General features: G+C 71.7%; 35 protein-coding genes and 2 pseudogenes (1 of these 37 running past the window's edge). 15 read left to right on the forward strand and 22 right to left on the reverse strand.

The genetic code is table 11. The annotated features are described in order from the left end of the window. Positions 1-59: 59 nt before the first annotated feature. The 5 genes and pseudogenes from ACFO0C_RS05830 to ACFO0C_RS05850 form a co-directional block, all read right to left on the reverse strand. Entirely contained in the window at positions 60-332 is a 273-nt protein-coding gene (locus tag ACFO0C_RS05830) for a hypothetical protein (RefSeq protein ID WP_378065464.1), read from the reverse strand. A 436-nt stretch (positions 333-768) separates the two neighbouring features. Further along, positions 769-1,590 (reverse strand): hypothetical protein, encoded by an 822-nt coding sequence (locus ACFO0C_RS05835; RefSeq protein ID WP_378065465.1) that lies wholly within the window; start codon positions 1,588-1,590, stop codon positions 769-771. A 1,506-nt stretch (positions 1,591-3,096) separates the two neighbouring features. Then, positions 3,097-3,705, reverse strand: a pseudogene (locus tag ACFO0C_RS05840) (glutamine amidotransferase-related protein); the annotation flags it as partial. A 311-nt stretch (positions 3,706-4,016) separates the two neighbouring features. Further along, positions 4,017-5,321 (reverse strand): annotated as a pseudogene (locus ACFO0C_RS05845) (chorismate-binding protein); the annotation flags it as partial. 235 nt (positions 5,322-5,556) lie between these two features. After that, entirely contained in the window at positions 5,557-5,790 is a 234-nt protein-coding gene (locus ACFO0C_RS05850; protein ID WP_378065466.1) for a hypothetical protein, read from the reverse strand. Positions 5,791-5,976: 186 nt separating this feature from the next. Between ACFO0C_RS05850 and ACFO0C_RS05855 the strand changes: the two genes are divergently transcribed. After that, positions 5,977-6,351: a response regulator gene (locus tag ACFO0C_RS05855; RefSeq protein ID WP_378065467.1), complete on the forward strand. Its 375-nt coding sequence runs from the start codon at positions 5,977-5,979 to the stop codon at positions 6,349-6,351. 6 nt (positions 6,352-6,357) lie between these two features. Here the strand turns inward: ACFO0C_RS05855 and ACFO0C_RS05860 are convergent, their stop codons facing one another. Continuing rightward, positions 6,358-8,550, reverse strand: a complete 2,193-nt coding sequence (locus ACFO0C_RS05860) for a glycoside hydrolase family 3 C-terminal domain-containing protein (RefSeq protein ID WP_378065468.1) — start codon at positions 8,548-8,550, stop codon at positions 6,358-6,360. A gap of 98 nt (positions 8,551-8,648) precedes the next feature. Between ACFO0C_RS05860 and ACFO0C_RS05865 the strand changes: the two genes are divergently transcribed. After that, positions 8,649-9,266, forward strand: a complete 618-nt coding sequence (locus ACFO0C_RS05865) for a TetR/AcrR family transcriptional regulator (RefSeq protein ID WP_378065469.1) — start codon at positions 8,649-8,651, stop codon at positions 9,264-9,266. Here ACFO0C_RS05865 and ACFO0C_RS05870 read toward each other — a convergent pair. After that, positions 9,263-10,504, reverse strand: a complete 1,242-nt coding sequence (locus ACFO0C_RS05870; RefSeq protein ID WP_378065470.1) for an NYN domain-containing protein — start codon at positions 10,502-10,504, stop codon at positions 9,263-9,265. The genes ACFO0C_RS05865 and ACFO0C_RS05870 overlap by 4 nt on opposite strands. Positions 10,505-10,599: 95 nt before the next feature. Between ACFO0C_RS05870 and ACFO0C_RS05875 the strand changes: the two genes are divergently transcribed. After that, a complete protein-coding gene (locus ACFO0C_RS05875) occupies positions 10,600-11,079 on the forward strand; it encodes a hypothetical protein (RefSeq protein ID WP_378065471.1) in 480 nt (159 codons plus the stop codon). On the opposite strand, the gene ACFO0C_RS05880 is transcribed toward ACFO0C_RS05875, so the two are convergent. From ACFO0C_RS05880 to ACFO0C_RS05890, 3 genes are read right to left on the reverse strand one after another with little or no spacing between them, the layout of a single operon-like run. Continuing rightward, positions 11,066-12,853, reverse strand: a complete 1,788-nt coding sequence (locus tag ACFO0C_RS05880) for a vWA domain-containing protein (protein ID WP_378065472.1) — start codon at positions 12,851-12,853, stop codon at positions 11,066-11,068. The two genes, ACFO0C_RS05875 and ACFO0C_RS05880, sit on opposite strands and share 14 nt — an antisense overlap. Before the next feature lies 1 nt (position 12,854). Next, positions 12,855-13,898 carry an ATP-binding protein gene (locus ACFO0C_RS05885; RefSeq protein ID WP_378065572.1) on the reverse strand — a complete coding sequence of 348 codons (1,044 nt, stop codon included), beginning with the start codon at positions 13,896-13,898 and terminating at the stop codon, positions 12,855-12,857. A 59-nt stretch (positions 13,899-13,957) separates the two neighbouring features. After that, positions 13,958-16,039, reverse strand: coding sequence for a sigma-70 family RNA polymerase sigma factor (locus tag ACFO0C_RS05890; RefSeq protein WP_378065473.1), 2,082 nt, complete (start codon positions 16,037-16,039; stop codon positions 13,958-13,960). 279 nt (positions 16,040-16,318) lie between these two features. On the opposite strand from ACFO0C_RS05890, the gene ACFO0C_RS05895 reads away from it, so the two are divergent. From ACFO0C_RS05895 to ACFO0C_RS05915, 5 genes are all read left to right on the forward strand, one after another. Continuing rightward, a complete protein-coding gene (locus ACFO0C_RS05895) occupies positions 16,319-20,467 on the forward strand; it encodes a hypothetical protein (RefSeq protein WP_378065474.1) in 4,149 nt (1,382 codons plus the stop codon). Positions 20,468-20,555: 88 nt separating this feature from the next. Beyond that, on the forward strand, positions 20,556-22,544 hold the full coding sequence (locus ACFO0C_RS05900) for a DNA polymerase IV (RefSeq protein WP_378065475.1): 1,989 nt from the start codon (positions 20,556-20,558) through the stop codon (positions 22,542-22,544). A 356-nt stretch (positions 22,545-22,900) separates the two neighbouring features. Further along, the gene (gene ctaD, locus ACFO0C_RS05905; protein WP_378065476.1) at positions 22,901-24,649 is read left to right on the forward strand and encodes an aa3-type cytochrome oxidase subunit I; all 1,749 of its coding nucleotides are present in this window, start codon (positions 22,901-22,903) and stop codon (positions 24,647-24,649) included. A 133-nt stretch (positions 24,650-24,782) separates the two neighbouring features. Further along, positions 24,783-26,204, forward strand: a complete 1,422-nt coding sequence (locus tag ACFO0C_RS05910; protein ID WP_378065477.1) for a hypothetical protein — start codon at positions 24,783-24,785, stop codon at positions 26,202-26,204. 72 nt (positions 26,205-26,276) lie between these two features. Then, the gene (locus tag ACFO0C_RS05915) at positions 26,277-27,437 is read left to right on the forward strand and encodes a M20 family metallopeptidase (RefSeq protein WP_378065478.1); all 1,161 of its coding nucleotides are present in this window, start codon (positions 26,277-26,279) and stop codon (positions 27,435-27,437) included. 2 nt (positions 27,438-27,439) lie between these two features. Here the strand turns inward: ACFO0C_RS05915 and ACFO0C_RS05920 are convergent, their stop codons facing one another. From ACFO0C_RS05920 to ACFO0C_RS05940, 5 genes are all read right to left on the reverse strand, one after another. Then, positions 27,440-28,516, reverse strand: coding sequence for a cytochrome P450 (locus ACFO0C_RS05920; protein ID WP_378065479.1), 1,077 nt, complete (start codon positions 28,514-28,516; stop codon positions 27,440-27,442). 100 nt (positions 28,517-28,616) lie between these two features. Continuing rightward, positions 28,617-29,378, reverse strand: coding sequence for a glycosyltransferase family 2 protein (locus ACFO0C_RS05925; RefSeq protein WP_378065480.1), 762 nt, complete (start codon positions 29,376-29,378; stop codon positions 28,617-28,619). Further along, positions 29,375-30,826, reverse strand: a complete 1,452-nt coding sequence (locus ACFO0C_RS05930; RefSeq protein WP_378065481.1) for a class I adenylate-forming enzyme family protein — start codon at positions 30,824-30,826, stop codon at positions 29,375-29,377. The genes ACFO0C_RS05925 and ACFO0C_RS05930 overlap by 4 nt, the downstream gene beginning before the upstream one ends. A gap of 10 nt (positions 30,827-30,836) precedes the next feature. Then, positions 30,837-31,574 (reverse strand): glycosyltransferase family 2 protein, encoded by a 738-nt coding sequence (locus ACFO0C_RS05935; RefSeq protein ID WP_378065482.1) that lies wholly within the window; start codon positions 31,572-31,574, stop codon positions 30,837-30,839. After that, positions 31,571-32,551 (reverse strand): 3-oxoacyl-ACP synthase III family protein, encoded by a 981-nt coding sequence (locus tag ACFO0C_RS05940; RefSeq protein ID WP_378065483.1) that lies wholly within the window; start codon positions 32,549-32,551, stop codon positions 31,571-31,573. Before ACFO0C_RS05940 ends, ACFO0C_RS05935 begins: the two co-directional genes overlap by 4 nt. 51 nt (positions 32,552-32,602) lie before the next feature. On the opposite strand from ACFO0C_RS05940, the gene ACFO0C_RS05945 reads away from it, so the two are divergent. Further along, positions 32,603-34,528 carry a PAS domain-containing sensor histidine kinase gene (locus ACFO0C_RS05945; protein WP_378065484.1) on the forward strand — a complete coding sequence of 642 codons (1,926 nt, stop codon included), beginning with the start codon at positions 32,603-32,605 and terminating at the stop codon, positions 34,526-34,528. Between the two features lie 1,507 nt (positions 34,529-36,035). On the opposite strand, the gene ACFO0C_RS05950 is transcribed toward ACFO0C_RS05945, so the two are convergent. The 6 genes from ACFO0C_RS05950 to ACFO0C_RS05975 all read right to left on the reverse strand — a co-directional run bounded on the left by ACFO0C_RS05950 (position 36,036) and on the right by ACFO0C_RS05975 (position 47,901). Then, positions 36,036-37,463, reverse strand: coding sequence for a serine/threonine-protein kinase (locus tag ACFO0C_RS05950; protein ID WP_378065485.1), 1,428 nt, complete (start codon positions 37,461-37,463; stop codon positions 36,036-36,038). A gap of 273 nt (positions 37,464-37,736) precedes the next feature. Next, on the reverse strand, positions 37,737-39,287 hold the full coding sequence (locus tag ACFO0C_RS05955; protein WP_378065486.1) for a hypothetical protein: 1,551 nt from the start codon (positions 39,285-39,287) through the stop codon (positions 37,737-37,739). After that, positions 39,277-40,671 carry a glycosyltransferase gene (locus ACFO0C_RS05960; protein WP_378065487.1) on the reverse strand — a complete coding sequence of 465 codons (1,395 nt, stop codon included), beginning with the start codon at positions 40,669-40,671 and terminating at the stop codon, positions 39,277-39,279. Before ACFO0C_RS05960 ends, ACFO0C_RS05955 begins: the two co-directional genes overlap by 11 nt. Next, on the reverse strand, positions 40,668-42,731 hold the full coding sequence (locus tag ACFO0C_RS05965) for a glycosyltransferase family 2 protein (protein WP_378065488.1): 2,064 nt from the start codon (positions 42,729-42,731) through the stop codon (positions 40,668-40,670). Before ACFO0C_RS05965 ends, ACFO0C_RS05960 begins: the two co-directional genes overlap by 4 nt. Further along, positions 42,731-46,189: a PA14 domain-containing protein gene (locus ACFO0C_RS05970; RefSeq protein ID WP_378065489.1), complete on the reverse strand. Its 3,459-nt coding sequence runs from the start codon at positions 46,187-46,189 to the stop codon at positions 42,731-42,733. The genes ACFO0C_RS05965 and ACFO0C_RS05970 overlap by 1 nt, the downstream gene beginning before the upstream one ends. 152 nt (positions 46,190-46,341) lie before the next feature. Further along, the gene (locus ACFO0C_RS05975) at positions 46,342-47,901 is read right to left on the reverse strand and encodes a CocE/NonD family hydrolase (protein WP_378065490.1); all 1,560 of its coding nucleotides are present in this window, start codon (positions 47,899-47,901) and stop codon (positions 46,342-46,344) included. Between the two features lie 125 nt (positions 47,902-48,026). Here ACFO0C_RS05975 and ACFO0C_RS05980 point away from each other — a divergent pair, with 125 nt between their 5' ends. Then, complete coding sequence (locus tag ACFO0C_RS05980) at positions 48,027-48,593, forward strand: TetR/AcrR family transcriptional regulator (RefSeq protein WP_378065491.1); 567 nt, start codon at positions 48,027-48,029, stop codon at positions 48,591-48,593. A 136-nt stretch (positions 48,594-48,729) separates the two neighbouring features. Next, positions 48,730-51,534: a PAS domain S-box protein gene (locus ACFO0C_RS05985; RefSeq protein ID WP_378065492.1), complete on the forward strand. Its 2,805-nt coding sequence runs from the start codon at positions 48,730-48,732 to the stop codon at positions 51,532-51,534. Between the two features lie 6 nt (positions 51,535-51,540). Here ACFO0C_RS05985 and ACFO0C_RS05990 read toward each other — a convergent pair whose 3' ends face one another. Continuing rightward, positions 51,541-52,557, reverse strand: a complete 1,017-nt coding sequence (locus ACFO0C_RS05990; RefSeq protein ID WP_378065493.1) for a DUF2278 family protein — start codon at positions 52,555-52,557, stop codon at positions 51,541-51,543. 189 nt (positions 52,558-52,746) lie between these two features. Here ACFO0C_RS05990 and ACFO0C_RS05995 point away from each other — a divergent pair, with 189 nt between their 5' ends. The 4 genes from ACFO0C_RS05995 to ACFO0C_RS06010 all read left to right on the forward strand — a co-directional run. Beyond that, entirely contained in the window at positions 52,747-54,048 is a 1,302-nt protein-coding gene (locus ACFO0C_RS05995) for a hemolysin family protein (RefSeq protein ID WP_378065573.1), read from the forward strand. Between the two features lie 78 nt (positions 54,049-54,126). Then, a complete protein-coding gene (locus ACFO0C_RS06000) occupies positions 54,127-55,365 on the forward strand; it encodes an SLC13 family permease (RefSeq protein ID WP_378065494.1) in 1,239 nt (412 codons plus the stop codon). A 69-nt stretch (positions 55,366-55,434) separates the two neighbouring features. Next, a complete protein-coding gene (locus ACFO0C_RS06005; RefSeq protein WP_378065495.1) occupies positions 55,435-57,489 on the forward strand; it encodes a hypothetical protein in 2,055 nt (684 codons plus the stop codon). Continuing rightward, a protein-coding gene (locus tag ACFO0C_RS06010) for a response regulator (protein ID WP_378065496.1) crosses the window boundary here: on the forward strand, positions 57,486-57,671 show its 5' portion. 483 nt of this gene lie beyond the right edge of the window; only the first 186 of its 669 coding nucleotides appear in the window; it begins with the start codon at positions 57,486-57,488; its stop codon lies beyond the right edge, outside the window. Before ACFO0C_RS06005 ends, ACFO0C_RS06010 begins: the two co-directional genes overlap by 4 nt.

Genomic DNA, 57,671 nt, shown 5'->3' on the forward strand with positions numbered 1-57,671 from the left:
GCAGCTGCCGACCCGGCGCGGCAGCAGCCGGTCCGTGCCGCAGCCGCTGGCGGATGCGGTCAGTGGGCGCGGGTCACGATCACCTCGGCCACGTGGCGCAACTGCTCGTGGTCGGGGTGGAAACCGGCGGCGATGTCCGGGTGCAGACCGGCTTTCGCCTGTTCCAGCAGCATCGAAGTGACCTGCTCGACACTCTCCCCGGCGTAGTGCTGCTCGACCTTGGCGGTCGCGGCCTGCAACGCGGAACTGAGCTGGTCCTCCAACGGGCCGCGCAGCTTCTGCTCCACCGGTGTGAGCGTTCGAGGGTCGAGTGTGATGTGTGGCTCGCTCAAGATGTCCTCCGGAGGTCAGCGACGCCAGCCCGATACCCCTACTCCCGGCGACGATAAACCCACCGCCACCACCTCCGCTGCCGTTTCACCCCGAAGCGGTAACGATCATCGGCGAGTTTCCGGCAGGCCGAAATGGAGGGCGGCGCTGGATCGACCCGGCCTCGGACAGGGTCACGCCGAGTGCAGGCCCATTGCCCGTCGCCGCGCTGTGACGTGTGCAGTGCCAGGATCGCGTCCACCGCCGAGGTCCGCCGCCCGCAGTGGCCCGAATTCCGGTTGTCGTCGGCGTCGCGTCGGCCGCACGCGAACAGCTCGGCGGCTCGGGTGTCCGGTTGTCGTCGGCGTCGTGTCGGCCGCACGCGAACAGCTCGGCGGCTCGGGCGTCCGGTAGAGCGGAGTAAGCACAGCGCGGCGGCAACCCTGTCGAAGGCGGCGATCAAGCGGCCCGGGGTGGGCGTATCCGAGAGCGCTCGCCACGCCAGCCGGCAGCGCGCAGGGCAGCACGGACGTCCGCGATCACCTCCTCGGGCCGGTGCCGGACCATCCACCCGGGAAAGCGGAGCAGGCGCACTCCGCTGATCGCAGCCTCGTTGCCGGCTCGGATGTCCGAATGCCAGCCGCGTACCTCCATGTGTTGTGCGCCGTCGATCTCGACCTGCACTCGCCAACGGTCGAAGTAGAAGTCGCGGTATCGCGTGCGGCCGGACCGGTCGGTGCGGGCCGACTGCCGGGAGGACTCCGGCAACCCGGCCCGGCGGCACAGGCGTAGGAACTCCACCTCGTACACCGACTCCGAACCGCCGCTCGCATCGCGGACCGCCGCCTCGATCACCGATCGTCGCACCAGCCTGCGAGGGACCTCGAGCAGCGGGACGACCTGGTCGGCGGTGACGAGCCGCTGCTGGAACGAGGCAGCGATGACCGTGATGGCGGCGGTGTCGGTCAGCGCCCACTGCGCGGCGTCGATCATGGCGCGTGCCGGGGTGGTGCTCGGTGGTGAGGTCGAACGCAGCACATCGGACACAGCCAGATGCCGCGTGCGATGGACGATGACGTCAGGCGGGGGATCACGGTCGGAGAGCCGATGCGGGACCAGGACGTGGACCGGCCCGGGATCGCCGCCCGCGGGACGCGATGACCGGAGCCCGTGCAGGCGCAGAGCGGTGACGCCGGCCAGCAGCGCCGCGCGGCCGTTGCCGGCGCCGAGGCTGGCGATCCACCAGCGCTGGCGTTCGGTGATCGGCCCGGTGTGTGCCACGTAGATCCCATGATGCACACGTCGCCATCGACCCGATCTCACCCGGTGCCGCACCGCCTTTTCCGACAGGTGCCGACGAGCCTGCTGCCAGGCGATCACTCCTTCCTGGCGCAGGAGCAGACCTCGGAGGGCATCGGGATGAACGGCGGAACCGAAGGGAGACATCGCTCCAGCATCGCGGAAGCGGAGCGCTGCTGGGCGACCCTGTGGACAACCTCTGAGCTGCTGCTGCGGGTGATGCGCGGATCTCGTTACCGGGTGCTCGTAGCGCCCCTCCCAGGGCGGTCGGGAAGCCCGGATGCGCCCCAGCGCCACACCAGGAAATGTGGAAAACGGCTGCGGTGGACGAGTCCGTCCCCGTCCTGGAGAGGACGTGGCCCCCTGGAGTGGACGGCGTCGCCTGGAGTGGGCGGCGTCGCCTGGAGTGGGCGGCGTGGCCTGGAGTGGGCGGCGTCGCCTGGAGTTGGCGGCGTGGCCTGGAGTGGGCGGCGTCGACATGGCGACCCAGGCGCGGGCCTGGTTCGAAGACCGCCCCACTGGGGACGGCGAGAGCACCCGCACACGCGACCGCGTGCTGTCGTCGCCGTTGTCGGGCGACGGGAGCACCCGCTGTCCCCGTGGGTGACGCGCTCGACGGCGGTGGTCGGTGGCAGCCGCCGATGCGAGTTCGGGTGCGCTCACCGCCCACGGCGGGGCGCTGCGGTCCGCCGACGGATCTCCGGGTGCGCGAAGCGCCGTATCGATACCGCTGAGGGGCGACCGTTCGTCCCGGTGTCCGGCTGGGTGTGGCGGTGGCTTGTTGCGGGCGACATTGGCACCCGGTAGGCGGTGTGGGGGCGACTACCGCCTCGGTGGGGGCGGCGGCGGGACCCTGTGGCGTTGCGGGCGGATCGCGTGACCCCGCCGGTTCGAAGAATCGGAGGGCGAAGCGCCGTATCGATACCGCTGAGGGGCGACCGTTCGTCCCGGTGTCCGGCTGGGTGTGGCGGTGGCTTGTTGCGGGCGACATTGGCACCCGGTAGGCGGTGTGGGGACGACTACCGCCTCGGTGGGGGCGGCGGCGGGACCCTGCGACGTTGCGGGCGGATCGCGTGACCCCGCCGGTTCGAAGAATCGGACGGGTTGCGCGCGAAGAGCAGATGAAGGCGTGGCCCGGCGGTTCGCCTCGTGCCGGAGGGGGCCTCGGGCCGGCCTGGATGATTTGCGCCAGGCTGGGTGGTTTGGTAACCGGCTGGGCGAGTTGGACCTGGGTGGATTGGCTTGGCCGGGCGCGGGTTGGCTCTGCCGGGAGAGTCGGGCCTGGCCGGGCGGGCCTGGCCGGGCGGGTCGGGCCTGGCCGGGCGGGTCGAGCCTGGCTCGGGGTGGGCTGGGCCGGGCGGGGTCAGCTCGGGCCGGGTGGGTCGGCGCGCCGCGGGGCCGGGTGTGTCGGTTGGGGCGGGTCGGTTGGGGTGGGTCGGTGGTCCAAGGTGAGGCTCTCGATCACCTTGGACCACCGACACTGTTTCGCTACCCCGGAATTGCGGGGCTAATCACGTCGGAGAGAAGTGGTGGGAGGAGTTCGCGGAGGATGTCGACGCCGTCGCGGCTCAGGACCGACTCGGGGTGGAACTGGACTCCTGCGAAACCGGTGCCCCTGAGGGCGTGGACCGTGTCGTCGGAAGGATCCACGGCCAGGGTGACCGGGCCGTGGGGCGTGGGTTCGACTGTCTGGGCTGCCGGGCCGTGGGGCGTGGGTTCGACTGTCTGGGCTGCCGGGCCGTGGGGCGTGGGTTCGACTGTCTGGGCTGCCGGGTGGTGGGGGGTGGGTTTCACCGCCTGGGCGGGCGGCTCGGGCTGGCGGGTCACCGCGGAGAAGCTGGAGTAGAAACCGACTCGCCTCGGGGTGCCGAAGAGGTCGATGTCTCGGGCCAGGCCCTGATACGGGGAGTCTCGGCGGCGCAGTGGGAGGCCCAGCTGGGAGGCGAGGATCTGATGGCCCAGGCAGACCGCGAAGAGGGGCCGGCCCGCCGCGAGCACCGATGTCATCAACTGGTGCAGCGCTGCCATCTTCGGGTCGCCGAGATCCGACGGATCGCCGGGTCCCGGCCCGAACACCACCAGGTCCGCGGAGGACAGAAAATCCGAAATGGGCGACATGTTCGTGGACGGCAACGAGGCGGGGGCGAGAAGAGCGGCGGGGGCGACGAGGACGGCGGGAGTGGGGAGGGCCGCGGGGAAGGTGGTGGCGGGTGTGGGGCCGTGTGGGGTGGGGGAGGTGGTGGCGGGTGTGGACCGGGGTGGGGTGGTAGCCGCGGGGGAAGTGGTGGCAGATGTGGGGCCGTGTGAGGTGGTGGCCGCGGGGGCGGTGGTGGCGGGGGCGTGGCCGCCGCGGCGGCGATGGCGGGTGTGGTGGCGGTGGGTGGGGTGGTGGTCGCGGGGGTGGGTAGGGAGGTCCAGGGGTGGACGGTCACTGTCAGGCCCAGGGCTTTCAGCTGGTGGGCCAGCATGGCGGTGAAGGTGTCCTCGGCGTCGATGATCGCCGCGTGGCGGCCGGCCAGTGATGGGACCGTCAGTGCGCCCGGGGCCCGGGAGTCCAGCCAGAAGCGGGCCAGGTCGTCGTTTCGGGCGGCCAGGAGGGACTGGACTTCGGGTGAGGACGCGGTCGCCCGTACCGCTGCGGGTGGGGGAGTGACCGCGCCCAGCGCGGACAGCAGGCCGGACGCCTTCGTGTGGGTCTCGGCCACCTCGCCCGCCGGGGTCGAATGGCGGACCAGTGTGGCGCCGACCGGTACCCGCAGCACGCCGTCGGGGGTGATCTCGGCGGTGCGGATCAGGATCGGCGCGTCCAGGGTCTGGCGGCCGGACTCGTCGTGGTCGAGGAGGGCGAGGACGCCCGCATAGTAGCGGCGGCCGCGACGTTCGTGGCGGGCGATGACGCGGCAGGCGTTCTCGATGGGGCTGCCGGTGACGGTGGGGGCGAACATCGTCTCGCGGAGGACGGCGCGGACGTCGAGGGAGCCACGGCCGGCGAGGAGGTATTCGGTGTGGGTGAGGCGGGCCATCTCCTTGAGGTACGGGCCGGCGACCTGACCGCCGTGTTCGGCGACGGTGGCCATCATCTTGAGTTCCTCGTCGAGGACCATGTAGAGCTCCTCGATCTCCTTCGGGTCACGCAGGAAGTCGAGGATGTCGCCGGATCCGTGCCGGAACGTGCCGCTGATCGGGTTCATCATGACGATGCCGTCGAGGACGCTGACGTGCCGTTCGGGGGTGGCGCCGATCAGGATCCGGTTGCCGGTGTCGACCAGGAACGTCCAGTAGGTTCCCTGTTCACCGGCGAGGAGGCGGCCGAACGCGGCGCGCGGGTCGCCCTCGAAGTGAGCCTGATAGGTGCGGTGGATGACGAAGTTGGCGCCTTCGCCGTGCCCGATCTCGTCGCGGAGCACCTCCTCGACGATCCGGCCGTACTCGTCGTCGGACAGGTCGAAACCGCCGTCACGAAGGGTGATCTCGCCGGGCGGGAAGTTCGACAGCGGCTCGGTGTGACGTGATCTGACCAGGAGACATTCGAGCGGGGCGCCGTCGTCGACGCATGCGAAACCACGTTCGGTGATCTGCCGGTAGGGGACGACGGCGAGCACCGGTGTGCCCGGCGCCATCGGGATGTCGTCGAGTGTGCCGACGGTGACGACGTCGCCGGTGAGGACGTCGACGTGGTCGGCGCCGTCACGGTGCAGCAGGGCGAATGGCATGGTCCCTCGTTTCGGTCGAACGGAGGGCCGCCGGGCCGAGATCCGGCCACGAAAAAGGCCGCCTCAGCGAGGCGGCCGCGGGATGCGCGGAAGATGGCCGCCGGTCAGGCGGGCCACCACATGGTCAACTGTGCGCGCATGCCGGCAAGCTTACGGTCGGCCGAACGGCCGCGCCAGACCCCTTCCGAGGTACGGGCTACGCGTACCCCGTACACGGAAGAGGCCCGGCGGGCCGTCACGCCGCGAATGCCAGACGGACCGCGTCGCGGGCCCATAGCATTCGCAGGATCGCGCAGTCGGGGTGCTCCCCGAATTCCTGGGCGACCAGTTCTGCGCAACCGTCCTCGCCGATCCTGTGCACGACGTCCGTGACCGCGGCCCTGATCAGCTCCGCCGTCGGCGCCCAGGAGCGCTGCAGGTCGGAGGCGAAGAGGGCTTCGGAGCGGACGTCGTCGATCGTCGCGTTCATCGGTTCCTCCCAGCCGTGGTGGTGCGCGGTGATGGTCTGGACATCAGCACACCGCCCGTCGGCTGCAAGCCGGGCGCACGCCGGTTGCGGCCTGGTTGCGAACCAGATTTACGAAGATCACCCATCATGACAGTGTTTATCGGTATATGGTCCGAACACACATCGCAACGGATCGGGGGAAGCCGCGTGACGACCGTCCTGGTGGCTGACGACGACGCCGACATCCGTGACCTGGTCGCCTTCAAGCTGGAGCAGGCCGGGCTGGAGGTTCTCGCGGTCGGTGACGGTCAGGCCGCGGTCGACACGGCCCGTGCCCGGCTGCCGACGCTGGCCGTGCTGGACGTGTCGATGCCGGGGCTCTCGGGAATCGATGTCTGCCGGATGCTGCGGTCCGACCCGTCGACCGCCGGCATGCTGATCATCATGCTCACCGCCCGGGTGCAGGAGCAGGACGTCGAGGGCGGTTTCAGTGCCGGAGCCGACGACTACGTCACCAAGCCGTTCAGCCCGCGCGAGCTGGTGTCCCGGATCCAGGCACTGCTCACGCGGGCTCGGGCGTAACCGGCCTCAATTCGCGGCTTCGACCAGCTTCTCCAGGTCACCGGCGTTGAGCGGGCTGCCCGGGAAGGCGGCCATCCGGCTCAGGGGCAGGCTGCCCAGCATCATCAGCATCTCCGGGTTGGCGGTCATCGACGCCATCAGCCCCTCGGACTCGCCCGCGGCCGCCGCGAAAGCCGCTCCCAGCACCTCGGCGCCGCGCGGGTCGGCCATCCACTCGCCGACGCTGGACTCGCTGGTCAGCGGCACCCGGGCCGGGTCGCCGGCCACGTGCACGGTGACCGAGGCACGCATGTCCCGCGACGACGAGCCGACCTCGATCAGGTACTCGCCGCCCTCGACGATCCACCGGCCCAGCCGGGTGTCCCAGTAGGCGAGGTCCTCCCGCTCGACGGTCAGCCGCACCTCGGTGGTGTCGCCCGCGCCGATCTCGACACTGGCGAACGCCTTCAGCTCACGCGGGGCACGCCGCACCGATGAGCCGGGCAGGCTCACGTAGACCTGCACCACCTCGCGGCCGTCCCGCCCGCCGGTGTTCGTCACGGGGACGCGCACCTCGACGCCCTCGGTGGTCGCCGCCGCGTGGGCCGCGCCGTAGCCGAACGTCGTGTACGACAGGCCGAAGCCGAACGGGTACGCCACCTCCTGGCCGCGGGCGTCGAAGCCCCGGTAGCCGACGTGCAGGCCCTCGCCGTACCGCACGTGGCCGTGCTCGCCGGGGAAGTCGAGGTAGGAGGGGTGGTCGGCGAGCTTCACCGGGATGGTCTCGGCGAGCCGCCCGGACGGGTTGACCCGGCCGAACAGCACGTCGGCGATGGCGCTGCCGCCGGCCTGCCCGAGCAGCCAGCCCTCGACCAGGGCGGGCACCCGCTCGTCCCACGGCCGGGTGGCGAGGACCGCGCCGTTGGAGAGCACCACCACCGTGTCCGGGTTGACGGCGGCGACCCGCTCGATCAGCGCGAGGTGCGCGGCGGGCAGATCGATCGAGTCCCGGTCGGCACCCTCGGTCTCGTGCACGCTGCCGACGAAGACGATCGCCACGTCCGCTTCCCGCGCGACCGCCACCGCCTCGGTCAGCAGCGCCTCGTCGGCCTCGCCCTCGACGGTGTAGCCGGGGGCGAAGGTGACCGACGACGCCGAGGCGGTGATCTCGGTGAGCGCGTCGTCGAGCTTCGTCGGGGTGATCTGTGAGGAGCCGCCGCCCTGGTAACGCGGGGTCCGGGCGAACTCACCGAGCACCGCGATCCGCTGGGTGCCGGTCAGGGGCAGCAGGTCGCCGTCGTTCTTCAGCAGGACGATCGCCCGTCCGGCGATCTCCCGGGCGAGCGCGTGGTGGGCGTCGGCGTCATAGGTCCCGGCCGGCCGGTCCCCGGCCTTCTCCACCATCCTGCGTACGAGCTCCGCGCTCCGCTCCAGCAGGGCCGGGTCGAGCCGTCCCGCCGCGACGGCGTCCACCAGCGCCTGGTCGCCCGAGGCGTCCGGCCCCGGCATGGTCAGGTCGAGCCCGGCCGCGATCGCCGCCACCCGGTCGACGACGGCGCCCCAGTCGGAGACGACCAGGCCCTCGAAGCCCCACTCGCCGCGCAGGATCTCGGTGAGCAGCCAGTGGTGCTCGCTGGCGTAGATCCCGTTGACCCGGTTGTAGGCGCACATCACGGTCCACGGCTGGGCCCGGGTGACGACGCGGTGGAAGGCCCGCAGATACATCTCCCGGAGCGTGCGCTCGTCGAGGTCGGCGCTGATCCGCATCCGGTCGGTCTCCTGGCTGTTGACCGCGAAGTGCTTGAGTGACGCGCCGACCCCCTTGCTCTGCAGGCCGAGCACCCACTGGGTGGCCAGGACCCCGGTGAGGATCGGGTCCTCGGAGAAGTACTCGAAGTTGCGGCCGCCGAGCGGGCTGCGCTTGAGGTTGACGCCCGGCCCGAGCAGCACCGCCACGTCCTGGGCCCGGCACTCGTCGCCGAGGGCCTCACCCATCCGCCGCAGCAGGTCGGTGTCCCACGTGGAGGCGCTGGCCACGGCCGGTGGGAAGCAGGTCGCGGGCACGCCGGCCAGCATGTCCTCGCCGGAGGCCTGCATGCGCACCCCGTGCGGCCCGTCGGTCACGGTGATCGAGGGGACACCCGCGGACTCGACGCCCTCGGTGTGCCAGAAGTCGCTGCCGCTGGTGATGGCTGCCTGTTCCGAGGTGTTGAGTCCCATCGTTCCCGCCCTTACTGAGTACCTACTAGGTATTAACTACCCTGAAACATAGCCAGGTCAGAAGTGGTGTGGCAAGGGGCTGCTGGTAGGAAAGAGCTGTGCAGACCACCCCTGGAATCCGCCGCGACCGTGCTCGCCTACCCGCTGCCGAGCGCCGCCGGCAGATCCTCGAGATGACCACGAAACTGATCGCCGAGCGCGGCTTCTGGGGCCTGTCGATGCAGGACGTCGCTGACGGCTGCGGTCTGACCGTGCCCGGCATGCTGCACCACGTCGGCTCCAAGGACAGCCTGCTCGTGGCCGTCCTGGAGTACCGCGACGAACAGGACTCCCGCTCGCTCGCCGAGAAACTGGGCCGCCCCGCGCACCAGCTCTGGACCGACGGCCGCCGGATCAGCCTGGCCGAGGTGTGCGCGGCCGTCGTCGCGCGCAACGCCGAGCAGCCGGAGATCGTCCGGCTCTTCGCCGTCCTGGAGGCCGAGTCGCTCGCGCCTGGCCACCCGGCGCACACCTACTTCAAGGCACGGCAGCGGCGCACCCTGGAGGAGTTCGCCGCGCTGGCCGAGGGCGTCGTCGACGACCCGCAGGCGCTCGCCGCCCAGGTCGTCGCCATGATGGACGGCCTGCAGATCCAGTGGCTGCGCGAGCCGCAGACCGTCGACCTGGTCAGCGCCTGGGATGCGGCGGCCCGGCGGTTGTTCACCCAGGCCGCCTAGGCCTTCGGGTCGGGGGCGCCCAGCCACGAGCGCACCTCGGCGCACTCCTCGTCGGTGAGGGCGATCGCGGCCGCGTCCGCCCTGTTCAGCACGTTGTCGGCGAACGCCGTGGCGATCTCCTCGGCGTCCGGCGCCGGCTGCCGGTAGAGCGGCGCCCCACCGAACGCGGTGCCCCGGGTGACGAACGCGATCGCCGACCGGCTCACGTCCACCCCCTGCTCGGCCAGCAGGTCCCGGGCCCAGCGGGTGGCCTCGGTCAGGTTGAAATGGTGCGTCGACGCGTAGTCGGCGAGCGCCCGGTAGACCGGCGGCCACATCTCCCGCGGCAGCCGCGGCAGGCCGAGCGGAGCGCTGAGCCGCACGATCGAGTCCGGTGCCGGGCCGGCGGTCCCGGTCGTCTCGGGCGGGCCGTGCCGGCTGTCGTCCCAGACGAAGTGGTTGGAGAACTTCGCGTACGGCAGCCGCAGGCTCTCCAGCGCCCGGACGAACCCGCCGAACCCGAACCAGTTCGACGAGTCCACCCCGTTGCCCAGCTGCCGGCGCAGGTCGTGGGCGAGCGAAGCCAGGTTGAGCGGGCCGGGCGCCGCCGCGAACCGCCACGTCACCAGGTCGCGGAACTGCTCGTAGGACGCCTCGGACACCGGCTCGCCGGACGGCGCCACCACGACCGGCTCCTCGCTGTCCACCGGCTCGCCCTGCACCAGCTCGAGCAGCTCCTGGCTGGTGATCAGCCGGTCGGCGATCGACGTGAACGCCAGCGCCGCGTCGGCCGGCGACACGATCGTGGTCCGCCGGTCCGAGCGCCGCAGCCGCACCAGCAGCGGCGTCATGTCGGAGTCGCCGGACGCGATCACGAACTCGTCGTAGGTCACCTGGTCGGCCAGCGCGTCCACCGCGTCGACCACCATCCGGATGTCCGCGGCGTTCTTCGTGTGCGTCAGTCGCGGGCAGTCGATCACCTCGAACCCCGCGTTGACGAAGAACGGCCGGAACCGCGAGTAGTAGAGCCGCTGCAGGCCACTGGCCGGATCGGGGTGCGGGACCCATCCACCCGGGTTCATGTAACAGCGCAGGATCAGCCAGCGCCGGGGCCCCTCCACCGTCAGCGAGGTGGTCAGCCGGGACAGCCAGGCGCCCGGCTCCTCGGCGAACTGCACGGCGACATCGGGGTCCTGCCTGATCAGCGCGCTGAACACGTTGTCGAAGTCCAGGTACAGCGCGGCACGTACGCGTTCCATGTCCGAAACCTACCCCGCGTCGCACAGCGTGGGCGGTCAGCACGCCCCTAAACCCGGTTGACTGCGGCGACACCGCCGAACGATCGGAGCCGCCGTTGCACCTCACCCAGGTCCTCGACGTCATCGACAGGCTTCTGCGTGACTGCGGGCATCCGGAGATCGAGGCGGTCGAACGCTTCGGCACGGACGCGGCCCCCGGCGGGCCGTCGCCGGCGGGACTGCGGATCCGGTACGTCAACGGTGCTCTCGCGTACCTCTGGGGTGCGATCTGGCCGGGAGAGACGGACCTGCCGGTGCCGGACCGGCTGCCGCCACCCCGCGGGAACCGGCCGGATCGTGCCGTGGTGCTGGCCGTGCTGCTGCTGGACGCCGCCGGCCCGCCGGAGTTCCGCTCCTGGCAACTGGTCGCGCTGCCCGACCTCGGTCCCACCGGGCAGCGCGGCAAGGTGGCCCGCGGCCTGCGGATCGTCGCCGCCGACGGCACGTCGCTGCTGCTGCGCGCCACCGCCGCCGGCGGCCCGGACCGGGACAGTGCGGTCGAGCCCTACCCGGAGTGGAGAGTCAGCGCAGGCTGAAGACCGGGCCGCGCGGGGCGAACGGCAGGCGCGCGCCGCGCGGCACCAGGTACGCGTGCGGCCGCCGCACCCGCAGCACGTCACAGTCGCCGTCGGTGATGATCAGAACCGGTCCGCCGGGCGGGAAGTCCTCGGCCCGTTCGAGCAGGTCTATCGCGGGCTGGAGCACGGTGCCGCCGCGGCCGCGCACCCGGACCCGGCCGGCGATGCCGGCCACCGGCAGGTAACCGGCGTCGTAGGCGGCCGCGTCGCAGAACACCACCCGCGCGGCCGGTACGTCCCGGGCCGTCGCGTAGGAGGCGATCGCACCGAGCGCCTTGCCCATCAACGTGCCGTCCATCGAGCCGGACGTGTCCACGACCACGCCGAACGTGCTGCGCCGGACCGCCTCCTCCGGGCGGTGCCGGCCGGGCCGCGGGATGTCCGGGGTGGCCGACTGGCGGCGGGACGGGCGGGCGTACGTCCGGACCGGCTCCACCATCGGCACGAATTCGTCGAACCAGCGGGCCAGTTTCACGTCCCACGGCACCGGTGGCTGCTCCAGCACCCGGATCTCGGCGACCAGCCCCGACGGCAGCAGACCCCGGCCGCTGCTCTGGTGATAGGCGAAACCGGTCAGCAGCGCGCGACGGCAGTACTCGTCGACGTCCACGCCACCGCCGCGCCGGGCGGCCCACGGCAGCGGTTCGCCCAGCATGTCGCCGGCACCCGGCCCGCGCAGGGTGGCCAGTTTCCGCATCCGGCGCAGGTCACCGGCGATCCGGTCGTAGACCTGCTCGGCCGACGCCCCGGCGAACGACGGATCGTAAAGCACGTCGTCGGGCAGCACCCCGACGCCCATCTCCATCAGCCAGCCGTTGATCACGTAGTCGCAGGCCACGTTCCACAGGTACGGGTCACGGCCACCGACCCGGTCGGCGTGCCGCAGCGCCACGTGCAGCAGCTCATGGGCCAGCACGAACCGCCACTCGTCCTCGCTCAGCGACCGCCACGGGTTGACGTAGATCTCACCGGCCTCGGCCGACACCGCCGCGATCGAGATGCCCCAGGCGCGGGCCAGCGGTCCCTCGGCGACCAGGGTGAAGCCGGCCGCCACCCCGCCGAGCAGCGGGTACGACCCGATGAACCAGCTCATCGCCAGCTCCCACGGCTGCCGCCGCACCGGGCCACCGGTCACCGCCTCGCGGGCGCCACCGGCCACCTCGACACCGGCGACCGCGGCCGCGGACAGGCCCAGCGCGAACCGGTCCGGCCAGCACGGCTCGTGACCGGGCCGGAACCGGTACGGGCTCAGATCCAGGTCAGGGGCGGCGGCCAGCTCCGGCGGCACCCCACGCCGGCGCCACCGGGCCGCCAGGTCGTCCTCCTCGGCCGACGGCAGCGTGTCCGGCAGCGGATCGGGCTCGCGGCCGAGCTTCACCGCCCGCTGGAACCGGGCCACGGCCAGGCAGGCCGCCGCCCGGAAGGCGTCGTCGTCCGCGGCCCGCGGCGCGAGATGGTCGAAACCCAGGTGCAGCAGGCAGTGCGCGAGCACCCAGCGCCACTCGTCCTTGTCCAGGCGGCGGGTGCGGCTCACGGTGATCGTGCCGCCGGCCGTCACCCGGGCCAGGGCCGGCAGCGGCGTGCCGACGATCTCCACGGTGGCGTGCGGGCGCGGATGGTCGAACGTCGTCATCGGCTCGAACAGCGGGTGGCCGGCCAGCTCGCCCCACGCCTCCTGGAAGGCCAGCGTGTTCGGGTCGGTCTCGGCGTCCCGTTTCGGCTTGCGGGCCATCTCAGGCCCGGGCCGCGACCAGGCGCGGCAGGTCGCGGCTCACCTCGACGAGGAACCAGGCGGGCAGCACCGGGTTGCCGTCGGTGTCCGGGGCGATCACCAGGCGGCCGCACTCCAGCGACAGTTCGGCCAGCTCGACGAGCATCGCCTTGGCCCGGTGCGCGAACTGGCGCAGGCCCGCCGACGCTTGCACCTTGCCGGCCGGCAGGTCCTTGATCAGACGGGCCCGGAACGCCTCGGCCAGGAAGTAGAGCAGGTCCCGGTCGTCCGGGCGGGACGGCCAGCCGGTGTCGCCGCGGACGATCGCGTCCAGCCCGTACCGATGCCGGACGATCTTGACGTAGCCGCCGAAGGCGGTCGCGTGCGCCGGGCTGAGCGTGCCCGCCGCCAGCAGGCCCAACGTCTCCTCGCTGATGCCGTCGCCGTAGGAGCGCAGCGCGTCGGAGAGCATGTGCCAGCTGCGCGGGGTGGAGAACGCCTCCTCGACCTTGGGCGGCGCCGACCACAGGTGGTCCGGGCGCTCGGCGAGGTAACCGGTCACCCAGTGGTGGATACCGGCGTTCTGCGCCCAGGCCGACCAGTCCGACCAGGCCGCTCGCAGGTGCACGTGGATCAGGCGGTTGACCAGCGCCGACGCCATCGGGCGGGCCAGCGCGTTGTCGCTCGACCGGTTGCCGGCGCCGATCACGATCGACCCGGCCGGAAGCTCGTAGTCACCGATCCGGCGGTCCAGGATCAGCGAGTAGAACGCCTTCTGCACCTCCGGGCTCGACGCGTTCAGCTCGTCCAGGAACAGGCAGTACGGCTCGTCGCGCGCGATCGACTCCGGTGGCGCGAACCGGCTCCGGCCGTCACGCAGCTCCGGCACCCCGATCAGGTCCTCGGCGGCGAGCTGGGTGCCGACCAGGGTCACACAGGTCAGGCCCAGCGAGTCGGCGAAGTCACGGACCAGCGAGCTCTTGCCGATGCCGGGGGCACCCCACAGGAACACCGGCCGGGCCACCGCGACATGCAGGAGCAGGTCGGGCAGCTGGGCGGGGGTCACCGTGATCGCGGAGTGCATGTCGATCAGTGTGGCTCCCGGTTTGTGCCCGTGCATCCGTATTACGAGCCGGACATCGAGGCCCCGATGCCGTTGCCGGTCGACAGGTAGTCGGTGCCGGGCAGCTTCCCGGCCGCCGTCCGCGGACCCTCGGCGACCGACGCGTCCTCCGAGCCGAACGCGAACGCCGCCACCTCCCAGCTGTTGTTGCTCGGCTTCGCGCCGGCCGACAGCGCCTGCTCGCCGCGACCGTTGCCGACCGACGCGTTGTTGCGCAGCACCGCCGGGGCCGTGGTGATCGCGAAGCCCGTCCCGCTGTTCCGGAACGCCGTGTTGTTGCCCAGCTCGATGGCCCCGGTGTTGCCCTCGTCGACGAAGCCATGCCCGGCGTTGCCCCAGGCCGCGTTGTGCCGCACCGAGTGGGGCGCGGCCACCGCCTCGGTGCCGCCGCCGAGCGCGAACCCGTTCGCGTCGTTGCGGAACGCCCAGTTGTACTCGACGGCGACCCGGCTCCGGAACGAACCGAGGTCGAAACCGTCCCGTGCGTTGCCCCACGCCCGGTTGCCGCGCACCAGGTTCCCGTCGCCGTCACCGAACTGCACCGACAGCCCCGAACCCTGGTTGTCGTAGAAGTCGCTGTCCAGCACCTGGTTGCCGGACGTGCCGGCGTTGCGCAGCATCAGCCCGACACCCGCGTTGCCGTGCACGGTGAGCCGCTGGAACACGTTGTCCGTGCAGGACAGGCAGGTCCAGGTGGCGTTGCGGGCGCCGGTGATCTCGATGCCGCGCACCGTCCAGTAGGAGGCCTCCTGGGTGATCGCCCACTGGTCGGCCGGGATCCCCGATGCGTCGATGATCGCGCGCTCGCCCTGGTAGGAGCTGATCGTCACGCGCTTCTCCGCGGTGCCACTCGTCGTGATCGCGATCGGGCTGGTGGGGCGGTAGGTGCCGGCCCGCAGCGCGATCGTCTGCCCGGGCTTCACCACCGCGACCGCCTTGGCCACCGAGGCGTACGGGCGGGCCTGCGTACCGTCGCCGTCGTCGTCGCCGCCCGGCGCCACGAAGATCTCCGCCGTGGCGGGCACCGCGGCCCTGGTCGCCCGGGCCGATGCCGCCGCGCTCGGGGTGGGCCCGGCCGTGGCGGTCGTCGGGGTGGCGGTGATGCTCAGCGGCGGGGCGATCGCCTGTGGGCCGTCCGGCTCGTTCACCACCGCGAGGGTCAGCCCGCCGCCCACCGCGACCGTCGTCGCCGTGACCGCCGCGACCAGGGTCTTGTGCTGCGTCAGGTGGGCGACCAGTGAGACCGTCGTGACCAGCGGGGGCGCGGTCAGCCCGGCCCCGGCGGCGGCCTGGATGCCGGCCCACAGCGCCACCGGCACCGGCAGGGCGACCACACCGAGCAGCAGCCGCTCCGGCGAGACCATCCCGGCCTGGTGGAAGTGGCACTTCGGGCAGTCGCGGACGTGCCGGGCCAGCCGCTTGCGCCACACCGAGTCGACGGTCCCGTCCCAGAACCGGATCGTGCTCGACAGCTCCGGGCAGATCGGCTTGGCCCGCAGCGCCCGCACCACCCCGCGGGAGAGCTCCAGCTGCGCCTTCATCCGCTGCACCCGGACCGCGGCGTGCTTGGGCCGCACCTCGATCGCGGCGGCCAGCTCGGCCCGGGTCAGGTCGCCACGGGCCTCCTGCCACCAGAGGCCGAGCAACTGCCGGTCGCCGTCCTCCAGCCAGCGGGTCGCCTCGGCCAGCTCCCGCCGCTGCTCGGCGACGACCAGCTCGGCGGTGGTCCGCTCGGTGAAGTCACCGACCGGGTCGGGCACGTCCACCGGCTCCGGGAGGTGGCGCATCAGTGTCATCTTGCGGCTGCGCATGTGCATCTGGATCCGCCGGTAGGCGATCGCCACCAGCCACGACCGGAACCGCTCCGGGTCACGCAGGGCGCCGAGCGCGTTGATCGCCTGGAGCATCGTGTCCTGGACCAGGTCGTCGACGTCCGGATGCCCGTGCAGGGCGCGGCCGATGACGTTGTAGATCAGCGAGAGGTGGCCGGTGATCAGCTGGTCCCGTGCGTGAACGTTCCCACGCTGAGCGTCACGGACGAGGTCCGGCACGCTGCGCGCCACCGCGATCTGACTCTCCGTCACCGTCTTGCTTCCTTCGTCGAATTGACCCGGCTGACCGGCGAATATCGAATGCTGTGCGTGCCTCTTTCTGGAGCCGTGCCTGCTAGCTGGGAGAATGTCGCTTTTTGGGACCGAGCCGTATCGTGGCACAGCTGTCGGAGGACTGTAAAGCGCGGTCGATCCAGATTTTGGGATCGCTCCCATCCGTCCGATTGGGGTAACTGTCCATGATCACGCATTGTGATGATGGAGGCGCGGTCGTAATCTGTCGCGGTTGACGGAGAGTGACGAAGGGCAGAAATGACCGAACCGGAGTCACTGCCTGCCCCGCGCCGTGATCCGTGGACCGTCGCCATCCACGACGGACCACACGGGCGGGCCGCCGCCGACCGGCCCCTGGGCACCGGCGTCCTCATCGACCCGTGGCGGGTGCTCACGTCGTACGCCGTGGTCCGTGACCGGCACCTCGCGGAACAGCCGGTCTGGGTGGCGTTCCCCAAGGCGCCGGTGCCGCGAACCGAACGCCGCGCCGTCGCCACCGTCCGCACCGACGCCGACGGTGACATCGCCGTCCTGGTCCTGGCCGGGGCGGCACCGGACCAGGTCCGGCCGGCCCCGCTGCTCTGCCCCGACGGCGCCGACCTGGCCGGCGAACCCTGGTGGACGTTCGGGTTCCCGCCGGACAGCCCGTTCGGCGCCGACGGCTACGGCACCGTCGGATCGGCCCTCGCCTACGGGCGCGTCCGGCTCGACGCCGACCGCCGGCGGCCGCTGCGTCCCGGATTCACCGGCGCCGGGCTCTGGTCGCCCCGCTTCCGGGCCGTCGTCGGCCTGGTCGGGCAGATCCACACCACCGGCGGCAACGCCGGCGAGGCCGCCGCCCTCACCCTGCGGCAGGCCGCCGCCGACCTGCCCGGCGAACACCTCACCGACCTGGCCGGCTGGTCCGTCGTCGACGCCGGCGAGACCGCGCTCGCCGCCTGGGGCTGGTCGCTCACCGACGACGTCGAGGCCACCCGGCACTGGCGGCCCCGGGCCCGAGGCGTCGCCGTCGACGCCGAGACCGGCTACCGGTTCCGTGGCCGCCGCGCCGCCCTGCGCGCCGTCACCGGGTTCCTCGACCGCGGCACCCCCGACGGGCACGTCCTCGTCGTCACCGGCTCACCCGGCGTCGGCAAGTCCGCGGTCCTCGGCCGGATCGTCACCACCGCCGACGAGGGCATCCGCCGCGCCCTGCCGGCCGACGACGACAGCGTGAAGGCCCGCGTCGGCTCGGTGTCCTGCGCGGTGCACGTCAAGGGCAAGACCGCACACGACGTGGCCGTCGAGATCGCCCGCGCCGCCGCCGTCCGTCTCCCCGACGACGTCACCCAGCTCGCCCCGGCCCTGCTCGCCCGGCTCACCCGCCACCCGCAGGGCCGGTTCAACCTCGTCCTCGACGCGCTCGACGAAGCCGTCACGCCCGGGCAGGCCCAGCAGATCGTCGAGGACATCGTGCTGCCCGTCGCCCGCACCTGCGCCGCCGCCGGGGCCCAGGTCGTCGTCGGCACCCGGCGCAGCGACGACGGCGGCGACCTGATCCGGCTGTTCGGGCCCGACCTCGACGTCGTCGACCTGGACGACGAACGCTACTTCGAAGCCGAGGACCTCACCGCGTACGCGCTGGCCACCCTCCGCCTCGTCGGTGCGGAACGGGACGGGAACCCGTACGCCGACATCGCCGTCGCCGGACCGCTCGCCGCCCGCATCGCCCACCTCGCCGACCGGAACTTCCTGGTCGCCGGGCTCACCGCCCGCCGGCACGGCCTCCACGACAGCGCGCCCGCCGACCCGGCGCGACTCGACTTCCCGGCCGACGTCGACGCGGCGCTGGAGGCTTACGTCGCCCGCCTCCCGGCCGTCGGCGGCACCCCCGCCAGACTTGCACTGACCGCTCTGGCCCATGCCTGGGCGCCCGGTTTCACCGTCGAGCTGTGGCAGGTCGTGCTCGCCGCCCTCGGCGCCTGCGTCGGCGTCGACGACCTGACCGAGTTCGCCCGGTCGTCGGCCGCCAACTTCATCGTCGAGACCAGCGGGCGGCCGCCGGCGGCCCGGTTCCGGCTCTTCCATCAGGCCCTTGACGACGCCTTACGGCGGGCCCGGGCCACCGTTGGCGGTCCGGCGTCGGATCAGCGGGACATCAGCGAGCACCTCATCCGGTACGGCCGGAGGCGCGGCTGGGCCGGAGCCGACCCCTACCTGCTCTCGGTGCTGCCCGAACACGCCGCGGCCGGTGGGGTGATCGACGAGCTTCTGACCGATTATGAATACCTGCTCCACGCCGACCTGCTGCGCCTCGTCCCGCCCGCCGCCCACGCCCACACCGTGCTCGGACAGCAGCGCGCCCGGCTGCTGCGGCTCACCCCGAACGCGGTCGGCGCCGGACCCGCCGAACGGTCCGCCGAGTTCAGCGTCACCGCCGCCATCGAGGGGATCGACGCCCGCATCGCCGTCGACGGGCGGGAACCGTACCGGGCGGTGTGGGCGGCCGTGCAACGACGACCCGAATGGGCCGCGCTACGCGGGCACACCGGTGACGCCGCGGTGGTCTGCTCCCTCACCCCGCGCGACGGCCGCGACGTGGTGGCCAGCGGCGGAACCGACGGCACCGTCCGGATCTGGAACCCCGAGACCGGCCAGCAACGGCTCCTGCTGCGCCCCGGCGTGCCGGTGACCGCGCTCGCCCCCGTCCGGGCCGGCACCCGCGCCCTGCTCGCGGTGGCCGGTCCGGTCGGCGGGGTCACCCTGTGGGACCCGGAGACCGGACAGGAACGCCACCGCCTCGACGACCTGCCCGGAATGGTCCGGCAGGTGATCGCCCACACCCCCGGCCGCGTCGCCGTCGTCACCGGCGACGGGACCGTCACCGTGTGGGAACCGGTCACCGGAGAGACCCGGACGGCCGGCGCCTTCGGTGAGATCACCGCGGTCACCGGTGACGGGCGCGGCACCGTCGTCGTCGGGACCGCCGACGGCTCGGTCGTCATCGTCCCCGACAGCGGCGATCTCCCGGTGGCCCCGCCCGGCCGTCCGCCCGCGCCGCCGGGTCTTCCGGCCGCGCCGACCGCTCGTTCCGGTTCGGCGGCGTCTCCCGACGGCCCGGTCGGTGCGCTCTGCCATCTCGTGCTGCCCGGCGGGGCGGTGATCGCCGCGGCCGCCGGACCCGTCCTGCGGATCTGGGACGCCGCCACCGGCCAGCCGATCCACGTGCTGCAGCATCCCGGACGACGGATCACCGCGCTCAGCGCCGTCCGCACCGCCGGCGGTGACCTCCTCGCCACCGCCGCCGACGACGCCGTCGTCCGGCTGTGGAACCCCGCCACCGGACGTCAGGTGCGCACCCTGCCGGGCCGCGGGACACCCGTCACCGGACTCTGCGTCACCACCGTCCGCGACCGGCCGCTGCTCGTGTCGGTCGGCGACGACACCGTCCGGCTCTGGGACGTCGACGCCCAGGAACGCACCGTCACCACCTCGTCGACCGCCGCCTCGGTCACCGCGCTCGTGCCGACCGTCCACCAGCGGTCCGCACTCGTCGCCTGCGGGCACGGGGACGGGCTGGTCCAGCTGCGCAACGCCGCCAACGGGGCCGCCGTACGGGTGTTCACCGGACACGAGGGGCCGGTCACCACGCTCACCACCGTGCATGCGGGCGGTGAGGTGCTGCTCGCCTCCGGCGGGACCGATCACACCGTACGGATGTGGACCGTCGGCGGTGGCCAGCGACCGCGCCAGGTCTATCAGCCCGGCTGGTCGTGGGCGGTGTGTGCGGTCTTCTGGCGCCGGCAGGTCTACCTCGCCTGCGCCGGCCGCGGCGGAACCGTCCGGCTCTGGGACCCCTGGTCCGAGCGGGAATGGCGGCCCCGGTGGGGGTGGTTCATCCGCTACTGGCCGACACCGGCCGGGCCGATCTCGTCACTGTGCCCGCTGCCCCAGTTCGGTGGCGCGCTGGTCGCCGGGACGGGCGTGGACGGCACGGTCCGGATCTGGGAGGTCGGCACCGGCCAGGAACGCGCCGTCTTCACCGGGCACACCGGCCGGGTCCGGGTGGCGTGCGCCCTCGGCAACGGCCTGATCGCCTCGGCCGGTGACGACCGCACGGTGCGGATCTGGGACGGGTACAGCGGCGCTGCCGCTCACGTGCTCACCGGGCACACCGCGCCGGTCACCGCGCTCTGCCTGGTCACCGTCTCCGGGCGGCGGTTGCTCGCGTCGGCCGGGCAGGACGCGACGGTACGCCTGTGGGATCCGGAGACCGGCACGCACGAACTGACCATCCCCGTGCACCATCCGGCGAACGCCTGCACCGAGGCGGCCGGTCTGCTCATCGTCGGGACGGCGGCCGGGGCACTCGGACTCAGCCTGTCCGTACCCGGCCTTCCCCCATCTGATTCCGCTGACCCTGTCTGACCTGGCCGGATCTCGCCCGCTACCGCGAGGGCGAACGCACGCGATGCCATGGCGGGTTTCTGTCGTACCCGGCGCATAGTCTGCGTTCGTGAGGGGGGAACCGAGCATTCTGCACGTCGACCTCGACGCCATGTTCGCCGCCGTCGAGCAGCGCGACAAACCGTCGCTGCGCGGCAAGCCGGTGATCGTCGGCGGGGTCGCCGGGCGCGGCGTCGTGTCCACCGCGTCCTACGAGGCGCGGGCCTTCGGGGCGCGCTCGGCGATGCCGACGGCCCAGGCACGGCGGTTGTGCCCGCTCAACACGGCGTTCCTGTCTCCACGATTCGCGGCCTACCAGCGGACCAGCGCGGTCGTCATGGAGTTGCTGGCCGGTGTCTCACCCCTGGTCGAGCAGGTCTCCATCGACGAGGCCTATGTCGATCTCGCCCCCACCGGCCGTGACCTGAGCCTGGCCGCGGTCACCGACCTGGCCCTCCGGCTGAAGGCGGAGATCGCCGTCGCCACCGGGGGCGTGACCGGCTCGATCGGTGCCGCGTCCAGCAAACTCCTCGCCAAGATCGGTTCCGATCTCAACAAGCCCGACGGCCTCACCATCGTCCCCGCCGGTCAGGAGCTCGCCGTCCTGCATCCGCTGCCGGTCCGGCGTCTCGGTGGCGTCGGCCCGGCCACCGAGCTGCGCCTGCACCGTGCCGGCGTCCGCACCGTCGGTGACCTGGCCGCCCGCTCCCTCGACGACCTGGTCGACTGGTTCGGCACCGCCCACGGCCACGGGCTCTACCGCCTGGCCCGCGCCGAGGACAACCGTCCCGTCGTCAGCGAGCGCGAGGCCAAGTCGGTCTCGGCGGAGGAGACCTTCGACGTCGACCTCACCGACCCGGCCCGCTTGCAGCGCGAGCTCGACCTGCTGGCCGGCCGTGTGGCAGGCCGCCTGCGCCGTTCCGGCCTGACCGGCCGCACCGTCAACATCAAGGTCCGCCACCCCGACTTCACCACGATCACCCGGGCCGTGACCCGAGACCAGCCCACCGACGACGGCGTCCTGATCGCCCAACTGGCCCGCCGCCTGCTCAGCGACGTCCCGACGGCCGGTGGCATCCGTCTGCTCGGCGTTGGTGTGTCAGCGTTGTACGACTTCGCCCAGGACGACCTGTTCACCGCGGCGGGCGAGGATCCACCGGATTTCGACCCCGCACCGCCCCTGGCACCTTCGCCGGGCGCATCCCTTACCTCTTCGCCGGCCACGACCGTCACCCCTTCGCCGGGCCCACCCCTCCCTCCTTCGTCGGGTGCGATGGTGCCGGGCGCTTCGGCGTCTGCGTCGGGTGCGGTGGTGTCGGGCGCTTCGGCGTCTGCGGCGGGTGCGGTGGTGCCGGGTGCTTCGGCGTCTGCGGCGGGTGCGGTGGTGCCGGGTGCTTCGGCGTCTGCGGCGGGTGCGGTGGTGCCGGGTGCTTCGGCGTCTGCGGCGGGTGCGGTGGTGCCAGGTGCTTCGGTCTCTGCGGAAGGTGCGGTGGTGTCGGGCGCCTTGGCCTCAGCGGCGGGTGTCGACGCCTCGAATGAGTCGGGCGATTCTGGCTATTACGGGTTATTGTGCCCGGATGGGTCGCCCGCTCCCGGTGACCCGTCTTCGGGCGTGGCCGCGTCGCCGGTCCAGGACTCGCCGCTGGAGCCGGCCTCGCTGCCGGGTTCCGCTTCGCTGCCGGGTTCCGCGTTGCCGCCGCGCGTCGGGGCGCCCTCGGAAGATGCGACCGCGTTGCCGTCGGCTGATGCCGCGCCCGTCCCGGTTCCCGCTTCGGCGCGGATACCGGCCGACGTGCCGGCGCGGATACCGGCCGACGTGCCGGCGCGGATACCGGCCGACGTGCCGGCGCGGATACCGGCCGACGTGCCGGTGTGGCGTCCTGGCCAGGATGTTCACCATGACGAGCACGGTCCCGGCTGGGTTCAGGGGAGCGGCATCGGCCGTGTCACGGTTCGGTTCGAGGGACCGCTGACCCCGATCGGCCGCGTGCGGACCTTCTTCGTCGACGATCCTCAACTGCATCCCGCCGACCCACCGGACTGGTCTCCGTCGTTGTAGCAGCGGTCATCGGCGTCTTGAGGGTGGGAAAGGGATCTGAGCGGATGGCATGACGGTGACGCCCATCGAACTCGGGACGGGAGGAAAGGGGAAGGGCGGCTGGTGCTCGGGCGGGGAGTGCCTGGCCTGCGTGCTGCAATGCCGGGGTGGGCCGGTCGCCGGCGAGCCCACGGCCGGTGCCGCTGATCACTGCACCCCGGTCCGGGTCTCGCCGCATGTCACGGCGCTCATTCCGTACGCCATCGTGATTGATCTCCTGAGCGGGGGGAACTCGGAGGGAACCGGGGTGGTGCCGGGCGTCACCGGCTTGTGCTGAGGGGCGCTGCGGAGTACGAACAGTCCAGGGAGGACTTTCGATGACCGCTGTTTCCCCGCGCCCCGTCGAGTCGCGGCCGTGGCCGTCGCGACGGCAGGTAAGAGGATCATGGCTGGCCCGGACGATCCGTACCACCGACGCGAAGCAGATCGGGATCATGTACATGGTCACGGCGTTCGCGTGGTTCGTGCTCGGCGGCGCGATGGCGCTGCTGATGCGGGCCGAGCTGGGCCGTCCAGGCATGCAGATCCTGTCGCCCGAGCAGTACAACCAGCTCTTCACCATGCACGGCACGATCATGCTGTTGTTTTTCGCGACGCCGATCGTGTTCGCGTTCGCCAACTTCGTGGTGCCGATCCAGATCGGGGCGCCGGACGTGGCGTTCCCACGGCTGAACTCGTTTGCGTACTGGCTGTATTTCTTCGGGGGCCTGATCGCGTTCGGCGGGTTCCTGGTGCCGGGCGGTGCGGCGGATTTCGGCTGGACCGCCTACACGCCGTTGAGCACCTGGCAGCACTCGCCGGGCGTCGGCGGCAACATGTGGGTGGTCGGCCTGGCGATCTCCGGTGTCGGCACGATCCTCGGCGCGGTCAACATGATCACCACGATCCTGTGCCTGCGGGCGCCCGGGATGACCATGTTCCGGATGCCGATCATGACGTGGAACATCCTGCTCACCAGCGTGCTCGTGGTGCTGGTCTTCCCGTTCCTGGCGGCGGCGCTCTTCGCCCTGGCAGCCGACCGGGTGCTGGGCGCGCAGGTGTTCAACGTGGAGACCGGCGGGCCGATGCTGTGGCAGCACCTGTTCTGGTTCTTCGGCCATCCCGAGGTCTACATCATCGCGTTGCCGTTCTTCGGGATCATCACCGAGGTGGTGCCGGTCTTCAGCCGCAAGCCGGTCTTCGGGTACAAGACCTTGGTCGCCGCCACCGTCCTGATCACCATGCTGTCGATGAGCGTGTGGGCGCACCACATGTTCGCCACCGGGCAGGTGCTGCTGCCGTTCTTCAGCCTGCTCAGTTATCTGATCGCGATTCCGACCGGGATGAAGTTCTTCGTCTGGATCGGGACGATGTGGCGCGGGCAGATCACGCTCGAGTCGCCGATGCTGTTCGCGATCGGGTTCATGGTGACGTTCCTGCTGGGTGGCCTGACCGGGGTGCTGCTGGCGTCGCCGCCGGTCGACTTCCACGTGCACGACAGCTATTTCGTGGTCGCCCACTTCCATTACGTGCTGTTCGGCACGATCGTGTTCGCGGTGTTCTCCGGCATCTACTTCTGGTTCCCGAAGATGTTCGGCCGGATGCTCGACGAGCGGCTCAGCCGGGTGCATTTCTGGCTGACCTTCGTCGGGTTCCACGCGACGTTCCTGGTGCAGCACTGGGTCGGCAACGAGGGAATGCCCCGGCGGTACGCCGACTATCTGCCCGGCGACGGCTTCACCACCCTGAACATGATCTCCACGGTCGGCTCGTTCGTGCTGGGGGCGGCCACGTTGCCGTTCCTCTACAACGTGTGGAAGTCGTACCGGGTGGGCGAGGTCGTGACGGTGGACGACCCGTGGGGTCACGGGAACTCGCTGGAGTGGGCCACGAGCAGCCCGCCGCCGCTGCGCAACTTTGACCGGATGCCCCGGATCCGCTCCGAACGGCCCGCCTTCGACGCCAAGTTTCCGCAGCTCGCGGCGGGTGGACAGTCGGTCGCCGGGCCGCCCGAGGGTGGGGCCCGGCCGCTGACCGAGGAATCCAGTGGCGGGGCGAGCTATCCGGAGGACCGTACCGATCGTTGAGTAGGCGGTTACGGAGGAACTGTCTGGTTTGCGCATAGACGCTCACTGTGAAAGAGGTCTTAAAGCCCCGTACCTAGCAAACTGCGCAAGGCGATGAGAGGTCGGACAACCCACCCCTTCCGGAAGGGACCTCATGCCGATCGCTCTGCACGCGCTGGTCGCCGCCGCGCTCGCGGTGCCCGCCGCGCCCGTCGCCGCCACGACTCCCCGGGACTGTGCCGGAGACTTCACCGCGCGCTCCCGGGCCGACCTCGCGAAGATCACCGTCCTGGATCCAGGCCCGCTGGCCCGGGGAATGCCGGCCCTGACCGACGTGCGGATCGCCAGCGCCGAAGGCGCCGTCGACAGCTCGGCACGGCCGTACCGCAGCATCGCCTCCGGCCGGCACGCCGACGCCCGCGTCCTCGGGCTCCCTGCGGGCGGCGCCGGAGCACGGCACGCCGCCCCCAGCCGCGGCGGACCCGACGAGAAGGAACTCCTCGCCTTCCACGCGGGCGGGCTCGCCACCAGCAGCGCCGGGCGGTCCACCGCCTACGCCACCTGGGACGACGACTACCGTTGCGGCAAGATCGGACCGCTGACCCGGGCCGCGACCATGCTCGGCGGGCTGTCCGTCCTGGACGGCGCCATCATCGCGGGCGGTCAGCCGACCAGCATTCTCCGGATCGGGCCGACCGGCTCCACGCAGAGCGCGACCGATCTGCTGCGCGTCGGGAACGGGCGGACCGGCGTACGCTCCGGCGCCGCGGCCACCCTCGGCGACCTGAGCTTCTTCGCCGGTACGCCGCAGGAGATCTCGGTCAAGGTCGTCAACCAGCCGACTCTCGAGGTCATCGCCGGGTCCCATGCGCGTGACGCCGAGGTCAACTACCGCCCGGCGGTGCTCCGCGTCACCGCCCCGGGCCGGCCCGTCCAGGTTCTCAAGGACACCGGCACCGTCGTTTCCCTCGGCCTCATCGGCAACACCGTCACCCAGGGACCGCCGGCCGTGCTCGAGGTACGGCTCTCTCTCGGCGAGGTCGAGAAGTCGCACCGCGGGCGCCAGGTCGAGGCCGAGGCTTCGACCGTGCGCGTCGAGATCAGGCTCGGTACGACACGCGTGCTCGACGCCAGTTTCGGCAACCTCGCGGTCGTCGCGTGCGCGCCCGTCGCCGGCCCGGGCCGCCCGGGCATCCCGCAGCAGCCGCGCCCCGGCCAGGGCTCGCCGCCGGCGAACACCGGCACGGACGGCGACACCGGCACGGACGACGACGACACGGACACCGGCACCGATACGGACACCGGCACCGGTGACGGCACGGGCACCGGCACCGATACGGACACCGGCACGGACACGGGTTCCGGCCAGGGCCCGGACACGACCCCCGAGACCCCCACGGTCGTCGATCAGGTTCCGGTCGCCGGGCCCGTCGATTCCCCCTCCGACGGTACGGACGGAGGCGCGCTCGCCCTGACCGGAGCCGATGTGACCGTCTTCGGGTTCGCGGGCGCCGGCCTGATCCTCGCCGGCCTGATCTCGCTGCTCCTGACCCGTCGTCGCCGGACCACCCGCTGACCCCGCTCCGCACGTGCGCCCGGGCCGTCCCGCTGAACTGCTCAGCGGGGCGGCCCGGCTTACGATGACGGCATGTCGCTGGGTACGGACACCACGGTCGACGAATGGCAGGCACGGCTGCTCGGGCTCAGTCACAGCCTGCACGCCGAGCCCGAGACGGCTTTCGAGGAGCACGCGTCGGCGTCGAAACTCGCCACGCTGATGGACGAGGCCGGCTTCGCCGTCGACCGGGGCGTCTGCGACCTGCCGACCGCGTTGCTCGCGACCTACGGCGACGGCGACCTGACGATCGGGCTCTGCGCCGAGTACGACGCCCTTCCCGGCATCGGCCACGGCTGCGGCCACAACATCATCTGCGCGTCCTCGGCCGGTGCCGCCATCGCGCTGCGCACCGCCGCCGACCGCTACGGCTTCCGCATCCTGCTGCTCGGCACCCCCGCCGAGGAGAGCGGTGCCGGCAAACAGCTGATGCTCGAACGCGGGGCCTTCGACGACGTGACCGTGGCGATGATGGCCCATCCCGGCCCGTCCGCCGACACCGCCGGCGCCACCCAGGCGTGCAGCCGGTTCTCCGTCACCTTCGAGGGCCGGCCCGCCCACGCGGCCGGCGCACCGTGGGACGGTGTCAACGCCGCCGACGCCGCGGTGATCTCCCAGGTCGCGATCGGCCTGCTCCGCCAGCAGACCCCGACCGGCTACCGGGTCGCCGGTTTCGTCCGCTCCGGCGGCGAGAAGACGAACATCATCCCCGAGCGCAGCGTCCTCGAATACGAGGTCCGCACCCCCGGCGCCGACCTCCTCGACACCCTCCGCCGCCGCGTCCAGGCCTGCTTCGAGGCGGGCGCCCTCGCCACCGGCGCCACCGTCACGTTCGCCCGGACCGAACCCGACTACCTCGACATGCGCAACGACCCGTGGCTGCTCGACTGTTACCACGCCCATCTGCCGGCGTTCGGCCGTACGGCGGTTCCGCTTCCCGGCGGTTTCAGCGCGGCCTCCACCGACATGGGCAACGTCAGCCACGCGATACCGTCCATCCACCCGATGATCGGGTTACGGGGTGTCACGGCGATGCCGCACACCCACGAGTTCGCCGCGGTCACCGCCACCCCGCCGGGCGACGAGGCGTTGCTCCACGCGGCGAAACTCCTGGCCCGGACGGCCACCGACCTGGCCACCACCCCCGAGCGCCGAGCCGCCTACCGGGCCCACCACCGGTCCCGCCTCCACTGACCTCAGCGGGTCGCGGTCACCGTCAGGACGGCCCAGCCGGGGAGGGCGCTCCGTCGATCGGGAACGGCGTCCCGCACCACCGGACGGTAGGGGGCGAGTGCGACCAGCGCGTCCGTCAGCTGGGCGCGGGCCAGGCGGGCTCCCGGGCACGCGTGCGGACCTGCCCCGAACACCAGCTGTGAAACCTGCGGCGGGGCCGGGTCCGTGGGGGACGGGTCGCGGTCGTGGGCTCCCACCGCGTGGCGGGCGATCAGGATCAGGCGGTCACCACGGCGGATCGGGTGGCCGGCCACGGCTCCGGTGCCGGCGGCGACCCGGGGGAGCAGCGGTGTGGGGGCGGTGACGCGGAGAAGTTCGCCGGTCAAGGCATCGGGGGCGCTTTCGGCGTACCCCCAGAGGTCGGCATCGGCGCACCAGGCCGCCGCTCGCGGCAGCCCGGCGACCGTCGTGTTGATCGCGGCGACTGCCAGCATCGCCGCCAATCCGCTGTCGGGGGCCGCTCCCACCAGGGCGTTCAGATGGTCGGCGGCCTGCCGTGCGGCACGGCGGTGGGCCGCGGGGCGAGGGCCGGGAAGGTGTTCGCGGGCGGCCGCGGCGGCGGCGGAACGGGCGGCGGCCGCGAGTTCGTGCGGGTCGGCGGTGAGGTCGAGGAGGGCGGCGGCGGTGGCCCCGGAGAGTTCGGCGGCCACGTCCACGAGATCGACGGCGTGGCCGGTCGCCAGGGGGGCCAGGCGGTGCTTCAGGATGTCGGTCCAGATCGGGCGCAACCGGTCGACACCGTCGGCGCCGAGGGACGCGGCCAGGTCACGGCGTGCGCCTCGATGGTCGTCGCCCTCCTGGTCGAACAGCAGCCCGCCACCGGCCAGCTCACCGGCGGCGCCGCCGGTGGTGCCCTCGGCGGTACGGTCCAGCGGCACCCGGATCAGCCCGTCGGTGAACGCGGCCCGCGAATGGGCGATGACGGTCCCGCCGATCCGGACCGCGTCCCGGCGGCGGGTGGCCGCGAGCAGGGCGAACAGCAGCGGATGACTACGCAGGTAGACCAGCCGGTCCCGTCGGCGCGCCCGCTTCTGTGACATTTCCGGCCCCCGCCCGGCTCATTCCGGCCTCCGCCGGAGAACGCGATCATCGTTCGGTTCCGGCCGGATGGTCAACTCACCGGCCCGGAGAAGCGGTGACTCAGCGGACGTGGACCTGGGAACTCGTCGGCGGACGCCACCGCCGGTCCCAGTACCAGAGGAGCGTCCGCCGCGCGCCCCACGCCCGCAACCGCCGCAGGCTCGCCTCGACCACCAGGTCCTCGGCCCGCACGATCCGGCCGGTCACCCGCCGGGCCCGGTTGAGCAGTGTCACGTCCTCGGATCCCTCTTCGAGGGCTTCCCGCGCCGTACCGCCGCACCGCAGGTAGAGGTCGGCGGTCAGGGCCAGGTTGTGCCCGTGGACCAGGACGTACGGGCTGCGGAACTCCGGCCGGCGGTGCGCCTTGCGATACCGCCCGTAGACGGCCGCCAGCCTGACGGCGGCGGGGAAGACATGGCGTTCGGCCCAGGTCGGCCGTTCGTCACGGCGGGGGACACTGCGGCCACAGACAAGATCACCATCACGGAGGTACGCCCGGAGCGTCGCCACCCAGTCGGAGGCGGGCAGGCAGTCGGCGTCGGTTCGGGCGAGGTACCCGGCTCCGGTCGCGATGGCGTGCCGGAACCCGGTGTCGGCGGCGGTGCCGGCCCCGCGTTCGGTTTCGGTCACGACCTCGACGGGGAACGGGGCCGTCACCGCGAAGCGCCGGACCACGCCGGCGGTGTCGTCGGTGGACGCGTTGTCGACGACGATCAGCCGGAACCCGTGGTCGGTCTGCCGGGCCAGCGCCGCCAGGGTGCCGCCGATCGACGCGGCCTCGTTGTAGGCGGGCACGATCACCGCGAGGATCGGGGTGCTCATGGCCGTACCCGCTGATGGGGTATCGCCGAGGCGAGCGAAGCCGCAGCGTGCCGGTCGGGTTTGCGGGAGCGCCCGGCCAGCGGCACCGCGGCGAACAGCACCCGGTCCGGCCGGGCTGATCCCATCCGGTCGAGTGGCTCGCGGAGCGCGGCCTCGACGGCGGCCCGGCTGGCGCCGGGGGTGGTCTCGATGACGGCGACCACGTGTTCGTCGCCGTCGCCCGCGGGCACGCCGACGAGGACGGCTAGGGAGACACCGGGCACGTGCAGCGACGGCTCGTACAGTCCGGGATAGATGTTCTCGGCCTTGCGCAGGATCATGTCCTTGCTGCGCCCGCCGAGGACGACGCGCCGCCCGGACACGGTGGCGATGTCACCGGTCGCGACCCATTCGTGCGGATCCGAGCCCAGATAGCGGTCGCAGACGCCGTCGCCCGCGAGCAGCAGCTGCCCGTCCTCGTCCCGGCGTGCCCGCACCCCGGGCAGCAGGTCACCGACGAGGTCGCCGTCACCGGTGAAGGCACCCTTCTCCCGTGACTCGACGGCGGCGGCCGGGAACACCTCGGTGAGCGCGTAGACCCCCCACGCCTCGTCGGCTCCGGCGGCCCGGACCCGGTCGAGCAGATGCGCCGACACCGGCGCCGACCCGCTGTAGACCCGCCCGCGGAACGGGACCCCGCCGTCGAGCGCGGTCCGCAGCTGCGGCGGTGTCAGGTAGACGGCCTGCGGCCGCAGCCCGATGATCTGCCGGGCGAGGGCCCGCGGCCGCCGCTCCGGCGACATCACCGGCGCCCCGGCGGCCAGCGACGGCACCATCACGAAGAACGTTCCGCCCAGCACCGGCACCCCGGGCACCGGCCGGACCAGGTCGGCGACCGACCGCAGCCCGGCGTCCAGTCCGGACCGGGTGTGCACGACCGCGCGGGGCCGGCTCGTGGTGCCGGAGGTGAAGATGACGACCGCGTCGCCGTCCCCGTCGTAGGCGGGCGGAACCGGCCCGGGGACGAGCCGCAGCGACGGCGCGTTGCCGGGCAGGCGGGGGCCGGCGGTGACGGTCGGGCCGAGCACGCTGAAGTCGGGCAGTGCCAGGCCGGCCCGGCGGGCGAGCGGGGCGGCCCATCCGGCGACGGCCTGGGCGGCCGCGTCGGCGACGACCAGGGCGGGCCGGGCCAGCGACAGCCGCGCGGTGAGCACGTCCGGTCCGGCGGTCGGGTCGAGCAGCGCCACCCGGACGCCGAGCCGGTAGGCGGCGAGCACCATGGCCAGCGCGCGGGGCCCGGGGCGGATCGCCAGGCCGAGGGTGTCGCCGGGGCCCAGGCCGCGGGCGTGCAGGGCGGTCGCGTACCGGTCACGGAGTTCCGCCAGATCACGTCGGGTGACCGTGCGCCGGCCGCGCAGCAGAGCGGGGGAGTCGTCGGACAGCGAACCGGTGCTCAGCGCGTCGAGCAAGGGGCCCCTCTCATCGTGGGTCCGGGGTCAGGTGGCCGCTGCCACGGTCGAGGTACCAGCGGGCGGTCCGCAGCACCCCGTACGCGCGGAGCCTCCGGGTCGAGTTCTCCACCACCATCGACCGGCTGTGCACGATCGATGAGGTCGTACGGCGTACCCGGTTGAGAAAGAGCCGGTCCGTCGGCGACGGCCGCCGCGGCATGCCCCCGCACGCCTCGTAGAGCGTCGCGGTGATCGCCATGTTGTTACCGGCGTGCATCCGGTAGGGCGCCCGGAATCCGCTGTCCCGATGTGCCGGCCGGATCCGCCCGAACGCCGCCGCCAGCGTCACCAGCAGCCCGAACACCGCCCGCCCGGCCGGTCCGTGCTCGTCGCGCCGCGCGGTGATCCGCCCGCAGGCCATGCCGGCGCCGCCGGTCAGGGTGGCCCGCGCCGCCGCCACCCAGCCGGGCCGGGGCAGGCAGTCGGCGTCGGTACGCGCCAGCAGCACCGCCCCCGCCGCGATGGCGTGCCGGAACCCGGTGTCGACCGCGCACCCGACGCCCTTCTCGGTCTCGACGAGCACCCGCACCGGGAACGGCGCGCACCCCCGGAACGCCTCGACCGCCGCGACCGTGGTGTCGGTGGAGCCGTTGTCGACGACGAGCAGGGTGAAGCCGGTGTCGGTCTGTGCGGCGAGCGCGTAGAGGGTGGCGCTGATCCGGGCGGCCTCGTTGTAGGCGGGAACGATCACCCACAGGTCGGTCACGAACGCTCCCACACCATGGTCATCATGCTGACACCGCCGCCGAGCCCGATGAACAGCACCTTGTCCCCGGTCGCCAGTCGCGGGAACGTCCGGCTCAGCTGAACGCCGAGGGTCGCGCTGGCCATGTTGCCGAACGAGGTGACGGTGACGTCGAGCCGGTCCTTCGGCACCCCCGTGACCTCGATGAACTTCTCCAGGTACGGCATTGTCACCTGGTGCACCAGGATGCGGGCGTAATCGGTGTAATCCAGGCCGGTCCGCTCCCGCACCCGGTCCAGGATGTTCGCCCCGATCGACTCGAACACCCCGCGCAGCCGGTGCCCGTCGCCGGTGAACCAGGTGTGCTCCTCGCCCCGCGGATGACGTGACCCGCCGCCGGGGATCCCGCCGACCTTCCAGTGCTCCGAATGCGTCTCGGTGTCGACGTCGAGGATCCCGCCCCGCTCGACCGGCTCCACGACCACGGCCGCACCGGCGTCGCCGAACGTGTACCCGGCGAACGCCTGCCGCGCCTCGGCCAGCCCCGACACCCGCGGCCGCATCACCCGGCTCGGCGTCTCCCCGGTCACGACCAGCGCCCGCCGCGCCCGCCCGGCCAGGATCATCGACCGGGCCAGGTCGATCCCGTTGACGAAACTGTTGCAGGCGTTGGTGACGTCGAGCGCGTGCGCCCGGCTGCCGAGCCCGTCCTGCAGGATGTGCGCGGTCGCCGGCTCCACCATGTCCCGGCTGGCCGACGCGAACAGCAGCAGATCGACGTCGGACGGCAGCAGCCCGGCCGCGTCGAGGGCGGCGCGGGCGGCGTGCAGTCCGAGAGTGGACGCGTACTCGTCGTCGGCCGCGAACCGCCGCCGCTCGATGCCGGTGAGCCGGGCGAGCAGTCCGCGGGGCAGCTTCCCGATCCGCTCCTGCAGCTCGGTCGTGGTGACCTCGCGCTCCGGCAGATGGGCCCCGACCGCGGTTATTCCGACTCGCACTATCCCCCCATGGACGGTCCGGTTCCTCAGCATGACCGGACAGTTTCCGATATGACGATCGTGCCGGAACAGCTTTTTCTGCTGGGAAACCTGGGCACCATGATCACGTATGCGGCGATCACGGTGGTCATCGCGGTGCCGGTCGCGCGGGCCGGACAGCTGCGCAGCAACAAGCTCGCGGTGGCGACGGCCCTGATCTTCCTGACCGCCGCGGTCGGGCACGGGCTGCACGCGTACCTCGCCTTCGAAGGTCTCGAACACACCGAACACGCCGTCTCCATCGGCTGGGTATGGGCGCTGGCCTGGTGGAACGTGGTGACCTGCGTGGCCGGCCTCTACTACTGGACGATCCGGCGGCGCACCCGGGCGCTGGTGGGTGCGATGTACCCGGATCCGCAGCGGGAACGCCTCGAGCACGAGGCCGCCGCGCACCGGGCCACCTTCGAGGCGGTGGTCGCGCACACCGACGACGCGATCATCGGCACCGACCTCGACGGCGTCATCACGGCCTGGAACGCGGGCGCCGAACGGGTCTTCGGCTGGGCCGCCGGCGAGATCATCGGCCAGCGGGCCGCTGTGCTGGCCGACGACGCCGGGGCCGTCGAACAGCGGCAGAAGATGCGGATGGTCGCGGACGGCGCGGCCGGTGTGTCCTACGAGACCCGCCGCTTCCGCAAGGACGGCACGCCCGTCGAGATCTCGATCAGCGTGTCCGCGATCCGGGACCGGGCCGGCCAGCCGATCGGGTACTCAGCCGTGGCCCGGGACATCACCGCCAAGAAGGAGGCGGCCGAACGGCAGCGGGCCGTCGAGGAACGCACCAACCAGGCGCAGCGGATGGAGAGCCTCGGCAAACTCGCCGGCGGCGTCGCCCACGACTTCAACAACATCCTCGCGATCATCGTCAACTACACCGACTTCGCGATCGGCGAGGCGGCCGGCAACGACGCACTGGCGACCGACCTGCGGCACGTGCGCAGCGCCGCCGACCGGGCCATCAACCTGACCCGGCAGCTGCTGACGTTCACCCGCGGCGACACCATCCAGCCGCAGGACGTCGACCTGAACGCCGGCCTCGCCGAGGTGCACGCCATGCTCGGCCGGACCATCGGCGAACACATCAACCTGATCATGGTCCCGTCACCGGCGCCGGTCCTGGTCCACGCCGACCCCGGCCAGCTCCAGCAGATCCTGCTCAACCTCGCGATCAACGCCCGCGACGCGATGCCCGACGGCGGCACCCTCGTCCTGGAGGCCAACACCGCCGCCCTCGACGGCGGCGAACTCGACATGCAGCCCCCACTACCGTCCGGAACCTACGCCCGCCTGCTGGTCAGCGACACCGGTGAGGGCATGACAGCGGACGTGGCGGCGCACATCTTCGAGCCGTTCTACACGACGAAACCGCGCGGGAAGGGTACGGGCCTGGGCCTGTCGACCGTCTACGGCATCGTCGCGGAGGCCGGCGGCAGCATCAACGTCTACTCCGAACCGGGTGTCGGCACCACGTTCCGCATCTACCTGCCGATCGCCACCGCGTCCGGCGCCGCCGTCCCCGCGGTCCTGCGCCAGGACACCCCGCCACCCGGCGGCGGCCGCACCATCCTGGTCGTCGAGGACGAACCGGCCCTGGCCCGCGTCGTCACCCGCATCCTCGTCGACGGCGGCTACCACGTCCTCACCGCCACCGGCGGCCGCCAGGCGCTGGCCCTCTTCCGCCAGCACACGTGCGACGCCCTCCTGACCGACGTGATCATGCCGGAGATGTCCGGCCGCCGCCTTGCCGAGATCATCCACGAGGCGGCACCCACGCTGCCGGTCCTCTACATGTCCGGCTACAGCAACGGCCTCCTCGGCACCACCCACGTCCTCGACGGCGACATAGCCTTCATCGAGAAGCCCTTCACCGCGCACGACCTGCTGCACAAGATCGCCGAGGTGATCCCTTCCCAGAACCTGATCCCCGGGTACGGCTGACCGCTCCCGGCGGCGACGGTGAGATCACACTCAACGTCCGCGGGTGATCTCACCGTCGCTATCCGGAAAATGAAAGATCACCATCCGTTGATCGTGATCGTTCATTCTCGCTATGGCGCAATGCCGCACGCTGTGTCGGCAACATCCGTCGGGTGCTCGACGCCCTGTTGAAACAGGCTTCTCGGGCAGGCCCGAGTTGCTCGATCTCGCTGCGGGCCGTCGGCAGGATCCGTGGGCTGGTCAGTGGACGCCCGTAGTAGCGGTCCGGCTGGTCAGTGGACGCTCGTAGTAGGGGTCCGGCTGGTCAGTGGACGCCCGTAGTAGCGGTCCGGCCGGTCAGCGGACTTCCGTAGTAGGGGTCCGGCCGGTCAGCGGACGCCCGAAGTAGCGGGTCCGGATGGCAGCCGATCGCCTCCAGCGCGGTGACTGTCGACCTTCACCGGGTCGCCCTGCCGGATCTTGACCAGTTTGCCACCGCGTCCGGTGGTAAGCCGGTCAAGATCGGCAAAGGCCAACCCGGCAGACATCGATGTTCATCGCATCACCAGGAATCCCATGACCTCGGGAATGGGGAGATGTCGCTCAGTCTGGCTAAGCAAGACGGTCGTTCAGGCCCTTGCGTCCGGATCGTGTTGATATCGATCACCCGAGTCGGTGTGCCGATCCCCGGAATCCCCTAACCGCGCGGCATAGCGCTATGACGACTACCAGCGCACCGAGTTGGCGATCGTGTGCGCCGACGCCGACGCCGACGCCGACGCCGATACCGACCGGCGATCACTGTGTGCTGACCGACGCCGATACCGACCGGCGATCACTGTGTGCGCTGACCCGCGCGGCGGCTACGGCCGGTATGGCGCCGGCCGAGGCCCGGCACCGCCCGCGGGCCCGTCCGGCGATGCGCTGCCGGAGCTTTCGGCGACGATCGCGGCTGTCGTGGTGCCCGGATCCCGCCGCGGCGATGGATCTTGCGTCTTCCCCGGTCAGCGCGGAGTCGCAAGATCGCTAGCGCTGGCGGCGATGACGGGCGCCACCTGCAGAGATTTCGAAGGCAGGCCAAGCCGTGGATTCACAGAAGTGCGAAAAGTCGAGCGGTGGTCAACCGGCCAAGATCGGCCAGGGGCGACCCGGCAGGCGAGGCTGAGTGGGGCCGGAACGCCGCTGAGTCGGTGGGGTGTGGAGAACGTGGCGAGGGCGCGGGTGGGGGTGTGGACGAACGTTGTGGGTGCGGGTGGGGAGGTGGGCGAACGTTGTGGGTGCGGGTGGGGAGGTGGGCGAACGTTGTGGGTGCGGGTGGGGATGTGGATGAACGTGGTGGGGTCGCGGGTGGAGTGTGACGAGGGTGCGGGTGTGGATGAACCTGGTGGGGCCGCGGGTGGAGTGTGGAGAGTGTGGCGAGGGTGCGGGTGTGGATGAACCTGGTGGGGTCGAGGGTGGAGAGCGTGGCGAGGGTGGGGGTGTGGATGAACGTTGCGAGGGCGAGGGCGGGTGTGGACAGCGCGGTGGGTCACGGGCGGGGTGTGAAGGAGGCCAGGACCACCGTGAAGCGGGGGAGCTGGGCGGTCCACGCGTCTCGGGTGGACTGCCACTCGATCACGTAGGTGCGGCCTCCCGCTGTCGTCACCCGGCGCAGCGAGCGCATCGCTGTGCCGTCCGGGTCCTGGAACGTGTACTCCCAGATGGCGGCCGACGGGTCCGGAAGCGCTTCGAGGCGGACGCGATGGTAGCCGGGGAGGTGGGTCTCGGTTTCGGCGATCTCCAGCTCGGCGACCACGTCCGACGGGGACTGGGGTAGCGGGGTGATGCCCAGGAGCGCCCTGTCCCGGGTGGCGCGGAACGCCAGCCCGGCCGCGGCCTCGTCACGGCGCCAGCCGGCGGGGACGGCGACCCGGTATCCCTCGGCGCCGGTCCACCAGGTGTATCCGTTCGGCAGCGCGATCTCCGGCTGCCCGCTCGTGCTGACGGCGGACGCGCGGGCGGGGGCGGTCTCCCCCGTACGCGTGAAGGTCCCGCCCTGTGCGGTGGCGGCGACGGCGGTGAGTGTCGTGGTGACCGCGACCGCCGCGATGATTGCCGGGATCCGGCGGCGTGCCGCCGACCGTGGCCGGCGCCGCCCCGCCTCGATGACGCCGCGCAACGCCCACTCGGCGCCGGTCGCGCCCATCCGCTCGGACGGCTCGCGGCGCAGCAACCCGGCCAGGACCGGGGTGAGCGCCCCGGCCCGGCGTGGTGGCTCCGGCCGGGCGGCGCCGACCGCGCGCAGCACCTCGGCGGTGGTCGGGCGCAGGAACGGTGGCCGGCCCTCGACCGCGTGGTAGAGCGTGACGCCGACCGACCAGAGATCGGAACGTTCGTCGGTGGCGTGGTCGAAGATCCGCTCGGGGGCGATGTATTTCGGGGAGCCGAGCACGATCCCGGCGTCGGCCAGGGTGCGGATCCCGTTGGGGGTGACGGTGGGGCCGAAGTCGGTGAGCACCACCCGGCCGTCCTCGGTGAGCAGCACGTTGCCCGGTTTGACGTCGAGGTGCAGCACGCCGGCACGTCCGGCCGCCCGCAGCGCCGACACCAGTGCCAGGCCGATCCGCGCGACCTTGACCGGCGGCAGTGGCCCGGTCTCCTCGATCACCTGGAGCAGGGAGCGGGACGGAAGGTACTCCATGACGACCCACGGGCCGTCCCACGACGGCAGCACGTCGAGGGTGCGGATCACGTTGGGGTGCTCGACGCGGGAGGCGGCGATGGCCTCGGGCAGCGCCCAGTCGCGGACCAGCTCCTGCTGCCCGAGGGTGAGGCCCTCGGGGATGGCGCAGTGCTTGACGACGACGAACGTGTCGGTCTCCTCGTCGGTGGCCAGCCAGATCCGGCTCATGTGACCTGAGGCGAACGGGCGGACGAGCCGGTAACGGCCCCCGATTACCTCTCCTGCCGCGGCCATGTCTTCACCCCGTCTTAAAGATGTGTTTACGCAGGTCAGGCGCACTGTCGACAGTAGCCGGTGCGAGCTACCGGAAATTGAGTGACGTGACTCTCAGCACCGGTACGACTATCCACTGTGACCAGGGCGGGGTCCATCGTCCGACCGGTGCGCGCAGGCATGGAGTCGGAGTTCCGACAGCATCCGGGCGATGGGGCGATCCGGTCGCAACCCGACCAAAACACGAAGACGGCCGCCGAGGGGATCGGCGGCCGTCTCGCGGCGAGGTGGCGGTTACCGGCCGGTCGGCACCAGCGTCCACTGGAGACCGCCGGTGGCGTCGTGCCAGGAGCGGATCGGCGTGACGGCGGTGCCGGCGGACCGCAGGCGGACCGCGTCGGCGGCGCCCTGGGCCGAGAGCAGCAGGTAGCGGACGCCGTGACCGGACGGGTCGGCCACGGTCGCGGCGAAGTCCCGGTCCGGGGTGATCACGAACTGCTTCGGGTGGTCACTGGCCAGGACGATGCCGAACGCGTAGGCCGCGTCGGTGAGGACCGCGCCCTCCGGCAGGTCCATCGCGTCCAGGTCGGCGGCCACCTTGCGGTTGACCAGGGTGAGGCTCCGGGTACGCGCGGCGCCCTCCGCCGTGAGCCACTCCGACTCCTCGCGCGCGAGTGCCGGCTGCCCGAGCGTGACGACCGTCGCCGGGATCGAGACGAGCACGGCGGCCAGTGCCACCGGCACGACGGACGGCCGGGGACGGGCCGCGATCAGATGCCCGGCCAGCAGCACGGTCAGCGGGATGACGGTGATGTGGAACCGCAGCCAGCCGAACGACGTGCCGGACAGGAAGGCCAGTGCGTCGAACGCCAGCACCGAGCCGAGAACGGTGAACGCGGCCAGCACCCGCGGGTCCCGCCGCCGCCACGCCATCACCAGTGCGGCGACCAGGATCAGCACGAACAGCGGCGCCAGCCCGGTCATCTGCTGGAACCAGTAGCCGATCCGGGTGGGCAGGTCGTCGCCGGTCACCGAACCGATGCCGGCGGCGTTGGCCGACACCTGGGCCGAGTTGCCGTACTGGGAGGAGAACGTGGCGAACCACTGGCCGACGATCAGCTTGCCGGCCAGCGCCCACAGGATCACCGCCAGGAGCCCGGGCAGTCCGGCCAGGACCGCGTCGGTACGGGCCAGCGCCAGCCGGCGGGGGCGGTCGGCGGTCGTACGCAGCAAGGTCGTCAGGAAGACGAGAACCGGGACCGCGGCAGCCGGGGCGAGCGCCTCGTATCTCGCGCCGTAGGCCAGCCCGACGGCCAGGCCGAGTGGCACGAGTTGTTCGGCGCGGCCGTCGGCGAGCCAGATGACCAGCGCCCGCACCGCCAGCATCAGGCAGAGCAGGAAACACGCCTCGCTCATCCCGTTGCCGGAGTAGATGACGATCATCGGGTGCAGTGCGAACGCGCCGGTCAGCACGAGCCGGGCGGTCCGCGGGACGTCCGAGCGCCGCAGCACGTCGTGCAGCACCGCGACGGTCGCCGTCATCAGTGCCGCCGAGACCAGCACCACGAGCAGGCCCTGCTGGGTGAGTGCCGGGAAGACCAGGCCGAGCGGCAGGAACGGCAGCAGGATCAGTGACGGCAGCGGGTTCCAGACGAAGCCGATGGCGGCCAGGTGCGGGTCGCGGCTGAACATCGTGTACCAGCCGTTGGCGACGCGGCTCGCCGAGTCACCGGGCACCAGGTCGCTGTGCCAGAACCACAGTGCCATGGCCAGATAGACGACGGCATAAACGACAAAAACCCTTTTAGATGCCTTGGGAGTACGGATGAGCACGTCAACCGACATCAGCCGGCTCCTTGGCGACGGAGGAGAGGTGCAGGCCGTGTGTCGTCTTCTCCCAGTAGGACGGCTTGAACACCAGCTGCCAGGCCGCCTTCGCCCCGGCGAGGCTCATCATCGCCCAGTAACCGGGTGACAGCAGGGCCGTGCCGAGCAGGTCGGGCCGGTCCATCGTGCGGGCCGACAGCACGTTCAGATAGATCACCGTGGCGTTCCCGAAGACCAGGCAGATGACGCCCAGGTAGTAGAAGGGCGGCACGAAGATCTCCTCCATGACCGGCGGCCGGTCCAGGAACCAGAGGACCGTGGTCGCCCACAGCACGGCGTTCAGCAGGGCGGCCAGCGGCGTGCCGCCGACGAACAGGTTGAGGCAGAGGATCCCGCGCCAGCCGAGCTGCCGGACCGTGGCCCGCGGCGACCGCAGATGCACCAGCCAGGTCATCAGGTAGCCCTTGTACCAGCGGCTGCGCTGCTTGATCCAGTTGATGAAGTCGGAGTTCGCCTCCTCCAGGGTGACCGAGTCCAGCACCCCGACCCGGTAACCGGAGCGGGCCAGCCGGATGCCGAGATCGGCGTCCTCGGTCACGTTGTACGGATCCCACGCCCCCAGCTCACGCAGCTCCCGGGCCCGGAAGTGGTTGCTGGTGCCGCCCAGCGGGATCGGCATCCGCAGCGCCACGAGACCGGGCAGCAGCGACCGGAACCAGGTGGCGTACTCCAGCGCGAACCACTTGGTGATCCGGTTCTGGTCGATGTTGAAGTAGCCGAGCTCGGCCTGCAGGCACACGTAGGACGGCCCGAGCCGGCGCAGCGCCACCACCGCCCGGCGCAGCTGCAGCGGGTCCGGGACGTCCTCGGCGTCGTAGATCGTCACGAACTCGCCGGTGGCCTGCTCCAGACCCACGTTGCAGGCCTTCGGCTTGGTCTTCGGCTGCGACTCGGGCACCACGAGGATGCGTACGTGCCCGCCACTGACCACGGCCGACGCCGCGTCGATGGTCTCCCGGTCGTCCTCCTCCAGCAGCAGGATGATCTCCAGCTTGTCCGCCGGGTACTCCAGCGCCCCGAGGTGCGTCATGAGCTGCCCGATCACGGCCGGCTCCCGGTAGGCGGGCACCAGCACGGTGTAGACGGGGAGCTCGTGATCGGGCACGGCGCGGGCCTCCTCGTCGTCGACCCGGATGCGGTGCTCGCCGCGGGCCGCCGCCCACACGAGCACCACCCGGAAGACGATCGCGGCGCCGTAGGCCACCGTCACGATCGCCACCACGGTCTGCAGGACGGCCATCGGCCGCAGCACCGCCCACACCGCGATCAGGACCAGAGCCGCCACCAGCCCGGCACGCTGCGCCCGGGACAGCACGACCCGGGCCGAGAAACCGGGGTTCACCGGGTGCTCCCGAGCAGGACCACGGCCATCGCCAGCAGTGCGGCCAGCGCGAACCGGCCGCGCGGAAGGTACTGCCGGACGGCGCCGGCCGGGGCGGACCTCGGCGACCAGCGGGTCACGATCACGGCGACGGTCAGGGCCAGCACCGCGTCGGTGACCACCGGCAGCCGCGCCACCTCGAACGCCGCGGGACCGAACAGCCGGCCGGTCAGCAGCACCGCGAGAACCGTGCCGACCGTCACCGCGGCGAGCACCAGCGACGCCGCGGCGCCCCGGGCCAGCGCCCGCCCGGTCGGCCCGAACCGGACGACCGCGACGATCAGCAGGCACGCCACACCGCCGGCCAGCGCGAGACCGGGCAACTGCTGCGCGGGCAGCAGCAGATCGGTGCCCTGATGGGCGGTGACCAGGCCGCCTCCGCTACTGGTCGGCCCGGCCGGACGGCCGAGCAGGGTGACCACGGCCCGGATCCCCGCGTCGACGGACTCCCGCAGCGCCGGTACGGCCACCACCACCGCCACCAGCGGCAGCAGCAGCGCCCACCGTAGCCGCGCCACGGTCCGGGTGCCGACCAGCAGGATCGCCGCGCCCGCCAGGAACGACAGTGCGGCCGGGAGCAGCCAGCCGCCGGCCGGCATGAGCAGCAGCAGGGTCGCGCCGGCGGTCAGGAAGACGGTGGCGAGCAGCCCGTCCACCTGACGGTCGTGGACGTCCGGCTCGGTGCCGTCCGGCCGGATCCGGCTCGCGGCCAGCGCTGCCGCGGCCGCCACCGGGATCAGCAGCGGCACACCGGGACCGCGGCTCCACAGCCCGTCCCACACGCCGGCGGTGAGTGCCGGGAACGCCACGGCGGTCAGTCCGACGGCCAGCAGCAGCCGGGTGGCGACGGCCCGGCGCACCGCCAGGACCATACCGCCCGCACCGGCCGGCGCGCCGTACACCCAGTTGCTGGTGACCGCGTAGCGCAGCACGAAGACCGCGACCACGGCCAGCAGGTTCGCTTCGAGATAGTGCAGGCCGGCCAGTTGCACCAGCCCGTAGAGCAGGCCCAGATGGACCGGGGTGAGAGTGTTGTTGAGCAGCAGGAAACGGCCGAACCGGCGCCGCCGCGCGTGCTCACCGGGTGGCATCACCAGGTTGTCGATGACCGCGAAGTTCCAGACGATCGCCACCTGTACGGCCAGGAACGCGGCGAGCAGGTAGGGCAGCCCGGCGACCTCACCGAGCGCCCACAGTGCCGCCGAGTTGACCGCCGTGCCGATCGCCCCGGCCAGCGCGAAACCGGCGAACCGGCCCAGCGGCGAGGCGGGATGACGGGTCGCGCCGATCCGCAGCAGCGTGAGATGCCGCAGGTAGCGCAGACCCTCCCGGAACGACGCCTTGCTCTCGCCGGCCCGCCGAGGCTGGAACGTGTACGGCACCTCGCTGATCTGCCGCATCCGGCCGCGGACCACGACCTCCAGCAGGATCTTGTAGCCGTTCGGCCGCAACGACGTGATGTCGAGCGCGTCCCGGCGTACCGCGAAGAATCCGCTCATCGGGTCGGTGACCGCCCGCAGCCGGACCGGGAAGAAGATCCGGGCGAGTGTGCCGGAGGCGCGCGAGACGATGCGCCGGAAGGCGCCGCCCAGCCCGGTCACCCGGCCGCGGGTGCGGTACCGGCTGGCCACCACCGCGTCGGCCTGGTCGACCTGGCCGGCCGCGAGCAGTTCGGGGACCGTCGCCGGCGGATGCTGGAGATCGCCGTCCATCACGACGACCCACGGCGCCCGCGCCGCGGCCAATCCGGCGGTCACCGCCCCACCGAGGCCTCCGGTCCGCTCGGCCCCGGTCCGATGGATCAGGCGTACGCCCTCCGGGTCCCGTTCGGACAGTGCCGCGATCGCCCGCGGGGTGTGGTCGTCGCTGTCGTCGACGAAGACGATCTCGCCGGGGGTGCCGCCGAGCGCTTCGCGTAGTTGCTCGACCAGGGGCCGTACGTTGTCCGCCTCGTTGCGGGTTGGCACCACGACGGTGACCGCCGGGGGTGCTTTCAGCCGAACTGGGGCTACGTCCGCCATTACCGGGTCTCCCTCGGGGAAGTGAATCGTGCTACCGCTCCGCCGCCCGCCTCGTAGTACTCGACGACGACGGTGTGCTCACCGGCTCCGACCTCGACGTCGGCGGTGAAGGTGGTGGGGCCGTGATCGGACCAGCCGTCGACGACCGTGACGCCGTCGAGCAGCACCCGGATGCCGTCGTCGCCGGTCGCCGCGAACCGGTAGGTCCCGGCCTCCCAGCCGGCGGTCCGGGTCCAGCGGGCGGAGAACCCGTCGGCCGGGATCGCCGGGTCGGGGCTGCCATCGCCCCAGTCGAAGGCGACCGCGTCGTCCGCCCTGGTCACCGTGGGTGTCCCGGTGAGGGTGCGGTTGGCGAAGTACTCGGCGTTCCAGGTGTCGACCGGGCCGACGTCGCCGACCCGCTGGTAGCCGAACTTCGCGATGGCGCCGCCGCCGTTCTCGAAGTACTCGACCCGGATCTGATGGGTGCCGGACAGCAACAGGCGATCGGTGCTGAACGTGTCGTTCTGGTTGACCCACTTGTCGACGATCGGCACACCGTCGAGCCAGACCCGGATGCCGTCGTCGCTCTGCCCCTCGAACCGGTAGACACCGGCGGGCAGCGTGTCGGTACGGGTCCAGCGGGCCGAGAAGCCGTCGGCGGGCAGGCCGGGTGCGGGCGAGCCGCCGCCCCAGTCGAACCCGATGGTGCTGTCCTGCCGGGTCAGGGCGGGCGTACCGGCCAGGTCCATGCCGGTGAAGTACTCGGCGGTCCAGTCCGGCGGGTCGGGCGCCTCGGCGGTCTGCCGGTAGGCGAGTTTTGCGACCGCGTCGCCGCCGTTCTCGTAGTACTCCATCGTCACCGTGTGCGGGCCACCGCCGAGCAGCGTCGACGCGGTGTGCGCGGTGGCGCCGGAGTCGGTCCAGGCGTCGATGATCCGCAGCCCGTCGACCGTCACCCGGACCCCGTCGTCGGCGGTCGCGGTGAACTCGTACTCGCCGGGCGACACGTTGAGGGTGCGCGAGTAGCGGGCGACGAAGTGGTCCGGGGTGATCGCCGGGTCCGGGGAGCCGAGTGCCCAGTCGTTGTCCACGTTCGGCTCGGCCCGGGTCAGGGCCGGTGTGCCGGACGGCACGGTCGGGGCGGAGCCGGCGCCCGGGGTGTTCCAGTACTCGGCCTTCCAGTCGCCGCCGGGCTGGTCGATCGAGGCCGCCCAGTCCAGTTTGGCCATGGCGTCGCCACCCTCGTCGAAGTACTCGAGCGTGATCGTGTGGACGCCCTCGCCCAGGTCACCGATCCAGTCGTAGGCCGTGCCGGACTGGCCCTGCCACTTGTCGAGCACCAGCTGCCGGTCGACGTAGAGCCGGACACCGTCGTCGGAGACAGTGGTGAACCGGTAGCGGCCCGCCGTGAAGTACTGCTTCTTCGTCCAGCGGGCGGAGAAGGCGTTCGCCGGCACCGCCGGGTCCGGGGCGGTCTCCCCCCAGACGAAGTCGATCCTCGGGTCGCTGCGGGTCAGCACCGGGGTCCCGGCCAGGTTCTTGTTGTCGTAGAAGGTGGCGGTGAACGGGGACGACGGCGTGTAGGTGGCCGTGTAGGTGGTGTCCGCCTCCGGGGTGGTGATCGTGTGGCGGATGCCCTTGCCGTCCGACCAGCCACGGAACTCGTGGACGGTGCCGTCGTCGGCCACGGCGGTCGGTGGGGCGTACAACTCCCGCTTGAAGTTCTCCACCCCCAGGACCTCGTGCGGCGTGGCGACCGGCACCCCGTCGAGGTAGGCGGTCAGGCCCGGCGGACTGGTAGCCACCGTGAACGTCGTGGTCAGCGGCCGGATCTCGATCGACTTCGAGGTGCTCAGGCCGTTGCCGTCGGTGGCCGTCACCCGGATCTCGTACCAGGTGTCGGCCGACGACTCGCCGGTGTCCGGGATGGTGAACTGCCCGGCCCGGCCGGTCAGCGGCCCGGCGAACGGGTGGATGTGCGTGTGGTGGTGCAGGATCACCGACGTCTTGATGCGGTTGTCGTCCAGGTCGAACCCGGCCGCGTCCTGGGCGAACGCGTTGTAGGTGATGAGGTCGCCGGCGCGGTAGGTGGACTCGTCGGCGGGCACCGCGATGGTCACCGTCGGCGCGATCCCGACCTGGATGATCAGCGGTACGGCGGTGTTCGTGCTGTCGCCGTCGGAGACCGAGAGGGTGGCCGTGTAGACGCCCGTCTGCCCGTAGGTGTGCGCCGGGTTCGCCTGGTCGCTGGTCGTGCCGTCGCCGAAGTCCCAGGCGTAGGTCAGCGGGTCGCCGTCCGGATCACTGCTGCCCGCGCTGGAGAAGTTCACCGTCAGCGGGTTCAGTCCTTTGTCGACGTCGGACGTCGCGTTCGCGGTCGGGGAGTGGTTGCCCAGGCTGTAGGTGACCTTGTAGATCCGCCCCGGGATGTAGGTCAGGTAGTAGAGGTCACCGTCCGGCCCCACCTTCAAGTCGACGACCGCCCCGGCCTGCGCGTCGAAGTCGTGCACCGACGTGGCGTTGCCGTCCTCGTCGAGCACCGCCCGCTTGATGAAACCCTTCGCGTAGTCGGCGAAGAACAGGTTGCCCCGGTACTCCTCCGGGAAGACGGTGCCCCGGTAGACCGGTCCGCCGGTGGCCGCCGCGCTCTCCCCGTCGTGGGCGTAGACGTGGATCGGGTCGATGAACCCCGCGCAGTTCGCGGTGCACATCCCCTCCTTGAGCGGCCACCCGTAGTTGCCGCCCTTGACGATGTGGTTGACCTCCTCCCACGTGTAGTCGCCGACGTCGCCGCCGTACAACTCACCGGTCAGGCTGTCGAACTGGAACCGCCACGGGTTGCGGAAGCCGTACGCCCAGATCGCCTGCTCTTTCCCGGCCTGACCGTAGAACGGGTTGTCGGTGGGGATGGAGCCGTCGGAGTTGATCCGCAGGATCTTGCCGTGCGGATTGGAGAGGATCTGCGCGTTGCTGGAGTAGCCGTTGTCGCCGACGGCGAAGTACATCTTGCCGTCCGGCCCGAACCGGATGCTGCCGCCCACGTGCAGGTGCTGGGAGAGCGACTCGGTCTTGAAGATCTCGAACGGCCCGTCGGTGCCGACGTCGCCCGACGCGTCGAACCGGACCAGGCGATTGTGCAGGTCGAGACCGGTGTAATAGAAGTACACGTAGTGGTTCGAGACCCCGAAATCCGGGTCGAAGGCGATGCCGATGAGACCCCGGTCACCGGTCGGTTCGGACGGCAGCACCGCGAACGGCGTGGCCAGCAGGTGCCCGTCCTTGAAGACCTTGATGACACCGGCCCGCTCCAGGATGAAGATCCGCCCGTCCGGGGCGATCTCGAATCCGGACGGCTCGTTCAGGTCGGTGCCGACGACGAGCGAGGTCTGGAAGTCGGGCGGCGGCGCGGCCGACACGGGCGCGCCACCACAGACGAATACGAGGACCATGACCAGAAGCGCTGTCGCCGCTCTCACAGGTCCCGAACCTATGGCCCGATCATTGCCGGACGGGAACCCCGGCCAAAAACAGCAGTGACGCCGGTGATTCCGGGCTGTTTCTCATCCCGGCCAATGAGTCCTAAATGGAAATGGATCACCGGCGATGCCGGTGATCCATTTCCGAAACGTCATTGAATGGGTATGTCCACGTAGGATCCGCCACCGATGGTGATGGAATCCCCTGATTCGTTCTCGTCGTAGTAGAGCGGGTCGACGGTGTCCACCACGAGGGTCAGCGAGTGCCCGGCCGGAAGGTCGTAGGCGGTCGCCGGGAACGTGACGTCGACGGCGCGGCTGCCCGAGCCGGAGAGCCAGGTCACCGGGGCGTGCGTGATCAGCTTCGCGTTGCCGACCAGGTCCAGGTCGTAGAGGTAGGCCACCACGGTCCCGGTCGACGCCGTGCCGGAGAGTTCCAGGTGGACGCTCGCCTTGCCGCGGATCAGCTGGTCCGACGAGGGCCGCTCGGCCGCCCACACACCGGCCCGGCCGCGGTCCACGAACGGCAGCCAGACCGACGGCTGCTGGCCGGTGATCGCCGCGGCGCCGTTCGAGATCAGCACGATCCCGCCGTTGGCGATGGTGTCCCTGTCGGCCGGCAGCGTCTTGGTCCAGCCCGAGCTGACCGCGCCGCCGAGCAGGCCGGTGCCGTCCAGGGCGCGGATCCTGCCGAGGCCGTACCGGCGGGTCGAGTTCGCCTGGGCCGACCAGGTCGGGTACGACTCGGCGGCGGCGTTCAGCGGCTTCAGGTAGATCGGGTTCGCCGCGGTCGTACCGGTGGCCAGGTGGGTGTCGAGCCAGGAGTAGAGGCTCGTCCACACCTCGTTGGGCAGGCCGAGGACGCCGGTCAGCTCGGCGATGGCGTGGTCGCCGGGGCGCAGTTCGAGCCGCTTCGGCGTGGTCAGCCTGCCGTAGAAGTCGACCAGCTGGTTCGGCGGGAAGAACGTGTCGCCCCAGCCGTTGGCGATCAGCACCGCCGGGTTGTTCGCGTTGATCCGGTCGAGGTAGGTGGCGGCGGACCGTACCTTCGCCCAGGCCATCACGTCGCCGACGTTCACATTCGCGTTGAAGTCGTTCATGTTGTCGGTCAGCTCGGCGCTCGGCTTGCCGACGATCTGTGCGGCCAGCTCCAGCAGCCCGGCCGACTGGCGGTGCCGGGTCTGGTCGGCGTAGAGCGAGTAGACCAGGTCGGTCCAGCCACTGAGGACGCCGACGGCCCGGATCCGGCGGTCGAAGGCGGCGCCCAGCAGGCTGATCCCGGCGCCGTAGGAGATGCCGGCCGCGCCGATCCGGGCCGGGTCGGCGGCCGTGTTCGCGATCGTCCAGTCGACGACCTTCGTCAGGTCGGCCATGTCCTTCGGGCCGGCGGTGTCGATCTCGCCGCCGGACAGCCACCAGCCGCGTGGCGTGTACGACACGACGACGTACCCGCGCCCGGCGAGGATCCTGGCCTGGGCCAGGTATTCGAGGTCGTTGAGACCCCAGCTGGAGGGGAGGATGACGGCCGGGTGGCGGCCGCTCGCCGAGGGTGCGATGACGTTGGCCTTGAGGGCGACGCCACCCTCACCGGTGATCTCGACGGCCTTGAATCCGGTCGTGCCCACGGCGGCGTGGGCCGGTGAGGGTGCGGTCAAAGTGGTCACCGCCAGGGCGAAGGCGGCGATCAGTGTGGTGATGCGGCGAAGCGCCATTAACACTCCTCGATGGAGGGGAGCGAACGTGGCGGCAGCGTAGAAATCGGTTCCGAGAATTTGAAGATGGTGACATTCTCGTTACCGGCTAGTAACGTAACTCGTCGGTAGCCAAGGGGGTGCAGGTGCTCTACGGAACCCCGACAGCGCGTCGACGCGACGCACAGCGCAACCGCGCGGCCATCCTCGAGGCCGCGAGCGAGGTGCTGGCACAGGAGGGCACCGTCGCCCTGATGCCGGAGATCGCCCGGCGGGCCGGGATCGGACAGGCCACTCTCTACCGCCACTTCGCCGACCGGCACGCACTCACCGCCGCCGTGCTCAACTATCAGCTGGAGATCCTGGAGACCCGGGTGGCGACCCACTCCGGACATCCGGCCGGGTTCCGCGACCTGCTCCGCGAGACCCTGCACTCCCAGATCGAGCTGCGTGGCCTGGTCAAACTGGTGCGGCGCTTCGACATCACGCTGCAGGAGCGGTACCGGCAGCGGGTCATCGCGGCCTTCGCGACACCGCTGAGCCGGGCCCGCGACCACGGGCACGTCCGCGCCGACCTCGTCCCCGAGGACCTGTCCCTGCTGTTCACGATGGTCCAGGGCGTCGCCGAGGCCACCGACGACGTGCACGCCGCCCGGGCCGCCGCCGACCGCGCGGTCGACCTCGTCCTCGACGGAGTCTTCCTGCCCGGCTGAAGCCTCGCCGTGCCCGGCCTCGGACGGCCCGGCCTCGGGCGGCCCGACCGAAGCCTCGCCGTGCTCGGCCTCAGATGGCCCGCCACCGTGCCGATCTGCCCCGCGGTCAGCAAAGACGGAACGGGGTGGCGACGCGATGCGCAGTCCAGAGGTCGACGAGATCAGCGTGTCCGAGCGTGCCGAGCTGGAACGGCTCCGGCAGGTCATCTCCACCGGCCCGACCGGGTTCGTCTCGATCGACTCCGGCGGCATCGTCCGGACCTGGAACGACTCGGCGGTCCGGCTGCTCGGCTGGGAGCCGGGCGAGATCATCGGCCGTCCGCTCGCCGACGTGCTCATCCCCGAGGACATGCGCGGGGCGCACACCGCGGGGATGGCCCGCTACCTGGCCTCCGGCGAGCCGAGAGTGATCGGCAAGCCGGTCAGCCTGCCCGCCGTGCACCGCGACGGCCACCGGATCGAGCTCGAGTTCACCATCTGGCCGTCCTGGGTCGGCGGCGAACGGCAGTTCTATGCCTTCATGCGGGACATGTCCGAGCAGCGGGCCGCCGAGGAGCAGACCGCCCGGCACACCCGTGTCCTGCTCGCCACGGTCGAGGCGCAGCGTGCCGTCACCGCCGCCGCCCACGACCGCGACGAGGCGCTGCGGGTCGTCGCCGATCAGGTGCGGACCGCGTTCCCGGCCGCCGTCGGCGCGGCCGTCGAGCTGATGGCCGGAGACTTCGCCGGGGTCGGCGCGCTCGCCGGCTACACCGGCCTCATCAACGTCGCGGCCCGTCCCGGCTCCCTCGGCAGCGAGGCGATCGCCGGCCGGCGTGTCGTCCGGTGCGCCGACACCCGCACCGACGACCGGGTCGACCGGGCGGCCTGCGAACGGGCCGGCGTCCGGTCGATGTGCGCCGCCCCGCTCTACAGCGGTGACCGTCTGATCGGCGTCGTCAAGGTCGCCGGCGGCGAGCCGGACGCCTTCGACGGCGTGGACGGCCAGCACCTGGAGCTGCTCGCGGCCAGCCTCGCCTCCACCCTGCGGTACGTCGACGACTACGCCCGCAGCGCCACCCTGCTCGCCGAGCGCACCGTGGCCCTGAACGCCCTGGAGGCCAGCGAGACCCGCTTCCGGCTGACCTTCGAGAACTCGCCGCTCGGCGTGGCCCTGTCCAGCGTCGACGAGGCGTCCTTCGGGCGCTATCTGCAGGTCAACCCGGCGATGACCACGATCACCGGCTACTCCGCCGACGAACTGTCCCGGATGTCGTTCCATGACCTGCACCACCCGGACGAGGTGGAGGACACCGACCGGGCACTGCGGCGGATGATCGTCTCCGGGCCGGACGCGGTCCGTGGCGAGCGTCGCTACCTGCACAAGGACGGCCGCACCATCTGGGTCGCGGTCCGGGTCGCGGTCGTGCACAGCGGGGACGGTGTGCCGTCGTACGTCGTGGTGCAGGTCGAGGACATCACCGCCCAGCGCGTGGCCGACGCCCGGCTGCACCGGCAGGCCGCACTCCTGGAACTGATCCCCGCCGCGGTGATCGTCCGCCGCCTCGACGGCACGATCCTCTGGTGGAACAACGGCGCCGGGAGCCTCTACGGCTGGACCGCGGAGGCCGCCCGCGGACGGCGTACCCACCGGCTGTTCAGCACGACCTTCGAGAGCGGCTCCCGGGAAGACCAGGAGGCCGCGCTGGACGGGGCCGGCCACTGGGAGGGCCAGATGCGGCACCTCACCGCCACCGGGCGCGTCGTCACCGTGCTCAGCCGTCAGGTCGTCTACCAGCCTCAGCACGGCGACGGCGAGGCCGCGGTCCTGGAGATCAACACCGACGTGACCGCGGTCCGTGCCGCCGAGCAGGCCCTCGCCGTCAACGAGCAGCGGTTCCGGGCCCAGTTCACGCACTCGGCGGTGGGCCAGGTGATCCGAGCCCTGGACGGATCCCTGATCGCCGTCAACAAGGCGTTCGCCCGGATGCTCGGCCGCCGCGTCGAGGACATGGTCGGCCGGATCGTCGACGACGAACTGCTCGACCAGGACGACCGTGCCCACATGCACAACGAGATCGCCGGGCTGTTCGCCGGCGACGCCGCCTCCTACACCCACGAGACGCGGCTGCGGCACGCCGGCGGCCACTGGGTCGACGTCGAGGCCACCGTCTCGCTCGTACGGGACTCCCAGGACCGCCCGAAGCACCTCATCGTGGTCGTCAACGACATCTCCCAGCGACGGATCGCCGAACGGGCCCGCGACCACGCGGCCGCCGCCCTCGCCGAGCGCAACACCGCCCTCGAAGTCGCCAACCAGCTCAAACTCGACATCATCGGGATGCTCGGGCACGAGATCAGCAACCCGCTGTCGGCCATCCTCGGCTACAGCGACCTGCTCACCGACGACGTGGACGCCGACTCGCAGGCAGCCATGGCGGTCACCGTGATCAGCCGGCAGGCGCAGCGGCTCGACGAGATCGTCCGTGAGGTGCTGTCGATGGTCAGCATCGACGCCGGGAACCTCAGCGCCGTCCGCGGCGAGGTGTCCCTGCACGCCGGGATCAGGCAGGCCCTGGAGAGCACCGGCAACACCGGTGTCCCGGTCACCGGCCCGGACGTCACCCTGCGCTTCAACCCCGGCCACCTGCAGCAGGTCCTGGTCAACCTGCTCTCCAACGCCACCAAGTACGCCGGCGGCGCGACCGGCATCCGGATCGAGCCTGCCTCCGGCGGCCGGGTGCTGCTGCGCGTCGAGGACCGCGGTCCCGGTGTGCCGGAGGAGTTCCGCCCGCGCCTCTTCGACCGGCTCACCCGCGCCGAACGCGACACCGCGGTCCGCGGCACCGGGCTCGGCCTCTACATCGTGCGCAGCCTGGCCCGGGCCAACCACGGCGAGGTACGGCACGAGCCGTACCCGGCCGGAGGTTCGGTCTTCATCCTGGAGGCCGAGACCGTCTGACGCCGGTCAGAAGACGACGCTCCAGCCCTCACGGCGCCCCTGGTCGGCAGTCCATGCCACACCGTCCACCTTGAGCCCGCGCTCGTCCAGCAGCGTGAGCGTCCCGCCGCCGTTGCCCAGTCGCACCGGGGCCACGACCGCCACCCGGTCCGCCGCCCCGGCCGCCAGCTGCCCGGACAGCGGCATCCGCCCGCCGGCCCGGTCCACCAGTGACCAGCCGGCCAGATCGATCCCCCGCGGCGACGTGTTGAGCAGCGTGACCGTCTCCACCTCCGGCGCCGGGCCGGGCGGGTTCACCAGCGCCGCCACGATCCGCACCAGGTGGTCGGGCTCGGACGGCGACGGCTGCGGTGCCGGTCCCGCGTCGGGCAACTCCGGCAGCCGGTGCCCGGTGATGTCGTCGGTGTGCCACGCCTGCGACTGGAAGGCCAGGAAGATCGCCACCCAGTCGTCGGCCGCCGGGAAGTGCAGCAGCAGCGCCCCGTCCTGGAAGACCCCGTCGTCGCCCGCGAACCGCCCGTTGTTGCCCTGGTTCATGTGCACGTCGTGGACGCCGTTGCCGGGCCGGAAGCCGAAGATCTTGTCCGGCTTGGTCTCCGGCCCCCACGCCTCGCCGAACACGTAGGCCCGCGCCTCCGGATCGCCGAGCGCCCGCCGGACGTAATGATCGAGGAAATCGCCGAGGTCGTTCTCCGGGCCGGGCTCCGCGGTCGGCACCGGCCGCATCGCCTTCCGGTCGAACAGATTGCCGCGGATGTAGTCGAGGGCCGCGCCGCCGGCCCGGCTCTCGATCTCGGTGAAACCGTCCGCGAGGCGGCGGACCCGCTCCAGGACCGGATGATCGAAATGGTCGACCCCCAGGTGGAGAAGGTCCGGCGGGCTCTGCTGGGAACGCACGTTGACGGCCGCCCGGTAATCGACGCCGGCAGCCCGTAAATGAATCTGGTAATGCGGTGTGTCATTGGTCTCGATGCGCCGGTCGACGACGGCCGCGCGCAGAACCCCGTATCGCTTCAACGGCATGGACCGGATTCGACACCCGGGCACTTTCGGTGTCAATGAATGATTCCGGAACTGTTCTCGTCAATTACCGGACAGCATGGAATCGGCCGGACATCCCGAGCCGTCCGGTCGCATAGATCGCGATCTCCCTGGGAATCCTCACAGCCGGTACCGGTAGCCTGGTGCCTTCGTCTCTTCGTGAAGGAGTTGATGTCCGCCGTGGGCGGATACGGCTGGCAAGTTGTCCTGGTCGTGGTGCTGGTGCTGCTGAACGCGGCGTTCTCCGGTAGTGAGATGGCGCTCATCTCGCTGCGGGAGAGCCAGTTGCAGCGTCTCGAGCGGCAGTCCCGTACCGGAAGGACCCTGGCCAGGCTGGCGCGGGATCCGAACCGGTTCCTGGCCACCATTCAGATCGGAATCACCCTGGCGGGTTTCCTCGCCTCGGCTGCCGCCGCGGTGTCGCTGGCGCAGCCCTTGATCGGTCCGTTGAGTTTCCTCGGTGATGCCGCGGAGCCGGTGTCGATCATCGTCGTCACGATGGTGTTGACCTTCTTCACCCTGGTGGTGGGTGAGTTGGCGCCGAAACGGATCGCGATGCAGCGGGCCGAGGGCTGGGCGATGCTGGTGGCGCGTCCGTTGGATGTGCTGGCGACGTTGTCGCGGCCGGTGATCTGGTTGCTGGGCAAGTCGACGGATCTGGTGGTGCGGCTGGCCGGTGGTGATCCGGATGCGGGTCGGGAGGAGGTCTCGACCGAGGAGATCCGTGACATGGTCGCGGCGCAGCAGGACATCACGGCGGAGCAGCGCACGATCATCTCGGGTGCGTTCGAGATCGCTGACCGGATTCTGCGGGAGATTCTGATCCCGCGTCGTGACGTGTTGATTCTTCCGGCTGATCTGCCGGCTCCGGATGCGTTGGCGCGGTTGGTGGCGGGTGGTCATTCGCGGGCGCCGGTGACCGGGGCGATGGGTCTGGACGATGTGCTGGGTGTGGTGCATCTGCGGGATCTGATCGCGGCGGGCGGGCTGGTGCGTGATCACATGTTCGAGCCGTTGTTCCTGCCGGAGACGTTGAAGGTGTCGGATGCGATGCGGCAGTTGCGGGGTCAGCGTCAGCAGTTCGCGCTGGTCGTGGACGAGCGTGGGGCGATCGACGGGATCGTGACGATGGAGGATCTGGTCGAGGAGGTCGTGGGGGAGATCTACGACGAGAGCGACCGGGACGTGCAGTCGGTGATCCATGAGGAGGACGGGGCGATGTTGCTGCCGGGTACCTTCCCGATCCACGACCTGCCCGACATCGGCGTCGACATCGAGGAGACCGACGCCGGCGACTACACCACGGTGGCGGGTCTGGCACTCGCCCGGCTCGGGCACATCCCGACCGTCCCCGGCGAGACGGTCCGCATCGACGGGCACACCGCCGAGGTCGTCGAGATCACCGGGCGGGCCATCACCAAGCTGCGCCTGCGGCCCCTCGAGCAGCCGAGCGAAGAGGACGCCACGGTCTGACCGCTGTCCGGGGCGGGCCTCGTCACACCCGCCCCGTCCCGGCTCGCGGCCGCCGCCCACCGATCCTAGGCTTCTTCCGTGCTCATGATCATGGCGCTGGCCCTGCTGGCCGCGGTCCTCGCCTTCGCCGTGGCCCGGCCCCGGGGACTCCCCGAGGCCGCGGCCGCGGTGCCCGCCGCCGCACTGGCCGTCGGCTTCGGCCTGGTCACCCCGTCGGCGGCGTGGCACGAGGTGGAGGAACTGGCACCCACCGTCGCCTTTCTGGCGGCGATCCTGGTGCTCGCGTTCACCGCGGAACGGCACGGTGTCTTCGGCTGGATCGGGGCGCTCGTCGCCCGTACCGGGAAAGGTCGTCCCCGCCGTCTCCTCGGTGCCGTCTTCGGCGCCGCCGCGGTGACCACCGCCGTCCTCAGCCTCGACGCCACGGTGGTCCTTCTCACGCCGGTGGTGTTCGCGGTCGCCGCCCGTGCCGGAGTCGGGCACCGCCCGCACGCCTACGCCTGCAACCACCTGGCCAACTCGGCCTCCCTGCTGCTGCCGGTGTCCAATCTGACGAACCTGCTGGCCTTCGCCGCGAGCGGCCTGACGTTCGCCGGTTTCGCCGCCCTGATGGCCGCGCCCTGGCTGGCCGTCATCCTGGTCGAGTTCCTGATCTTCCAGTTCTTCTTCGCCGAGGACCTGGCCGCCCCCGCCACCCCGAACCCCGGCGACCCCGGCCCCGCCCCGCGCTACGCCCTGACGGTCCTGGCCGTGACCCTGGCCGGCTTCGCGGCCCTGCAGCCGTTCGGCGTGGAACCGGCGTGGGTGGCCGCCGCCGGAGCCCTCGCCCTGGCCGTCCCCCTGTTGCGGCGCCGCGAGATCCGGCCGTTGGCCCTGGTCACCGAGGCGAACCCGGCCTTCTGCGCCTTCGTCCTGGCTCTGGGGGTGGTCGTGCTGGCGGTCCGCGCCAACGGTCTCGGCGACTGGATCGACACCTGGATTCCCCGGCACCCCGACCTGCTGGGCCTGCTCGGGGCCGCCACCCTGGCCGCGATCCTGGCGAACGTCCTCAACAATCTCCCGGCCACCCTGGTCCTGCTGCCGGCCGTGGCCCACTCGCCCGGGCTGTTACTGGCCGTGCTGATCGGCGTCAACGTGGGCCCCAACCTCACCTACGCCGGCTCCCTGGCCACCCTGCTGTGGCGCCGCATCCTGCACGCCCGCGACGCGGCCCCGCGGACCGCCGAATTCCTGAAGCTGGGCGCGGCCACCGTCCCGCTCACCCTGGTGGCCGCGGTGACCGCTCTCTGGCTGGGCCTGCACCTCCAGAGCGCCTGATCCGGGTGGCCCGGCGGGGTCGACATCGGGATGACGGGTTGTCACCAGAGGTACTTGTAGGATGCCTCGGTGGCTGTTGAGGGCGAATATCTACGTCTCGCGGAGGCGGCGGCGCCTGAACGGAAGCCGGACCGGCCGGTCGCGCACAGCGAGCCGGTGGCACCGGCCGAGGACCCCGAGCCACCCGCTCCGGCCGCTCCCGCCGCTCGGGTCGAGCCGGCCGAGGACCCCGAGCCACCCGCTCCGGCCGCTCCCGCCGCTCGGGTCGAGCCGGCCGAGGAGCCCGCACCGGCCGAGGAGCCCGTGCCGGCCGAGGACCCCGCACCGGCGGAGAACCCGGTTGCGGACGACCAGGGGAGTGGGCACCGGCCTGATCTGCTGCTGTGGGCGCACCGGGCCCTGACCCTGGTGGCGGTCATGAGCCTGGTGGTGAACACCCGGGTGTTCTGGACCACCTACGCCCTCACCCGCCCGGGGCTCGCCCTGACGCTGACCGGGGCGTACCTGACGATGCTGGTGGCGGCGATCCTGGCGCTCTGCGCGTCCCGGCAGCGGACGCTGGCGGTCCTGGACGTCGGAGTGCTGGTCACCGCGATCGCGATCAAGGGCGTCGCCGCGTGGAACGGGATCAGCGGCGTCAAGGAGATGACCGTCGACGAGGGCATGCTGATGGACCGGGCCAGCCGTGCGCTGGCCGAGGGCATCAACCCGTACACGTCGGCGTGGGACGACATCCTGCCGAGCCTGCCGACACAGCTGATGGACGGCCGGGGGGTCTTCGACTTCGGCTATCCGGCGCTCGGCGTCGAGATGGGCGCGGGCATGCAGACCCTGTTCCCGTCGATCGTGGGCATCGCGGCGGTGGCGTGGCTGGCGCTGCTGGCCACGGTGCTGATCCTGTTCTTCGCCGCGCCCCGGCCGCTGCGCCCGCTGGCGACGGTGGGTGTGCTCGGGCTCGGGACGCTGACCGGATACGCCGACAACGCCTACCCGTCGCTGATCGCCCTGCCGTTCCTGTGCCTGGCACTGTGGCGCTGGCCGTCGATCGGGAGGGGCGGGCGGCTGGGCTGGTCCGGTCTCGGCAGCGCGGTCGCTCTGGGCCTGGCCTGCGCGATCCATCAGCTCGGCTGGTTCCTGGCGATGTTCCTGGTCGTCGGCCTGGTGGTGCTGCGGCTGGGCGAGCTGCCGCTGGTCCGCGTCTTCTGGCTGCTGATGCGGTACGGCTGCACCGCGCTGGGCGTGTTCTTCCTGGCGAACCTCCGGTTGCTGCTCCGGTCGCCGGAGCACTGGCTGACCGGTGTGTTCGAGCCGATGACGCAGCACGCCGTACCGCACGGTCAGGGCCTGATGGGGATCACGTCCTATGTCATCGGTGGCAGCGGGGCGCTCGATCTCTACGGGCATGCCACGAAGGCGTTGCTGGTGGCGCTGCTCGTCACCTTCGCCCTCCATCTGCGCCGTCTCGGCCCGGCGATCGCGGTGCTGCCCTGGCTGATCTTCATGGTGTCGACGCGTTCGCAGGACGGCTACTGGGTGCTGACGATGCCGCTGTGGATCGTCGCGCTGGCGACCACGTCGCGGGCCGATTTCGCGGGGGCGTTCCGGATCGGTCCGTCCTGGCCCCGTCCCCTGGTCCGGACGCTGGCGACGGCCGGCACGGTGGTGCTGTTCCTGCCCGCGGCGGCTCTGGTGACGATCGCCGCCACGACGCCCCAGCCGTTGACGATGCGGGTGGCCAGTACGGTCGTCCCCGGCCAGCGGCTGACCGAACTCGTCATCGACGTGACGAACGAGTCCGGGCGGGCGCTCGTCCCCTCGTTCACCATGGCCTCGGGGGTGACGATCGGCGACTTCTGGGTGATCCGGACCGGGCCGCTGTCGCTGCCGGCCCACACCTCGGCGACCTACACGCTGGTGCCGCCGGTGAAGAGGACGGCGGACCCGGTCACCCCGACGATCTGGGTGGACTCGATCCGGCCGGCCGGCCCGGAACCCGAGACGTTCTGGCGTGCGCCCGACGACGGTCCGGTCTTCCTCCGCGCGGTCTCCGACGGGCCGCAGACGCTCAGCAGCGTGCTGGTGATCCCGGACTGGCCGGACGATCACGAACTGGACCCGGCATGACCCGCATCCTGGTGGTCGACGACGAGCCGCAGATCATCCGGGCACTGCGGATCAACCTCAGGGCCCGGGGGTACGAGGTGGACACCGCCCCGGACGGCGCGACGGCCCTGCGCGCGGCCGCCGAGCACCACCCCGACCTGGTGGTGCTGGACCTGGGCCTGCCCGACATGGAGGGCGACGAG

This window comes from Actinoplanes subglobosus, from assembly GCF_042650585.1.
Classification (GTDB): domain Bacteria; phylum Actinomycetota; class Actinomycetes; order Mycobacteriales; family Micromonosporaceae; genus Actinoplanes; species Actinoplanes subglobosus.

What these genes read in the sequence shown, in the direction of transcription:
- ACFO0C_RS05850 (WP_378065466.1), bottom strand. Translation starts at nt 5,790, where the DNA reads ATGAACGCGACGATCGACGACGTCCGCTCCGAAGCCCTCTTCGCCTCC.
- ACFO0C_RS05860 (WP_378065468.1), bottom strand. Translation starts at nt 8,550, where the DNA reads ATGGGACTCAACACCTCGGAACAGGCAGCCATCACCAGCGGCAGCGAC.
- ACFO0C_RS05870 (WP_378065470.1), bottom strand. Translation starts at nt 10,504, where the DNA reads ATGGAACGCGTACGTGCCGCGCTGTACCTGGACTTCGACAACGTGTTC.
- ACFO0C_RS05880 (WP_378065472.1), bottom strand. Translation starts at nt 12,853, where the DNA reads ATGGCCCGCAAGCCGAAACGGGACGCCGAGACCGACCCGAACACGCTG.
- ACFO0C_RS05895 (WP_378065474.1), top strand. Translation starts at nt 16,319, where the DNA reads ATGACCGAACCGGAGTCACTGCCTGCCCCGCGCCGTGATCCGTGGACC.
- ctaD (WP_378065476.1), top strand. Translation starts at nt 22,901, where the DNA reads ATGACCGCTGTTTCCCCGCGCCCCGTCGAGTCGCGGCCGTGGCCGTCG.
- ACFO0C_RS05910 (WP_378065477.1), top strand. Translation starts at nt 24,783, where the DNA reads ATGCCGATCGCTCTGCACGCGCTGGTCGCCGCCGCGCTCGCGGTGCCC.
- ACFO0C_RS05915 (WP_378065478.1), top strand. Translation starts at nt 26,277, where the DNA reads ATGTCGCTGGGTACGGACACCACGGTCGACGAATGGCAGGCACGGCTG.
- ACFO0C_RS05920 (WP_378065479.1), bottom strand. Translation starts at nt 28,516, where the DNA reads ATGTCACAGAAGCGGGCGCGCCGACGGGACCGGCTGGTCTACCTGCGT.
- ACFO0C_RS05925 (WP_378065480.1), bottom strand. Translation starts at nt 29,378, where the DNA reads ATGAGCACCCCGATCCTCGCGGTGATCGTGCCCGCCTACAACGAGGCC.
- ACFO0C_RS05945 (WP_378065484.1), top strand. Translation starts at nt 32,603, where the DNA reads ATGACGATCGTGCCGGAACAGCTTTTTCTGCTGGGAAACCTGGGCACC.
- ACFO0C_RS05950 (WP_378065485.1), bottom strand. Translation starts at nt 37,463, where the DNA reads ATGGCCGCGGCAGGAGAGGTAATCGGGGGCCGTTACCGGCTCGTCCGC.
- ACFO0C_RS05955 (WP_378065486.1), bottom strand. Translation starts at nt 39,287, where the DNA reads ATGTCGGTTGACGTGCTCATCCGTACTCCCAAGGCATCTAAAAGGGTT.
- ACFO0C_RS05965 (WP_378065488.1), bottom strand. Translation starts at nt 42,731, where the DNA reads ATGGCGGACGTAGCCCCAGTTCGGCTGAAAGCACCCCCGGCGGTCACC.
- ACFO0C_RS05975 (WP_378065490.1), bottom strand. Translation starts at nt 47,901, where the DNA reads ATGGCGCTTCGCCGCATCACCACACTGATCGCCGCCTTCGCCCTGGCG.
- ACFO0C_RS05985 (WP_378065492.1), top strand. Translation starts at nt 48,730, where the DNA reads ATGCGCAGTCCAGAGGTCGACGAGATCAGCGTGTCCGAGCGTGCCGAG.
- ACFO0C_RS05990 (WP_378065493.1), bottom strand. Translation starts at nt 52,557, where the DNA reads ATGCCGTTGAAGCGATACGGGGTTCTGCGCGCGGCCGTCGTCGACCGG.
- ACFO0C_RS05995 (WP_378065573.1), top strand. Translation starts at nt 52,747, where the DNA reads ATGTCCGCCGTGGGCGGATACGGCTGGCAAGTTGTCCTGGTCGTGGTG.